This is a genomic window from Pseudomonas citronellolis, from assembly GCF_900112375.1.
Lineage (GTDB): Bacteria > Pseudomonadota > Gammaproteobacteria > Pseudomonadales > Pseudomonadaceae > Pseudomonas > Pseudomonas citronellolis.
The window spans coordinates 168,061-225,503 of the sequence record NZ_FOLS01000006.1 but is presented as its reverse complement, the minus strand read 5'-3'; the positions used below and the strand labels follow the sequence as shown (position 1 = coordinate 225,503).

Annotated in this window: 46 protein-coding genes and 2 pseudogenes (1 of these 48 running past the window's edge); 26 read left to right on the top strand and 22 right to left on the bottom strand. The window is 67.9% G+C overall.

What is annotated here, in order from left to right:
* From BM060_RS08320 to moaA, 6 genes are all read left to right on the top strand, one after another.
* Positions 1-244 carry the 3' end of a nitrate reductase subunit alpha gene (locus tag BM060_RS08320; RefSeq protein WP_074979101.1) on the top strand. It extends 3,536 nt beyond the left edge of the window, so only the last 244 of its 3,780 coding nucleotides appear in the window; the start codon falls outside the window, past its left edge; the stop codon is at positions 242-244.
* A gap of 11 nt (positions 245-255) precedes the next feature.
* The gene (gene narH, locus BM060_RS08315; protein ID WP_074979100.1) at positions 256-1,791 is read left to right on the top strand and encodes a nitrate reductase subunit beta; all 1,536 of its coding nucleotides are present in this window, start codon (positions 256-258) and stop codon (positions 1,789-1,791) included.
* Between the two features lie 17 nt (positions 1,792-1,808).
* Positions 1,809-2,540, top strand: a complete 732-nt coding sequence (gene narJ, locus BM060_RS08310) for a nitrate reductase molybdenum cofactor assembly chaperone (RefSeq protein WP_116423176.1) — start codon at positions 1,809-1,811, stop codon at positions 2,538-2,540.
* A 2-nt stretch (positions 2,541-2,542) separates the two neighbouring features.
* On the top strand, positions 2,543-3,229 hold the full coding sequence (narI, locus tag BM060_RS08305) for a respiratory nitrate reductase subunit gamma (protein WP_009616108.1): 687 nt from the start codon (positions 2,543-2,545) through the stop codon (positions 3,227-3,229).
* Positions 3,230-3,293: 64 nt separating this feature from the next.
* A complete protein-coding gene (locus BM060_RS08300; RefSeq protein ID WP_074979096.1) occupies positions 3,294-4,112 on the top strand; it encodes a peptidylprolyl isomerase in 819 nt (272 codons plus the stop codon).
* Positions 4,113-4,212: 100 nt separating this feature from the next.
* Positions 4,213-5,202, top strand: coding sequence for a GTP 3',8-cyclase MoaA (gene moaA / locus BM060_RS08295; protein WP_058072767.1), 990 nt, complete (start codon positions 4,213-4,215; stop codon positions 5,200-5,202).
* A 334-nt stretch (positions 5,203-5,536) separates the two neighbouring features.
* Here moaA and BM060_RS08290 read toward each other — a convergent pair whose 3' ends face one another.
* The 7 genes and pseudogenes from BM060_RS08290 to BM060_RS08265 form a co-directional block, all read right to left on the bottom strand.
* Complete coding sequence (locus BM060_RS08290; protein ID WP_009616111.1) at positions 5,537-5,767, bottom strand: hypothetical protein; 231 nt, start codon at positions 5,765-5,767, stop codon at positions 5,537-5,539.
* Positions 5,768-6,416: 649 nt separating this feature from the next.
* Positions 6,417-7,559: an NAD(P)/FAD-dependent oxidoreductase gene (locus BM060_RS08285; protein WP_074979094.1), complete on the bottom strand. Its 1,143-nt coding sequence runs from the start codon at positions 7,557-7,559 to the stop codon at positions 6,417-6,419.
* A gap of 346 nt (positions 7,560-7,905) precedes the next feature.
* Positions 7,906-8,421 (bottom strand): annotated as a pseudogene (locus tag BM060_RS33670) (methyl-accepting chemotaxis protein); the annotation flags it as partial.
* Between the two features lie 570 nt (positions 8,422-8,991).
* Positions 8,992-9,795, bottom strand: a pseudogene (locus BM060_RS33820) (cache domain-containing protein); the annotation flags it as partial.
* 396 nt (positions 9,796-10,191) lie between these two features.
* On the bottom strand, positions 10,192-11,745 hold the full coding sequence (gene rhlB, locus BM060_RS08275; RefSeq protein ID WP_074979090.1) for an ATP-dependent RNA helicase RhlB: 1,554 nt from the start codon (positions 11,743-11,745) through the stop codon (positions 10,192-10,194).
* Positions 11,746-11,849: 104 nt separating this feature from the next.
* Complete coding sequence (locus tag BM060_RS08270) at positions 11,850-12,788, bottom strand: GGDEF domain-containing protein (RefSeq protein ID WP_074979088.1); 939 nt, start codon at positions 12,786-12,788, stop codon at positions 11,850-11,852.
* A gap of 179 nt (positions 12,789-12,967) precedes the next feature.
* Positions 12,968-13,621, bottom strand: a complete 654-nt coding sequence (locus BM060_RS08265) for an alpha/beta hydrolase (protein WP_074979085.1) — start codon at positions 13,619-13,621, stop codon at positions 12,968-12,970.
* 467 nt (positions 13,622-14,088) lie between these two features.
* Between BM060_RS08265 and BM060_RS08260 the strand changes: the two genes are divergently transcribed.
* The 8 genes from BM060_RS08260 to BM060_RS08225 all read left to right on the top strand — a co-directional run bounded on the left by BM060_RS08260 (position 14,089) and on the right by BM060_RS08225 (position 21,748).
* Positions 14,089-15,117 carry an amino acid ABC transporter substrate-binding protein gene (locus BM060_RS08260; RefSeq protein WP_074979083.1) on the top strand — a complete coding sequence of 343 codons (1,029 nt, stop codon included), beginning with the start codon at positions 14,089-14,091 and terminating at the stop codon, positions 15,115-15,117.
* 118 nt (positions 15,118-15,235) lie between these two features.
* On the top strand, positions 15,236-16,420 hold the full coding sequence (locus BM060_RS08255; protein ID WP_074979081.1) for an amino acid ABC transporter permease: 1,185 nt from the start codon (positions 15,236-15,238) through the stop codon (positions 16,418-16,420).
* A gap of 9 nt (positions 16,421-16,429) precedes the next feature.
* Positions 16,430-17,527 carry an amino acid ABC transporter permease gene (locus tag BM060_RS08250; RefSeq protein ID WP_074979079.1) on the top strand — a complete coding sequence of 366 codons (1,098 nt, stop codon included), beginning with the start codon at positions 16,430-16,432 and terminating at the stop codon, positions 17,525-17,527.
* A 12-nt stretch (positions 17,528-17,539) separates the two neighbouring features.
* Positions 17,540-18,313 (top strand): amino acid ABC transporter ATP-binding protein, encoded by a 774-nt coding sequence (locus BM060_RS08245; protein WP_043273076.1) that lies wholly within the window; start codon positions 17,540-17,542, stop codon positions 18,311-18,313.
* Between the two features lie 262 nt (positions 18,314-18,575).
* Positions 18,576-19,292: a phosphatidylcholine synthase gene (gene pcsA / locus BM060_RS08240; protein WP_135499956.1), complete on the top strand. Its 717-nt coding sequence runs from the start codon at positions 18,576-18,578 to the stop codon at positions 19,290-19,292.
* Between the two features lie 442 nt (positions 19,293-19,734).
* A complete protein-coding gene (locus BM060_RS08235) occupies positions 19,735-20,433 on the top strand; it encodes a glutathione S-transferase C-terminal domain-containing protein (RefSeq protein ID WP_058072564.1) in 699 nt (232 codons plus the stop codon).
* Positions 20,430-20,729, top strand: a complete 300-nt coding sequence (locus BM060_RS08230; RefSeq protein ID WP_061562634.1) for a GIY-YIG nuclease family protein — start codon at positions 20,430-20,432, stop codon at positions 20,727-20,729. The genes BM060_RS08235 and BM060_RS08230 overlap by 4 nt, the downstream gene beginning before the upstream one ends.
* Before the next feature lie 74 nt (positions 20,730-20,803).
* Positions 20,804-21,748 (top strand): glutathione S-transferase family protein, encoded by a 945-nt coding sequence (locus tag BM060_RS08225; RefSeq protein WP_074979077.1) that lies wholly within the window; start codon positions 20,804-20,806, stop codon positions 21,746-21,748.
* A 189-nt stretch (positions 21,749-21,937) separates the two neighbouring features.
* On the opposite strand, the gene yejK is transcribed toward BM060_RS08225, so the two are convergent.
* Both yejK and BM060_RS08215 read right to left on the bottom strand, forming a co-directional pair.
* A complete protein-coding gene (gene yejK / locus BM060_RS08220; RefSeq protein ID WP_074979075.1) occupies positions 21,938-22,942 on the bottom strand; it encodes a nucleoid-associated protein YejK in 1,005 nt (334 codons plus the stop codon).
* Between the two features lie 64 nt (positions 22,943-23,006).
* Positions 23,007-24,374: a TAXI family TRAP transporter solute-binding subunit gene (locus tag BM060_RS08215; RefSeq protein ID WP_074979073.1), complete on the bottom strand. Its 1,368-nt coding sequence runs from the start codon at positions 24,372-24,374 to the stop codon at positions 23,007-23,009.
* Between the two features lie 106 nt (positions 24,375-24,480).
* Between BM060_RS08215 and sbcD the strand changes: the two genes are divergently transcribed.
* From sbcD to BM060_RS08195, 4 genes are all read left to right on the top strand, one after another.
* Positions 24,481-25,701: an exonuclease subunit SbcD gene (sbcD, locus tag BM060_RS08210; RefSeq protein ID WP_074979071.1), complete on the top strand. Its 1,221-nt coding sequence runs from the start codon at positions 24,481-24,483 to the stop codon at positions 25,699-25,701.
* Positions 25,701-29,141 (top strand): AAA family ATPase, encoded by a 3,441-nt coding sequence (locus BM060_RS08205; RefSeq protein ID WP_074979070.1) that lies wholly within the window; start codon positions 25,701-25,703, stop codon positions 29,139-29,141. Before sbcD ends, BM060_RS08205 begins: the two co-directional genes overlap by 1 nt.
* 190 nt (positions 29,142-29,331) lie before the next feature.
* Complete coding sequence (locus BM060_RS08200) at positions 29,332-30,018, top strand: Dps family protein (protein ID WP_174672433.1); 687 nt, start codon at positions 29,332-29,334, stop codon at positions 30,016-30,018.
* Between the two features lie 382 nt (positions 30,019-30,400).
* Positions 30,401-30,943: a hydrolase gene (locus BM060_RS08195; RefSeq protein ID WP_074979068.1), complete on the top strand. Its 543-nt coding sequence runs from the start codon at positions 30,401-30,403 to the stop codon at positions 30,941-30,943.
* Positions 30,944-30,950: 7 nt separating this feature from the next.
* Here BM060_RS08195 and BM060_RS08190 read toward each other — a convergent pair whose 3' ends face one another.
* Positions 30,951-31,841: a LysR family transcriptional regulator gene (locus BM060_RS08190; RefSeq protein WP_074979066.1), complete on the bottom strand. Its 891-nt coding sequence runs from the start codon at positions 31,839-31,841 to the stop codon at positions 30,951-30,953.
* 162 nt (positions 31,842-32,003) lie between these two features.
* Between BM060_RS08190 and BM060_RS08185 the strand changes: the two genes are divergently transcribed.
* Positions 32,004-33,539: an MFS transporter gene (locus tag BM060_RS08185; RefSeq protein WP_074979064.1), complete on the top strand. Its 1,536-nt coding sequence runs from the start codon at positions 32,004-32,006 to the stop codon at positions 33,537-33,539.
* Here the strand turns inward: BM060_RS08185 and rlmF are convergent, their stop codons facing one another.
* The 4 genes from rlmF to BM060_RS08165 form a co-directional block, all read right to left on the bottom strand.
* Complete coding sequence (gene rlmF / locus BM060_RS08180) at positions 33,540-34,523, bottom strand: 23S rRNA (adenine(1618)-N(6))-methyltransferase RlmF (RefSeq protein WP_074979062.1); 984 nt, start codon at positions 34,521-34,523, stop codon at positions 33,540-33,542.
* Between the two features lie 644 nt (positions 34,524-35,167).
* A complete protein-coding gene (locus BM060_RS08175; RefSeq protein ID WP_043315920.1) occupies positions 35,168-35,464 on the bottom strand; it encodes a winged helix-turn-helix domain-containing protein in 297 nt (98 codons plus the stop codon).
* 17 nt (positions 35,465-35,481) lie between these two features.
* On the bottom strand, positions 35,482-37,314 hold the full coding sequence (locus BM060_RS08170; protein ID WP_074979060.1) for an SLC13 family permease: 1,833 nt from the start codon (positions 37,312-37,314) through the stop codon (positions 35,482-35,484).
* Between the two features lie 94 nt (positions 37,315-37,408).
* Positions 37,409-39,064: a thiamine pyrophosphate-binding protein gene (locus tag BM060_RS08165; protein ID WP_074979058.1), complete on the bottom strand. Its 1,656-nt coding sequence runs from the start codon at positions 39,062-39,064 to the stop codon at positions 37,409-37,411.
* Between the two features lie 209 nt (positions 39,065-39,273).
* Here BM060_RS08165 and BM060_RS08160 point away from each other — a divergent pair, with 209 nt between their 5' ends.
* Complete coding sequence (locus tag BM060_RS08160; protein ID WP_074979056.1) at positions 39,274-41,178, top strand: M14 family metallopeptidase; 1,905 nt, start codon at positions 39,274-39,276, stop codon at positions 41,176-41,178.
* A gap of 459 nt (positions 41,179-41,637) precedes the next feature.
* Here the strand turns inward: BM060_RS08160 and BM060_RS08155 are convergent, their stop codons facing one another.
* The 4 genes from BM060_RS08155 to BM060_RS08140 form a co-directional block, all read right to left on the bottom strand.
* Complete coding sequence (locus BM060_RS08155) at positions 41,638-44,487, bottom strand: valine--tRNA ligase (RefSeq protein WP_074979054.1); 2,850 nt, start codon at positions 44,485-44,487, stop codon at positions 41,638-41,640.
* 788 nt (positions 44,488-45,275) lie between these two features.
* Positions 45,276-45,647 carry a hypothetical protein gene (locus BM060_RS08150; RefSeq protein ID WP_009616139.1) on the bottom strand — a complete coding sequence of 124 codons (372 nt, stop codon included), beginning with the start codon at positions 45,645-45,647 and terminating at the stop codon, positions 45,276-45,278.
* 15 nt (positions 45,648-45,662) lie between these two features.
* On the bottom strand, positions 45,663-46,091 hold the full coding sequence (locus tag BM060_RS08145) for a DNA polymerase III subunit chi (protein WP_074979052.1): 429 nt from the start codon (positions 46,089-46,091) through the stop codon (positions 45,663-45,665).
* A gap of 34 nt (positions 46,092-46,125) precedes the next feature.
* Positions 46,126-47,613 (bottom strand): leucyl aminopeptidase, encoded by a 1,488-nt coding sequence (locus BM060_RS08140; protein WP_074979050.1) that lies wholly within the window; start codon positions 47,611-47,613, stop codon positions 46,126-46,128.
* A gap of 200 nt (positions 47,614-47,813) precedes the next feature.
* Here BM060_RS08140 and lptF point away from each other — a divergent pair, with 200 nt between their 5' ends.
* Positions 47,814-48,938, top strand: a complete 1,125-nt coding sequence (lptF, locus tag BM060_RS08135; protein WP_074979048.1) for an LPS export ABC transporter permease LptF — start codon at positions 47,814-47,816, stop codon at positions 48,936-48,938.
* Positions 48,931-49,998 carry an LPS export ABC transporter permease LptG gene (gene lptG, locus BM060_RS08130; protein ID WP_074979046.1) on the top strand — a complete coding sequence of 356 codons (1,068 nt, stop codon included), beginning with the start codon at positions 48,931-48,933 and terminating at the stop codon, positions 49,996-49,998. Before lptF ends, lptG begins: the two co-directional genes overlap by 8 nt.
* Before the next feature lie 286 nt (positions 49,999-50,284).
* Here lptG and BM060_RS08125 read toward each other — a convergent pair whose 3' ends face one another.
* The gene (locus BM060_RS08125; RefSeq protein WP_074979044.1) at positions 50,285-50,797 is read right to left on the bottom strand and encodes an RDD family protein; all 513 of its coding nucleotides are present in this window, start codon (positions 50,795-50,797) and stop codon (positions 50,285-50,287) included.
* A 168-nt stretch (positions 50,798-50,965) separates the two neighbouring features.
* Between BM060_RS08125 and BM060_RS08120 the strand changes: the two genes are divergently transcribed.
* On the top strand, positions 50,966-52,507 hold the full coding sequence (locus BM060_RS08120) for an EAL domain-containing protein (RefSeq protein WP_074979041.1): 1,542 nt from the start codon (positions 50,966-50,968) through the stop codon (positions 52,505-52,507).
* A gap of 93 nt (positions 52,508-52,600) precedes the next feature.
* Here the strand turns inward: BM060_RS08120 and BM060_RS08115 are convergent, their stop codons facing one another.
* From BM060_RS08115 to BM060_RS33585, 3 genes are all read right to left on the bottom strand, one after another.
* Positions 52,601-52,906, bottom strand: a complete 306-nt coding sequence (locus BM060_RS08115) for a hypothetical protein (protein WP_074979039.1) — start codon at positions 52,904-52,906, stop codon at positions 52,601-52,603.
* Positions 52,907-52,996: 90 nt separating this feature from the next.
* Positions 52,997-54,442 (bottom strand): SulP family inorganic anion transporter, encoded by a 1,446-nt coding sequence (locus BM060_RS08110; RefSeq protein ID WP_074979037.1) that lies wholly within the window; start codon positions 54,440-54,442, stop codon positions 52,997-52,999.
* Between the two features lie 262 nt (positions 54,443-54,704).
* A complete protein-coding gene (locus BM060_RS33585; protein WP_074979035.1) occupies positions 54,705-55,295 on the bottom strand; it encodes an HNH endonuclease in 591 nt (196 codons plus the stop codon).
* A 161-nt stretch (positions 55,296-55,456) separates the two neighbouring features.
* Here BM060_RS33585 and yecR point away from each other — a divergent pair, with 161 nt between their 5' ends.
* From yecR to BM060_RS08095, 3 genes are all read left to right on the top strand, one after another.
* Positions 55,457-55,960: a YecR family lipoprotein gene (yecR, locus tag BM060_RS08100; protein WP_135499957.1), complete on the top strand. Its 504-nt coding sequence runs from the start codon at positions 55,457-55,459 to the stop codon at positions 55,958-55,960.
* 95 nt (positions 55,961-56,055) lie between these two features.
* Positions 56,056-56,517, top strand: coding sequence for a DUF6932 family protein (locus BM060_RS32315; RefSeq protein WP_135499958.1), 462 nt, complete (start codon positions 56,056-56,058; stop codon positions 56,515-56,517).
* On the top strand, positions 56,514-57,428 hold the full coding sequence (locus tag BM060_RS08095) for a hypothetical protein (protein WP_074979032.1): 915 nt from the start codon (positions 56,514-56,516) through the stop codon (positions 57,426-57,428). The genes BM060_RS32315 and BM060_RS08095 overlap by 4 nt, the downstream gene beginning before the upstream one ends.
* The last annotated feature ends 15 nt before the right edge of the window (positions 57,429-57,443 follow it).

The following is a 57,443-nucleotide window of genomic DNA, read 5'->3' as shown; positions in this document are numbered from 1 at the left end:
CGAGACCACCAAGACCCGCGGCGGCCACCACAACTCGGTGACCCGCGTGGTGCTCAAGCCCACCCACATGATCGGCGGTTACGCCCAGCAGGCCTGGGGCTTCAACTACTACGGCACCGTGGGCTGCAACCGCGACGAGTTCGTGGTGGTGCGCAAGATGAACAAGGTCGACTGGCTCGACGAGCCGGAACACGGTGGCCTGGGCGGCGACGCCCTGCCGCAGCCGCTGCCCCGGGACATTTGAGGAGAGACGCCATGAAAATTCGTTCGCAAGTCGGCATGGTGTTGAACCTCGACAAATGCATCGGCTGCCACACCTGCTCCATCACCTGCAAGAACGTCTGGACCAGCCGCGAAGGCATGGAATACGCCTGGTTCAACAACGTCGAGACCAAGCCCGGCATCGGCTACCCGAAGGAGTGGGAGAACCAGCAGAAGTGGAAGGGCGGCTGGGTGCGCAACGCCGACGGCTCCATCGTCCCGCGCATCGGCGGCAAGTTCCGGGTGCTGGCGAACATCTTCGCCAACCCCGACCTGCCGGAAATCGACGACTACTACGAACCCTTCGACTTCGACTACCAGCACCTGCACACCGCGCCCAAGGCGCAGCACCAGCCGGTGGCGCGGCCGCGTTCGCTGATCAGCGGGCAGCGCATGCAGAAGATCGAATGGGGCCCGAACTGGGAGGAAATCCTCGGCACCGAGTTCGCCAAGCGGCGCAAGGACAAGAACTTCGACCAGGTCCAGGCGGACATCTACGGCGAGTACGAGAACACCTTCATGATGTACCTGCCGCGCCTGTGCGAGCACTGCCTGAACCCGGCGTGCGTGGCGTCCTGCCCGAGCGGGGCGATCTACAAGCGCGAGGAGGACGGCATCGTCCTCATCGACCAGGACAAGTGCCGCGGCTGGCGCATGTGCATCAGTGGCTGCCCGTACAAGAAGATCTACTTCAACTGGAAGAGCGGCAAGTCCGAGAAGTGCATCTTCTGCTACCCGCGCATCGAGGCCGGCCAGCCCACCGTGTGCTCGGAGACCTGCGTGGGGCGCATCCGCTACCTCGGCGTGCTGCTCTACGACGCCGACCGCATCCATGAAGTGGCCAGCTGCGCCGACGAACGCGAGCTGTACCAGAAGCAGCTGGAAATCTTCCTCGACCCGTTCGACCCGAAAGTGATCGAGCAGGCGCGCAAGGACGGCGTGCCGGACAGCGTCATCGAGTCGGCGCAGAAGTCGCCGGTGTACAAGCTGGCCATGGACTGGCAACTGGCCCTGCCGTTGCATCCGGAATACCGCACGCTGCCGATGGTCTGGTACGTGCCGCCGCTGTCGCCGATCCAGAACGCCGCCGCCGAGGGCCACATCGGCAGCGACGGGGTGATCCCGGACGTCGAATCGCTGCGCATCCCCGTGCAGTACCTGGCCAACCTGCTTACCGCCGGCGACACCGCGCCGGTGCTGCGCGCCCTCAAGCGCCTGCTGGCGATGCGCGCCTACAAGCGCGCCGAGCAGGTGGAAGGCAAGCAGGACCTGGACGTGCTGGCCAAGGTCGGGCTGAGCGTCAGCCAGGTCGAGGAGATGTACCGCTACCTGGCCATCGCCAACTACGAGGACCGCTTCGTCATCCCCACCGCGCACCGCGAGGAGGCGCTTTCCGACGCCTTCGCCGAGCGCTCGGGCTGCGGCTTCAGCTTCGGCAGCGGCTGCTCGGGCAACTCCGGCGTGAACCTGTTCGGCGGCAAGCCGGTGGACCGCCGCAACGTTATCCAGACCGTGCAGATCCAGGAGTGAAGGCCATGACTATCTCCCTGGAAAGCCACAGCCAACTGCTCAAGCTCTGCGCGCTGCTGCTGGACTACCCGCGCCTGGAAGTGCGCGAGGAAAGCCTGGCGCTGCACGCGCTGATCCGCACCAGCGACCTGCCCGAGGCGCAGCGCGACGGCCTCGCCGCGCTGCTCAACGAACTCTGCCAGGGCGACCTGCTGGACGTGCAGGCGCGCTACGACGGCCTGTTCGAACGCGGCCGCTCGGTCTCGCTGCTGCTCTTCGAGCACGTCCACGGCGAGAGCCGCGACCGCGGCCAGGCCATGGTCGACCTGCTGCACCGCTACAACGCCGCGGGCCTGGCCATCCACGTCAACGAGCTGCCGGACTACCTGCCGCTGTACCTGGAGTTCCTCGCCCTGCAGGACGCCGAGGGCGCGCGCGTCGGCCTGGCCGAGGTGGCGCACATCCTTGCCCTGCTGGCGACGCGCCTGGACGAGCGCGGCAGCGCCTACGCGGCGGTGTTCCACGGCCTGCTGGAACTCTCCGGCGAGCGCCCGGACCTGGCCGGGCTGCACCGCGACTGCGAGCAGGAGGCTCGCGACGACAGCCTGGAGGCGCTGGACAAGGCCTGGGAGGAAACCCAGGTGAGCTTCGGCGAACCCGCCGCCGGCTGCCCGTCGAACCCGCGGCAGCCCTCCAGCGCCCTCGAACAACCCCTGCAATGGGTCGCCCAGCCGGTGCCGCCGCGCCGGGTGGCCAGCCAAGGAGCCTGATCATGTCGTTCAATACCCTGCTGTTCGGGGTCTACCCCTACGTCGCCCTATTCATCTGCCTGGTGGGCAGCTGGGCGCGCTTCGACCTGTCGCAATACACCTGGAAGGCCGGCTCCAGCCAGATGCTGAGCAAGAAAGGCATGCGCGTGTACAGCAACCTGTTCCACGTGGGCGTGCTGTTCATCCTCGCCGGCCACTTCGTCGGCCTGCTGACGCCGCATGCGGTCTACGAGCACCTGATCAGCACCGAGCACAAGCAGCTGCTGGCCATGGTTTCCGGCGGCTTCTTCGGCGTGCTCTGCTTCATCGGCCTGACCGGGCTGATCCTGCGCCGCCTGACCGACGCCCGGGTGCGCGCCACCGGCAACGCCTCGGACCTGATGATCCTGCTGGTGCTCTACGCCCAGCTGATCCTCGGCCTGTCCACCATCGTCGCCTCCACCCACCACCTGGACGGCTCGGTGATGGTCATGCTGGCCGACTGGGCGCAGTCGGTGGTCACCCTGCAGCCGCTGGCCGCGGCCGAGGCCATCGCCCCGGTGTCGCTGGTCTACAAGCTGCACGTGATGCTCGGCCTGACGCTGTTCGTGCTCTTCCCCTTCACCCGCCTGGTGCACATCGTCAGCGCCCCGGTGTGGTACCTGGGCCGCCGCTACCAGGTGGTCCGCCAGAAGAGCCGCGCGGCCTGAACAGTCGCGCCAACCCACTGGGCGGATAACCGTTCGCGGTTATCCGCCACCGAAGGTGAATCCCATGAGCTGCTCCCACTACGAAAACCGCGTCGAACACGTCGAGCTGCCGAAGCTGGCGGTCAACGGCATTGCCATCGACGCCGATGAACTGGCCCGCGAACTCCAGTACCACCCGGCCACCAGCCACGCCGAGGCGTTGCACGCCGCCTGCCGCGCGCTGGTGGTGCGCCAGCTGCTGCTGCAGCGCGCCGATGCGCTGGGCATCAGCGCCGAGGCGGAGGAGGATGAGGCGCCCGAGGAAGCCCGCATCCGTGCCCTGGTTGACCGTGACGTCGGGACACCCGAGGCTGACGAAACCAGCTGCCGGCAATGGTACGAGGCCAACCCCGGGCGCCTGACCAGCCCCTGGCGCATGAGCCTGCGGCACATCCTGCTGGCCTGCGCCCCGGACGACCTGGAAGGCCGCGCCAAGGCCCGCGAACAGGCCCTGGCCCTGCTGGAAGCGCTGCGCGAACACCCCGAGCGCTTCACCGAAAAGGCCATGCGCTTCTCCGCCTGCCCGTCGAAGGACGAGGGCGGCGACCTGGGCTGGATCGAGCCGGGCCAGACCGTGCCCGAGTTCGAGAAACGCCTGCTGCGGGAAACCCCCGGCCTGCTGGCCCAGCCCCTGGAAAGCCGCTACGGCCTGCACGTGGTCGAACTGCTGGCGCGCGAAGGCGGCGAACCGCTGCCCTTCGCCGAGGCCCGCCCGCGCATCGCCGCCTACCTGCGCGCCCAGGTGCTGCAGCGCGCGGTCAGCCAGTACATCGCCGTGCTGGCCGGCGAGGCGCACATCGAGGGCTTCGCCTTCGACGCCGCGGACTCGCCGCTGGTGCAGTGAGGCAGCCGCCGCACTGGACAGCCCCCTCTTCCTTCAGGGAGAGGGTTGGGGAGAGGGCCGGATCATCCGCCTTCGCCAAAGCATCAACCGGAGCACCCACATGTCCGACTGGATCGACGGCCAGGGCCGCAAGATCGACTACCTGCGCCTGTCGGTGACCGACCGCTGCGACTTCCGCTGCGTCTACTGCATGGCCGAGAACATGCGCTTCCTGCCACGCCAGCAGGTGCTGACCCTGGAAGAGATCGAGCGCGTCGCCCGGCTGTTCGTCGAACGCGGCGTGCGCAAGCTGCGCCTCACCGGCGGCGAGCCGCTGGTGCGCCCCGGCATCGTCGGCCTGTGCGAACGCCTGGCCGCGCTGCCAGGCCTGCGCGAGCTGTGCATGACCAGCAACGGCTCGCAACTCGTCCGCCTGGCCGGCGACCTGCGCGCCGCGGGCCTGACGCGCCTGAACATCAGCCTCGACACCCTGGACCCGCAGCGCTTCCAGGCCATCACCCGCACCGGCCGCCTCGACCAGGTGCTGCGCGGCATAGACGCGGCGCGGGAGGTGGGCTTCAGCGGGATCAAGCTCAACTGCGTGGTGATGAAGGGCCGCAACGCCGACGAAGTGCCGGCGCTGGTGGACTACGCCATCGCCAACGAACTGGACATCAGCTTCATCGAGGAAATGCCCCTGGGCCAGGTCGGCCGCGACCGCGAGGAGAGCTTCTGCTCCAGTGACGAAGTGCGCGCGCTGATCGCCGAGCGCTTCGAACTGCTGGACAGCGCCGAGCACAGCGGCGGCCCGGCGCGCTACGTGCGCCTGGCGCAACACCCGCGCACGCGCATCGGCTTCATCTCGCCGCACTCGCACAACTTCTGCGCCACCTGCAACCGCCTGCGCCTGACCGCCGAAGGCCGCCTGCTGCTGTGCCTGGGCCACGAGCACTCCGTGGACCTGCGCGGCCTGCTGCGCCGCTACCCGCTGGACGACGCGCCGATCCTCGACGCCCTCCACGCCGCCCTGCAACGCAAGCCCGCCCGCCACGAATTCAGCACCGGTGGCGATGTGCAGGTGCTGCGCTTCATGAACCTCAGCGGCGGCTGAGCCAAAGTAAAGAACACCCCTCGTAGGATGGGTTGAGCGAAGCGATACCCATCACCCCGGCCCGATGGGTATCGCAAGCTCAACCCATCCTACGGTCGCGCTTTCCCGTCCCCAAAGAAAAGGCCCCGGCGAAATGAGCGGTTCGCTGGGGCCTGGGCGCATGTCTGCGCTGGATAACCGTGGTTGGAAAGGCAGATCATCTCGTCTGGCGGTCCCTCCATATGGCTGTCGTTGCAAGTCAGACTAGGCCAGCGCCGGGGCACTGACATCCCTCGTAGGGGGTAGTCCGCCCGGGGCGAAAGAGAGTGCGGCGACGTTATCCGCCGCCTGGCGTTCAGCGCGGGTTGCTGGAGGAGCCGCCGCCGAACAGGCCGCCGAAGATGCTGTTGACCAGGCCGAACAGGCCACCGACGATCGGCAGGTTCTGCAGCACGTTGAACACGCCGCCCAGCAGGCCGCCGGACTGCGAGCCGGAAGTGCCGAACAGGTCGCCCAGCATGCCGAAGAGGAAGCCGCCGGCTACCTGGTCGATTTCGTTTTCGTTGAGTACTTTCAGATCGTTCATGGCTGTTTCTCGCAAGCAGGAAAGGGATCGGCCCGGGATGGGCCGACCCGCATTCTCCCGGCCACCGCGCAGGCGGGCCATTCGGGATGGGCGCGCCGGACGGTGGGAAACGTCCGGTGTGCGCGGACATGGTCACGCGGAAGGGGCTGTCTTCGCGTGCTCGCGAACGGTGCTGACCGGCGGCTGTGTGTGCCAGGCTGGCTCCGCTCCCTCACCCCAGCCCTCTCCCAAAGGGAGAGGGGGCCGCTCGGCGTCGGCGAGAAGTTCGGCGTCACCCTGTAGGAGCGGGCCCTGCCCGCGAAATCGCGCGCAGGGCGCGCTCCTACAATGGGGAGGGGGTACGGAGGGGGCGGGCTGGCTCCGTTGCCCTCACCCCAGCCCTCTCCCAAAGGGAGAGGGGCCGCTCGGCGTCGGCGGGAAGTCCGACATCAACCTGTAGGAGCGAGCTTGCTCGCGAACGGTGCTGACCGGCGGCTGTGTGTGCCAGGTTGGCTCCGTCCCCTCACCCCAACCCTCTCCCAGAGGGAGAGGGGGCTGCCCGGCGTCGGCGGGAAGTCCGACGTCAACCTGTAGGAGCGGGCCCTGCCCGCGAATCGCGTGCAGGGGAATGTCATGGCTGGCGCAGCGTAGGGCGGATAACCGTCCGCGGTTATCCGCCGCTTGACCTCGGCTTGAGCCGCGCCGGAGCCAACCCTTCCGCACTCAGCCCATGGCGCACTAAGGCTTCAGGCAGCTCATCAGCACGGATCAGCGCAGCGCTGGCCTGGCCCATGGCCGCCGAGGTCTGGATGCCGTAGCCGCCCTGGCCGGCCACCCAGTAGAAACCGGGCGCCTGCGGATCGTAGCCGGACACCAGCTCGCCGTCGGCGAAGAACGAGCGCAACCCGGCCCAGGTGTGGCTGGGGCGGCGGATGCTCAGGGTGGTGTGCTCCTCGATGCGATGGATGCCCAGGGCGATATCCAGCTCCTCGGGCTGCACGTCGTGGGGCTCCACCGCGTCGGCGTTGGCCGGTGAGCCGAGCAGCAGGCCGGCGTCGGGCTTGAAGTAGAAGGACTCGTCCAGGCTCACCAGCACCGGCCAGGCATGGCTGTCCACGCCTTCGCCCGGAGCGAAGAGAAAGGCCGCGCGGCGCTTGGGCTGCAGGCCCAGCGGGGCGACGCCGGCGAGTTCGGCCAGCTTGTCGCACCAGGCGCCGGCGGCATTGACCAGCACGGGGGCGCGGTAGCTCTGCTGGGCCGTGCGCACTTCCCATTGGCCGTCGATATAGGCCGCGGCGAGCACCTCGCTGTCGAACTGCACGCTGCCGCCGTTGCGGCGGATGCCGCGCAGGTAGCCCTGCAGCAGGGCGTCGGTGTCGATGTCGGCGGCGCTGGGGTCGTACAGCGCGCCGTGGACCTTCTCGCGGCGCAGCACCGGGACCATGGCGCAGGCCTCGTCGGCGTCCAGCAGGCGCATCTCCGGCACGTTGGCGCGGGCGCTGTCGAACTGGCGGCGCAGTTCCTCGGCGTTGCCGGCGAAGTCCACGATCAACTCGCCGCGCGGGCTGAGGATCGGGTGCTCGGCGAAGCCCTCCGGCGGGGCGTCGAAGAAGGCCCGGCTGGCGGCGGTCAGGGCGCGTACCTGGGGCGTGCCGTAGGCCACGGTATACAGCGCCGCCGAGCGGCCGGTGGAGTGGTAGCCGGCATGGGATTCGCGCTCGAGCACGGCGACCTTGCCGTGGGGCGCGAGGAAGTAGCCGGTGGAAGCGCCGGCGATACCGGCGCCGATGATCAGGAAGTCGACCTCGGTCATGGGCGTCTCTGCGTCAGGCGGGTGGCAGCGGGGGGAAGGGGGATGGGCATGCCGGGGCTCCGGGATGGATGATTTTTTCCATTCTGGAATTTTGGGGGTGGGGGCGGCAAGGATGGAGGGCTCTGGCGTGGGGGTTGGCGTCAACCTTTGCCCGCGAATCGCGCCGGAACGTCCGGCTATCGCGGACAAAGTCCGCTCCTACGCCCGTGCTTCCCTGGAACCGTAGGAGCAACTGTCTTGCGCCGAGGTACTCTTCGTAGGATGGGTATCGCTTCGCTCAACGCCATCCTACGAAAAGCCGTGTTTCCTGGAACCGTAGGAGCGGACTCCGTCCGCGATTCGCGCCCTACAGCTGAAACTGCGCCACCAACGCCTCCTGGCTCCCAGCCACCTTGCGCAAGTGCTCGCCGCAGTCGCGGGTGTGCGCGGCGGTCTTGCGGTTCTCCGCGGTCATGTCGCTCAGGCGGTGCATGTGCTGGTTCACTTCCTGGGTGGTGGCCGCCTGCTGTTCGGCCGCCGCGGCGATCTGGAAGGCCATGGCGTGCACGCCCTGCAGGGATTCGTCGAGGGCACCGAGGGAGTCCAGCACCGCCTGGGTGTCGTGCTCCAGGGTGCGCGCCTGTTCGCTGGCGCCGCCCATGCTGGCCTGGGCCTGGGTGGAGGAGTCGCCGAGGGTGCCGACTATGGTGACGATCTCGTCGGTGGCGCTGCGGGTGCGCTGGGCCAGGCTGCGCACTTCGTCGGCCACCACGGCGAAGCCGCGGCCGGCGTCGCCGGCGCGGGCGGCCTCGATGGCGGCGTTGAGGGCCAGCAGGTTGGTCTGCTCGGCGATCGAGCGGATCACCTCCAGCACCGAGTTGATCTGCTGGCTGTCGCCGGCCAGGGCCTGCACCACCCGGTCGGCGTCGCGCAGGCCGGCGAGCAGTTGGTCCTGGCGACCGATCATGCGCTGCAGGGTGCCCTGCATGGTGACGAAAGCCTCGCGCGCGGCGGCGCTGCCGTCGGCGCTGCGGCTGGCGCTGCCGGCGATTTCCTGCACGGTGGCGGCCATCTGGTCGACGGCGCTGACCACCATCTCCAGGGCCTCCTGCTGCTGGTCGAGGTGGCTGCTGGTGCGCCCGGCGGCGTCGAGGATGTCGCCGCTGGCGTCGCCCACCGCCTCGCTGGCCTGGCGCAGGCGCTCGACCACCTGGCGCCAGGCCGCGGCCATCTCGTGCAGGGCTTGCATCAGGCCGCTGCCGGCATCGGCGCCGCCGGCCAGCTTCAGCTCGCCGTTGGCCAGGCGCTGAGCCAGGGCCGCCATGCTCGCCGGCTCGCCGCCCAGCGGGCGCATCACGCTGCGGCTGACCAGCCAGGTGCCGGCGGCCACGCCGGCGAGGGTCAGCAGGCCCAGCACCAGCATCTGCCACATCAGCTTGCGCACCGGGGCGAAGGCCTGGTCCTGGTCCATTTCCGCCACCAGCGCCCAGTGCAGGCCGTCGAGGTTCAGCGGCACGAAGGACTTCAGCGCCGTCGCGCCGCTCAGGCCGGGCTCGGTCAGGCGCCCCTGCTCGCCGGCCAGGGCCTTTTCGCTGGCCTGGCCGGGGAGGGCGGCGGGCTCGTCGCCGGCGCGGCGCACGCGGTGGTCGGCGAAGCGCACCGAATCCGAACGCAGGCGCCCGTCGCCGCCCACCAGGTAGGTCTCGCCGGCCTCGCCCAGGCCCTGGCGGCTTTGCATCACATCGTTGATCGCCTTCAGCGGCAGTTCCAGCACCAGCAGCAGTTGCAGCTTGTCGTGGTCCTTGATCGGCGCGGCCAGCCATTGCACCGGCTGCTTGTCGTCCAGGGCCGGCTCCAGGTCGCTGATGCTCGCCTTGCCGCTGCCCAGGGCGCCGCGGACGAAGCGCCCGAAGGGCGTATCGCGCCATTGCTCGGCGTTCATGTTCTGCTGGTAGTCGGCGCCGCGGCCCAGGCTGAAGACCACGCTGCCGTCGCTGGCCACCAGGCGCAGCTCGCGGTAGCCGAAGGTCTTGGTGAAGTTCTCGAACACCGGGCGGTCGTAGTTGGCGGTGGTGACCAGCGCCTCGCTCTCCAGCCCCGCGTAGTTGGCGCCGAGGTTGCCGGCCAGGCTGCTGAGCTGGTCGTGGCGCGCCTGCCAGGCGTCCATCAACTGCCGCTGCTTGATGCTGGCCACCGCCTCCAGGGCGTTCAGGCTCTGTTCTTCGAGGGCGCGGCTGGCCTGGTGATAGACCACCATGGCCATGACCAGCACCGGGATGAGGCCGATGAGCAGGAAACTGAGGGCGAGCTTGGCGCGCAAGGGCATGGGCGGGATTCCGATGGCTTGTTCTGAAGGACGTCGTAAAAAATTCTGCAAGAAGCGTGCAAATTTATTTACGAACGTAAACAAAATCGATCAGGCCGTTCGTTTATCTGCTCAGCTATCAGCCCCGGGCCCAGGCAGGACGATGGCCGGGTGCCATTGTTGGCGGGGAGAGGGGAGGCGTCGTCCCGGCGGACCCGGCGGGACGAATGGGGCGCTGCGCACCGCGCTGGTGCGTCACCGTGGGCGCCCGGCGTCACCGGGCGTAACGCCGGCGGAAACGAAAAAGGCGAAGCCCGTGGCTTCGCCTTTTTCTGTTTCGCGCCTGGATCAGTGCTTGCGCGGCACCGGCTTGAGCAGCTCGGTGGGCGGCATCTCGCAGGTGATCTTGCGGCCCAGCAGCTCTTCGATCGGCGGCAGGGCGAAAGCGTCGTCCTCGCCGGCGAAGCTGATCGAGGTGCCGGTGCTGCCGGCGCGGCCGGTACGGCCGATGCGGTGCACGTAGTCGTCCGGGTCTTCCGGCAGGGTGAAGTTGATCACGTGGCTGATGGCTTCGACGTGGATGCCGCGGCCGGCCACGTCGGTGGCCACCAGCACGCGGATCTTGCCTTCGCGGAAGCCTTCCAGGACCTTGATGCGCTTGTGCTGCGGCACGTCGCCGGACATCTGCGCGGCGCTGATGCCGTCCTTGGTCAGGCGTTCCTCGATGCGGCGGACTTCGTCCTTGCGGTTGGCGAAGACCATCACGCGGGTCCAGTCGTTCTGCGCGATCAGGTTGTACAGCAGCTTGTACTTGTCGCTGCCGGCCACGGCGTAGACGTGCTGCTCGACGGTGTCGCTGGCGACGTTCTCCGGCTCGATCTCGACGATGGCCGGGTCCACGGTCCACTGCTTGGCCAGGTTCATCACGTCGTCGGTGAAGGTGGCGGAGAACAGCAGGGTCTGGCGCTCGCCCTTGTACGGGGTCTGGCGGATGATCTGGCGGACCTGGGGGATGAAGCCCATGTCGAGCATGCGGTCGGCCTCGTCCAGCACCATCACCTCGACCATGTCCAGGTGCACCTCGCCGCGCTGGTTGAAGTCCAGCAGGCGGCCGGGGGTGGCCACCAGGATGTCGCAGTAGCGCGATTCGAGGGTCTTGAGCTGCTTGTCGAAGTCCATGCCGCCGACGAAGCTCATGACGTTCAGCCCGGTGTACTTGGCCAGGCCCACGGCGTCCTTGGCGATCTGCACCACCAGCTCGCGGGTCGGCGCGATGATCAGCGCGCGCGGCTCGCCCATGTAGCGTTCCTTGGGCGGCGGCGTCTGCAGCAGCTGGGTGATGATCGAGATGAGGAAGGCGGCGGTCTTGCCGGTGCCGGTCTGGGCGCGGCCGATGGCGTCCTGGCCCTTGAGGGTGAAGCCCAGCACCTGCGCCTGGATCGGCGTGCAATAGGGGAAGCCGAGGTCGTGGATGGCGTGCATCAGCCGCGGGTCGAGGTTGAAGTCGTGGAAGCGCGTCTTGCCTTCGGCCGGCTCGACCACGAAGTCTTCCAGCTTCCAGTTGTCCACCACCGGGGCCTTGGGCTTGCGCTCGCGGCGCGGGCGCTCGGCCTTCTCGGTTTTTTCGCGCGGCGGCTTGTCGGTGCGTTCGGCCTTGTCCTGGCGTTCGGCCTTCTCGGCGCGCTCAGGCTTGTCCTGGCGCTCGCCGCGCGGCTTGTCGCTCTTGGGCGGGCGCGGCGGCTTGTCGTTGCGTTCGCCTTCGGGGCGGGGAGCGCGCGGCTTGCGCGGGCGCTGTTCGCCGTCCTGGCTGGCGGCTGCGGGGGAGGAGGGGGCTGGGGTGGGCGTTGCGGCGGGCTGCTCGCCCTCGCCCTTGCCGAAGATTTTTTTGAGTGCCTTGAGCACGGTGATCTCGTAGTGGTTAAGGATTGAACGGCCGCCAGTGTAAAGCAAGTTGCCAGCCAGGCGAAATCCGTGCGCTGGGGGCGCCGGCCAAAGCCTGCCGTGGATCAGCCGCAGAGGCGGTTGCGGCCGTGCTGCTTGGCCCGGTACAGGGCCTCGTCGGCGCGCCGCAGCAGGCCCTGCAGGCTCTCCTGCAGGTACATCTCGGCCACGCCAAGGGACACGGTGACGCCGGGCAGGGCGCCCAGCGGGGAATAGAAGGAGTCGATCTGCTCCAGGCTCATGCGCAGGCGCTCGCCGATGGCGCGGGCCTCGTCCAGGCTCACTTCCGGCAGCAGGATGACGAATTCCTCGCCGCCGAAGCGCGCCATGCTGTCCTTGGGCCGCAGCTGGCTGCGCAGGGTATGGGCCACCAGGCAGAGGGCGTAGTCGCCGGCCAGGTGGCCGTGGCGGTCGTTGTAGTCCTTGAAGTGGTCGACATCCAGCATGAGCATCGCCAGCGGCTGTTCGTTGAACGCGCAGCGGGTGCTCTCGCGCTCGTAGACGTGCTCCAGCCAGCGCCGGTTGAACAGCCCGGTGAGGGTGTCGATGTTGGCGTTCTGCTCGGTATTGAGGATGATCCGGTTGCCCTGGCGCACCCGCGCGCAGAGCATCTCCAGCAGGTTCTGCATCAGTTGCGGGGAGTGCTCGAACAGGCTCAATAGCGCCTCGCGGTGCAGGCGCAGCACGCGGGTGGCCTCGGTGGCCACCACGTAGGCCGACGGGTGGTCATGGTCGATGAAGCTGATTTCCCCGGCGCAGTCGCCGCTGCCCAGGGTGGACACCGGGGAGTTGTCCAGGGAGCCGAGGTAGACCTTGAGCTGCCCTTCGAGCACCAGGTAGAGGAAGTGGTTGCGGTTGAAGGGCGAAAGCAGGACCTCGCCGGCCTCCAGCTCCAGCGCGCGGAATTCGTTGAGCAGCCGCTGCAAGGCGGTCCCGGCGACGTTCTGGAACAGCCGCAGGTGGCGCAACTGCTGGATATCCTGCTGCCACTGTGTCGGCTTCATGGCTGATGGGGCTTTCGACAGGTTCCGCTGAGGGGCACGACGACTCTCCGTAGTCTGGTTCGTCCTTCGGGAACTTCAGTATTAATGACTTTTGCGTACTGGCAATTCGCTGGCGTGGTGGACCGACCAGCGGTCGGCCCACCCAGACGACTACCCCGCGAGCCGCCCGAAATGTGGCGTCACAGGCGCTCGCGCAGCCAGGCGCCGATGTCGGCGATCTCCTGGTTGCTCACTTCGTGGGCCATGGGGTAGTCGTGCCACTGCACGGCCACGCCCTGCCCGTGGAGGAAGTCGTAGGCGGCGCGGCCCATGGCGGGCGCCACCACGTCGTCGTAGGTGCCGTGCAGGCACAGCGCGGGCTGGTGCTTCTTCGCCTCGGGCAGCTGCAGGTCATCGTCGAAGGTCGGGCCATAGGTGGACAGCGCCATGACCCCGCCCAGCTCGCCGGGCCAGCGCAGGTAGCCGGTGTGCAGCACCACCGCACCGCCCTGGGAGAAGCCGGCCAGGATGATGCGCGCCTGCGCGATGCCCTGGGCCAGCTGGCCCTCGATCAGCGCGATCACCGCGTCGGCCGAGGCGTCCAGCTGCGCCTCGTCGATGGCCCGGGCCGGCGCCATGGCCTTGATGTCGTACCAGCTGGGCGCCGGCATGCCGTTGAACACCGTCACCGGGCGGGTGGGCGCCTGGGGCAGGATGAAGCGGGTGCGCGGCAGGATCGTCTGCAGCATGCGCGCCACCGGTTCGAAGTCGTAACGGTCGGCGCCCAGGCCGTGCAACCAAATGACGCACGAGTCGGCCGGCTGGGTGGGTTCGAGTAGCAGGGGTTGGCTCATCGGGGGCTCCAGGATGGGGCATGTGCGCCGCAAAGGCGCGCACACCGGAAAAAGGATCGGCGAATCTGCGAAAAGGATGTCGCTTTGCCATAACTTATCGACTTGACCTTCGCCGAAACGGGGGCCGGGAGGCATTCTGGTACGGCCCTTGCTAACTCAGGCACCAGGCTGCGATCCGTCCCGCCGGCGTAACACTCTATCCGACCCCCATCCGGAAACCAGTGCCGTCGGCGGGGCGGGCAGCCCATTGAACAGGCCGCCGCGGTGAGGGCGGCCCCCGCAATACGTCCGGCTCGCGCCATCCGCGAGCGGGGCAGCCTGGACGGCGAAGCGGACGTATCCGCAGAGCCGGCTAGACTGACCTAAGGTTTCCACTTCGATGCAAGGTCCGGAGCAGACCGTGCGGCGCCTCACGAGGGCGGGTGGGCCGGGACTCCAACACGAATAAAAGCAACTGGAGGTGATCGATGAAGATGGTGAAATCCACGCTGGCGGTGCTGACCGCTCTGAGCGTTCTCGGGCTCAGCGGCATGGCCCAGGCCGGCGCCACCCTGGACGCGGTGAAGAAGAAGGGCTTCGTGCAGTGCGGCATCAGCGACGGCCTGCCGGGCTTCTCCTATGCCGATTCCAAGGGCGTCTACAAGGGCATCGACGTCGATGTCTGCCATGGCATCGCCGCTGCGGTCTTCGGTGACGCCAGCAAGGTCAAGTTCACTCCGCTGACCGCCAAGGAGCGCTTCACCGCGCTGCAGTCCGGCGAGATCGACGTGCTCTCGCGCAACACCACCTGGACCAGTTCCCGCGACAGCGCCATGGGCCTGAACTTCGCCGGCGTGACCTACTACGACGGCCAGGGCTTCCTGGTGAACAAGAAGCTCGGCGTGAGCAGCGCCAAGGAGCTGGACGGCGCCACCGTGTGCATCCAGGCCGGCACCACCACCGAGCTGAACCTGTCCGACTACTTCCGCTCGAACAACCTCAAGTACACCCCGATCACCTACGACACCTCCGACGAAAGCGCCAAGTCGCTGGAATCCGGGCGTTGCGACGTGCTCACCTCCGACCAGTCGCAGCTCTATGCGCAGCGCATCAAGCTGGGCAAGCCGGACGACTACGTGGTGCTGCCGGAAGTGATCTCCAAGGAGCCCCTCGGCCCGGCCGTGCGCCAGGGTGACGAGGAATGGTTCGACATCGTCCGCTGGACGCTGTTCGCCATGCTCAACGCCGAGGAGCTGGGGATCGACTCGAAGAACGTCGAGCAGATGGCCAAGTCCTCGAAGAACCCCGACATCAACCGCCTGCTGGGCGCCGAGGGCGACTACGGCAAGGACCTGAAGCTGCCGAAGGACTGGGCGGTGCAGATCGTCAAGCAGGTCGGCAACTACGGCGAGATCTTCGAGCGCAACGTCGGCGAAGGCAGCGAGCTGAAGATCAAGCGCGGCCTCAATGCCCTGTGGAACAAGGGTGGTCTGCAGTACGCGCCGCCGGTGCGCTGACCTCCCACAGCCCGCGCCCGGATCCTGGGCGCGGGCCCTGTTTCGAACGACGTGAGGTCCCCCGCGCAGTCACGGGCGTAGCCCCGTGCCCGCCGGGGCGGCCTGCGAGAGGGCTTACATGCAGAATTCCGTCAAAGCCCGGCGCCCGCGCGGCCTGTCGCTCAGCGACCCGGCCGTGCGCGCCTGGGCCTTCCAGATCATCGCCGTCGTCGCCGTGGTGGCGTTCGGCTGGTTCCTCTTCGACAACACCCAGACCAACCTCGCCCACCGCGGCATCCAGTCCGGCTTCGGCTTCCTGAACAACAGCGCCGGCTTCGGCATCTCCCAGCACCTGATCGACTACAGCGAGTCCGACACCTACGGGCGGGTGTTCTTCGTCGGCCTGCTCAACACCCTGCTGGTGACCGTGATCGGCATCGTCCTGGCGACCATCATCGGCTTCATCCTCGGCGTGGCCAGGCTGTCGCCGAACTGGCTGGTGCGCAAGATCGCCACGGTGTACATCGAGACCTTCCGCAACATCCCGCCGCTGCTGCAGATCTTCTTCTGGTACTTCGCCGTGCTCGCGCAGCTGCCCGGGCCGCGGCAGAGCCTGAGCGTCGGCGGCCTGCTGTTCTTCAACAACCGCGGCATGCAGATGCCGGCGCCGGTGGCCACCGAGGCGATGCCGGCGTTCCTCATCGCCATCCTCCTGGCCATCGTCGCCTGGGCCGTGCTCTGGCGCTGGGCCAAGGTGCGCCGCCACGCCACCGGCAAGACCTTCCCGGTGTTCCTCACGGGCCTGGTCACGCTGATCGTGCTGCCGGCGCTGACCATCCTGGTGGCCGGCGTGCCGGTGCACTGGGACGTGCCGGTGCTGCAGGGCTTCAACTTCCGCGGCGGCTGGGTGGTGATCCCGGAGCTGGTGTCCATCGTCCTGGCGCTGTCGATCTACACCGCCGCCTTCATCGGCGAGACGGTGCGCGCCGGCATCCAGGCGGTCAGCCACGGCCAGACCGAGGCCGCCGGCTCCCTGGGCCTGCGCCCGGGGCAGACGCTGCGGCTGATCATCATCCCGCAGGCGCTGCGGGTGATAGTGCCGCCGCTGACCAGCCAGTACCTGAACCTGGCGAAGAACTCCTCGCTGGCGGCCGGCATCGGCTACCCGGACATGGTCTCGCTGTTCGCCGGCACGGTGCTCAACCAGACCGGCCAGGCCATCGAGACCATGGCCATCACCATGAGCGTGTACCTGGCCATCAGCCTGAGCATTTCGCTGCTGATGAACTGGTACAACAAGCGCATCGCGCTGATCGAACGCTAGGGGGACGCCATGGCAAACCATACCTTCAAGCCCGATCTGCCGCCGCCGGCGCTCAGCGTCGGGGTCATTGGCTGGCTGCGCGCCAACCTGTTCTCCAACTGGATCAACACCCTGCTGACCCTGGTCGGGCTCTACGTCATCTGGCTGATCGTCCCGCCGCTGCTGGAGTGGGCGGTGTTCAAGGCCGACTGGGTCGGCGAGAGCCGCGCCGACTGCAGCCGCGAGGGGGCCTGCTGGGTGTTCATCAGCACCCGCCTCGGCCAGTACATGTACGGCTTCTACCCCGAGGCGCTGCGCTGGCGGGTGGACCTCAACGTGCTGCTGGTGGTGGTCGGCGCCGCGCCGCTGTTCCTGCGCCAGTTCCAGCACAAGCTCAAGTACGGCCTGGCCTACCTGCTGGCGCTGCCGCTGGTGTCCTACTGGCTGCTGCATGGCGGCTTCCTCGGCCTGGACAACGTGCCCACCAGCCAGTGGGGCGGCCTGATGCTGACCGTGGTGATCGCCGCCGTGGGCATCGCCGGGGCGCTGCCGCTGGGCATCCTGCTGGCCCTGGGGCGGCGCTCGAAGATGCCGGCGATCAAGGTCCTGTGCGTCACCACCATCGAGTTCTGGCGCGGCGTGCCGCTGATCACCGTGCTGTTCATGTCCTCGGTGATGCTGCCGCTGTTCCTGCCCGAGGGCATGAACCTCGACAAGCTGCTGCGCGCCATGGTGATGGTGGTGCTGTTCGAGGCCGCCTACATCGCCGAGGTGGTCCGCGGCGGCATGCAGGCCATCCCCAAGGGCCAGTACGAGGCGGCCGCGGCCATGGGCCTGGGCTACTGGCGGATGATGGGCCTGGTGATCCTGCCCCAGGCCCTGAAGCTGGTGATCCCCGGCATCGTCAACACCTTCATCGCGCTGTTCAAGGACACCAGCCTGGTGATCATCATCGGCCTGTTCGACTTCCTGAATAGCATCAAGCGCGCCACCGCGGACCCGGCCTGGCTGGGCATGTCCACCGAGGGCTACGTGTTCGCCGCGCTGGTCTACTGGATCTTCTGTTTCGGCATGTCCCGCTACTCCATGCACCTGGAGCGCAAGCTGGACACCGGCCACAAGCGTTAGGAGTTCGTCATCATGTCTGAAGCCAGCAACAAGACCGTCCCGGCCATCGGCGATCACGTGATGATCGAGATGAAGGGCGTGAACAAGTGGTACGGCCAGTTCCACGTGCTCAAGGACATCAACCTCACCGTGCGCCAGGGCGAACGTATCGTCCTCTGCGGGCCGTCGGGTTCGGGCAAGTCCACCACCATCCGCTGCATCAACCGCCTGGAGGAGCACCAGCAGGGCAGCATCATCGTCGACGGCACCGAGCTGACCAACGACCTCAAGCAGATCGAGGCGATCCGCAGCGAGGTCGGCATGGTGTTCCAGCACTTCAACCTGTTCCCGCACCTGACCGTGCTGCAGAACTGCATCCTGGCGCCGATGTGGGTGCGCAAGATGCCCAAGCGCGAGGCCGAGGAAGTGGCCATGCACTACCTGGAGCGGGTGCGCATCCCCGAGCAGGCCGGCAAGTTCCCCGGGCAGCTTTCCGGCGGTCAGCAGCAGCGCGTGGCCATCGCCCGGGCGCTGTGCATGAAGCCGAAGATCATGCTGTTCGACGAACCCACCTCGGCGCTCGACCCGGAAATGGTCAAGGAAGTGCTGGACACCATGATCGGCCTGGCCCAGAGCGGCATGACCATGCTCTGCGTGACCCACGAGATGGGCTTCGCCCGCACCGTGGCGAACCGGGTGATCTTCATGGACAAGGGCGAGATCGTCGAACAGGCGCCGCCGGACCAGTTCTTCGACAACCCGCAATCCGACCGCACCAAGCTGTTCCTCAGCCAGATCATCCACTGAGCCTGCGCGGCGCGGCCCCCCGCGGGCCGCGCCGCATCCCTGGCGTCCGAAAGCCGTCGCAAAGCCGTCCTACGCTCGTCAGCGCCCTTGGCACTGCGGGTGCGCTTCGGCGTATCCTGGCCTTTTCCACGCCCACCAAGGCCGGCCGGCTGAACTCGGCCGTCGGATCGGTGTTCCGATACCCAGGAGCATCCTGTGGAAACCCACGGATGGGCTATACGTTGAAATAGCTCGCACTGCCGCCTGACTGAAGAGAAGCGCCGTGAACCTGACCCTCACTCCGTTGAACCTGAGCAAAGCCAAGGCCTGGAGCGCCCACGCGGTGACGGCCAGCGGCGTCATCCTGGCCCTGCTGGCGCTGCTCGCGCTGGTCGACAACCGCCCGCAGGCCTGCCTGCTGTGGCTGGGCGCGGCCCTGCTGGTGGACGGCCTGGACGGCACCCTGGCGCGCAAGTTCGACGTCAAGGCGGTGCTGCCGCACTTCGACGGCTCGACCCTGGACCTGGTGATCGACTACCTCACCTACGTGTTCATCCCGGCGATCTTCATCTACCGCTACGTGCCGCTGCCGGTGCACAGCGAGCTGGCGATCGTCGGCGTCATCCTGGTGTCCTCGCTGTTCTGCTTCTGCAACGTGAACATGAAGAGCAAGGACAACTACTTCGTCGGCTTCCCGGCGGCCTGGAACGTGGTGGCGGTGTATTTCTTCGTCCTCGGGCCCGGCCCGTGGGTGAGCCTGGTCACGGTGCTGGTGCTGGCGGGGCTGACGCTGACGCGGATGAAGTTCCTGCACCCCTTCCGGGTGCGCCAGTTCATGCCGCTGAATATTGCGGTGACCTTTGTCTGGATGTTCAGCAGTGCGTTGTTGATTCTGCAGCAGCCGGTGGACCAGACCTGGCTGTTGTGGCTGTGGTTTGCGGCTTCGGCGTATTTCATCGGGGTTTGTGTCTGGCGGACGGCGATGGAGTGGTTCAACTGAGGTAGGGCGGGGCGTTCGTGTAGGAGCGAGCTTGCTCGCGAACCCCGCAGCCACTGGGTTCCCGCGTTCGCGGGAATGACGGGGTGGGGTTAGGTGTTTCAGGATGACTCAGGATTCTCTCCCCACTCAGGACAGCCCCCTCTCCCTTCAGGGAGAGGGCTGGGGAGAGGGCGCTCTCAACCCCAACACCTACGTCACCGGTAACCCTGTTCGCGAGCAAGCTCGCTCCTACGAAAAGCCATGCCCGCTCGCACCGTAGGAGCGTCCCGGCGCACGCCATGCCCACCTGTAGGAGCGCGCCCTGCGCGCGATTCGCGGGCAGGGCCCGCTCCTACGGAGCCATCCTGCAAACCCTGTCATGTCTGATAGCACTCCGACAGGGCTCGCCGCGGCGCCTGGCATGCGCTTAAATGTCAGGCGAGCCCGCGCAGGAAGCCTCGCCATGATCACCCTGTTCCAGTTCCCCCCGGCCTTCAATGTGCCCAACGTCAGCCCCTTCTGCCTGAAGCTGGAGACTTTCCTGCGCCTGTCCGGGCTGGAATACCAGGTGCAGCACGTGACGGACCCGCGCAAGGGGCCCAAGGGCAAGCTGCCCTTCATCAAGGTCGAGGGGCAGACCGTCGCCGACACCGAGATCATCATTCACGACCTGCAACAGCGCTTCGCCCTGGACCTGGACGCCGGCCTCGACGCCCGCGGGCGTGGCTGGGCGGTGTCGATCACGCGGCTGTGCGACGAGCACCTGGCGCCGCTGCTGGTGTACTTCCGCTGGCTGGAGGACGATGGCTGGCGCCAGGTCGCCCCGGTGCTGCTGCGCGGCATCCCGGCGCCGCTGCGGCCGGTGGTCGGCGCGCTGGTGCGCCGCAAGATCCGCGGCGAGATGCGCGGCCGCGGCCTGGCCGCCCACAGCCGCGAGGAACTGCTGAGCTTCGCCCGCCAGGACCTGGACGCCCTCGATGGCATGCTCGGCGACCTGCCGTACTTCGGCGGCGCCCAGCCCTGCAGCGCCGATGCCGCGGCCTACGGGATACTCGCCAACCTGGTCCTGTGCACCCTGGAAACCCCCCTCAACCACATGGCGCGCGAATACGAGCGGCTGGTCGGCTACTGCGAGCGCATGCAGCAGCGGGTCTGGACATGACCCAGGCCGAGCCCAAGCCCTGGTTCGTCTACCTGGTGCGCGCCGCCAACGGCGCGCTCTACTGCGGCATCAGCGACGACCCGCAGCGGCGCTTCGAGGCGCACTGCAGCGGGCGTGGCGCGCGCTTCTTCCATTCCAGCCCGGCGCAGGCGCTGGTGTACGTCGAGGCCTGCGCCGGCAAGGGCGAGGCGCTGCGCCGCGAGCGGGCGATCAAGGCCCTGGGCAAGCCGGCCAAGGAACGCCTGGCGCTGGCCGGCGCGGCCCTGGCCATCAGCGCGGCGGATAGCCGTCCATAGCTTCGACCGGGTAGGACCGCGCGCCGCGGCGGAGTAAGCTGGAAGGCCCTCAACGCCGGCCAACGGAGCCCCGCATGTCCGAGCTGATCCTGCACCACTACCCGACTTCCCCCTTCGCCGAGAAGGCCCGCCTGTTGCTGGGCTTCAAGCAGCTGTCGTGGCGCTCGGTGCTGATCCCGCCGATCATGCCCAAGCCCGACCTGCTGGCGCTCACCGGCGGCTACCGCAAGACGCCGGTGCTGCAGGTGGGGGCCGACGTCTACTGCGACACTGCGCTGATCGCCCGCCGCCTGGAGCAGGAGAAGGCCACCCCGGCGCTGTTCCCCGAGGGCCAGGAATTCAGCGTCGCCGCCTTCGCCGCCTGGGCCGATTCGGTACTGTTCCAGCATGGCGTGAGCCTGGTGTTCCAGCCCGAGTCCATCGCCGTGCGCTTCGGCAAGCTGCCGCCGGAGTTCCTCAAGGCCTTCGTCGCCGACCGCAGCCAGTTGTTCAGCGGCGGCAGCGCCGCGCGCCTGCCGGCCGAGCAGGCGCGGCAGCAGTGGCCGGTGTTCATGGCGCGGCTGGAGCAGCAACTGGCGCGGGAGGAGGGCGACTTCCTGTTCGGCGAGCCGTCCGTGGCGGATTTCGCCGTCGCCCACGTGCTCTGGTTCGTCAAGGCCACCCCGGTGACCTCGCCGCTGGTGGACGCCTACCCGTCGGTGGTGGCCTGGCTGGGCCGGGTGCTCGGCTTCGGCCATGGCGCGCACAGCGAGATGAGCGGCGAGGAAGCCATCGCCGTGGCCCGCGACAGCCAGCCGGCGGCGCTGCCGGACGAGCCGTTCAGCGACGCCAACGGCCTGCGGGCCGGCCAGCGGGTGGCCATCGCAGCGACCGACTACGGCGTCGATCCGGTGGAGGGGGAGCTGCTGCACGTGGGCAGCGAGGAACTGATCCTGCGCCGCGAGGACCCGCGCGCCGGGGTGGTGCATGTGCATTTCCCGCGCGTTGGCTTCCGCATCGAGGCATGCGTCACACCGTGACGTAGGGCGTACAACCGTTCGCGGTTGTACGCCGATACACGGGACTGCTCGCTCGCTTCGGGGCCGAACTCGAAGCCGCCCCGAACAGGCGCTTCGGGCTCGATCCCGGAGTGCCCGGGCACCACGGTCAAACGGCGGATAACGTCGAACGTTATCCGCCCTACGCCCGGGTTGAGCGTGGTGTCAGGCCTATTTGCGGCGCTTGAGCTGGTCGTGCAACTGCGTCGGCAACCCGCGGATGATCAGCATGTCGCGCTCCTCGTCGTACTCCACCTTGCTGCCCAGCAGGTGCGCCTCGAAGCTGATCGACAGGCCCTCGGCGCGGCCGGTGAAGCGGCGGAACTGGTTGAGGGTGCGCTTGTCCGCGGGGATTTCCGGGGCCAGGCCGTAGTCCTTGTTGCGGATGTAGTCGTAGAAGGCGCGCGGCGCCTGGTCGTCCATCAGCTCGGAGAGCGCGTCCAGGGCCATCGGCTCGCCGATGCGCGCCTGGCTGGTAGCGTAGTCGACCAGGGTGTCGGTCTTCTCGCGGGCCTGCTCTTCGGGCAGGTCCTCGCTTTCCACGTAGTCGCTGAAGGCCTTGAGCAGGGTGCGCGTCTCGCTGGGGGCGTCGACGCCTTCCTGGCAGCCGATGAAGTCGCGGAAGTAGTCCGAGACCTTCTTGCCGCCCTTGCCCTTGATGAACGAGATGTACTGCTTGGAGGTCTTGTTGTTGCGCCATTCCGAGCAGTTGATCCGCGCCGCCATGTGCAGCTGGCCCAGGTCCAGGTGGCGCGAGGGCGCCACTTCCAGCGCCTCGGTCACCGCCACGCCTTCGCTGTGGTGCAGCAGGGCGATGCTCAGGTAGTCGGTCATGCCCTGCTGGTAGTGGCAGAGCAGCACGTGGCCGCCGGTGGAGAGGTTGGACTCCTCCATCAGGCTCTTCAGGTGCTCCACGGCCTGGCGGCTGAAGGCGACGAAGTCCTTGCCGCCATCCAGGTACTCGGCCAGCCAGCCGCTGAACGGGTAGGCGCCGGATTCTTCCTGGAACAGGCCCCAGGCCTTGTTCGGCTTGGCGTTGTAGCTTTCGTTGAGGTCGGCCATGAGGTTCTCGATGGCCTGGGAGTCGCCCAGTTCGGCGTCGCGCGCGTGCAGCGTGGCGGGGTTGCCGTCGGGCTTCTTGTCGATCAGGTGGACGATGGCGTGACGAATCGGCATCTCGGGCTCGGCTCTGGACGATGGTGGCAAAGCCGCCAGTCTACCCGAGCGCGACGCGCCACGCTCACCCGGCCTTGTCCAGCGGCGCCTCGCCGTCGCGCTCGCGGCGGTTGCGGCGCAGCTGGCGCAGGCGGCGGATCACGTAGTTCAGGTGCAGGTGCAACTCGTACAGCTCGTTGTAGTACGACAGCGGCACCTCCACCCGCGACAACTCGGCCTCCAGGCTCTCCAGGCGCTCGATCTCGCGGCTGAGTTCCGCGCTGCCGGTGTTTTCGTCCAGGCGCCGGTCGATTTCCCGCAGGTAGCGGTACCAGCGGTAGATGCGCGCGCGGATGCGCCAGCGGTACAGCGGGCCGATGGACTTGAACAGCGGGATGAGGATGGCGAGGAAGGGGATCAGCAGGATGATGTAGCGGTCGGCCAGGGAGGCGATGCGGAACGGCAGGAAGCGCTGCAGCAGCGGCAGGCCGCTCTTGTAGTAGCGCTCGGCGTCCTCGTTCAGGCGCAGGGTGCGCGGCTCGGCGGCGGGGAAGGCGCCGGGGGCGTCGAGCAGGCTGCCCTGGCGCATCACCTGGCGCGCGGCCTGGAGGATCAGCGGCGTCAGCGCCGGGTGGAAGCGGTCGTTGATCACCAGGGTGGCCACCGGCGACAGGGTGGTCAGGTTACGGTGCGGCACGTTGTGTTCCAGGTTCAGCAGGCCTTCGCCCACCTCCAGGCGCTTGAGGAAGCGCAGGCGCGCCTCGTAGGCGTCGGCGCGGCGGAAGCCGGCCAGCAGCAGCTGCTCGCTGGCGGCCAGGCGCTGGATCAGCGGGTTGTCCGCCGGGCCGACGAAGAAGGCGGCGTCCAGGCTGCCGGCCAGCAGGGCGTCGGCGGCGCTGTCGCCGCCGCTGGCCTGCCAGCCGGCGGGGTGCTGTTCGTCGCCGATGCCGTTGGCCTGGAGGATGGCCGCGGTGATCGCCTCGGTGCCGCTGCCGCGGCTGCCCAGGGCCACGCGCAGGGGCAGCAGGTCGGCGATGCGGTCGATGTGCACGTCGCGGCGCTGGAACAGCCACAGCGGCTCCTGGAACATGGCGCCGAGGGTCTGCAGGCGTTGCCGCTGCCCGGCGGCGAGCTGGCGCTCCTGGCCGCTCTGCACCAGGGCGATGTCCACGCCGCTGTGCTCGTCCAGCAGCAGGTCCATGTTCTGCCGCGAGCCAGCGCTGGGCACCAGCTTCAGCTCGAAGCCCTGTTCGGCCAGCTCGGCCCGCAGCTTTTCGCCGAAGGCCGCGTAGCCGCCGTCGGGGGCGCCGGTGGCGAGGGTCGCGCTCATCGGCGGCGGCGGCGCGACGAAGTAGAAGACCGCGGCCACCAGGGCGGCCAGCACGGGCACTATCCACAGGTTGGCGCGCACCAGGATGGCGAGGTCGCGGAGCATGTTGAGCAGGCGTTGCATGGTCTGATTCCCGGCCGGCATCCTTTCAGGATAGCCAGCCTGGCGCGGGCGCACCCCGGAAGCGGGTATCATCGCCGGCTGGATCAGACAGCGGGACAGCAGGCGCATGCGCATCCTCCACACCTCCGACTGGCACCTCGGCCAGCACTTCATGGGCAAGAGCCGCGAGGCCGAACACCGCGCCTTCTGCCGCTGGCTGGTGGAGCGGGTGCGCGAGCACGCGGTGGACGCGGTGATCATCGCCGGCGACGTGTTCGACACCGGCGCGCCGCCCAGCTACGCCCGCGAGCAGTACAACCGCTTCATCGTCGAGCTGCGCGAGACCGGCGCCAGCCTGGTGGTGCTGGGCGGCAACCACGACTCGGTGGCCATGCTGGAGGAATCCCGCGAGCTGCTGGCGGTGCTCGGCACACGGGTGATCGCCGCCGCCGGCGCCGACCTCGACCGGCAGTTGCTGGTGCTGCCGCAACGCGACGGCACGCCGGGCGCGGTGCTCTGCGCCATTCCCTTCCTGCGCCCGCGCGACCTGCTGGCCAGCCAGGCCGGGCAGAGCGCGCAGGACAAGCAGCTGGCCCTGCAACAGGGCATCCAGGCGCACTATCAGGCACTGTTCGCCCTGGCCGAGGCCCGACGCGCCGAACTCGGTGGCAAGCTGCCGATAGTCGCCACCGGGCACCTGACCACGGTCGGCGCCAGCGCCAGCGAGTCGGTGCGGGAAATCTACGTCGGCAGCCTGGAGGCCTTCCCCACCAGCGCCTTCCCGGCGGCGGACTACATCGCCCTGGGGCACATCCACCGGCCGCAGAAGGTCGGCGGCCTGGAGCACATCCGCTACTGCGGCTCGCCCATCGCCCTGAGCTTCGACGAGGCGCGACAGGCCAAGGAGGTACTGCTGGTGGACCTCGACGAAAGCGGCCTGCGCGCGGTGACGCCGCTGCCCGTGCCCTGCTTCCAGCCCTTGCAGTCGCTGGCCGGCGACCTCGACAGCCTGCCCGCGGCGCTGGCCGAAGCCGCCAACCTGGGCACGCCGGAACGCCCGGTATGGGTGGAAGTGCTGGTGCGCAGCGACGACTACCTGAACGACCTGCAGGCGCGCCTGGAGAAGCTCTGCGAGGAACTGCCGGTGGAAGTGCTGCGCACCCGCCGTGAACGCGGCAACCAGCAGGCCGGGCTGTTCGGCGAGGCGCGCGAGACCCTCGACGAACTCTCCGCCGAGGACGTCTTCGAACAACGCCTGGACGCCGAGGACCTGGCGCCGCCGCTGCGCCAGGAACTGGCCGGGCTGTACCGCCAGGTGGTCGCCGAACTGCAGGAGGAGCAAGCCTGATGCGCATCCTCAGCCTGCGCCTGAAGAACCTTAACTCGCTCAAGGGCGAGTGGAAGATCGACTTCGCCGCCGAGCCCTTCGCCGGCAACGGCCTGTTCGCCATCACCGGGCCTACCGGCGCCGGCAAGACCACCCTGCTGGACGCCATCTGCCTGGCCCTGTACCACCGCACGCCGCGCATGAACACGCTGTCGCAGAGCGGCAACGAGCTGATGACGCGGCACACCGCCGACTGCCTCGCCGAGGTCGAGTTCGAGGTCAAGGGCCGCCGCTACCGCGCCTTCTGGAGCCAGCGCCGGGCCCGCGACAAGGTCGACGGCGCGCTGCAGGCGCCCAAGGTGGAGCTGGCGCGCATCGAGGCCGCCGGCGGCGAGGGGGAAATCCTCACCGACAAGATCAACGACAAGCTGCGCCAGACCGAGCAGCTCACCGGCCTCGACTTCGGCCGCTTCACCAAGTCCATGCTGCTGGCCCAGGGCGGTTTCGCCGCCTTTCTCGAAGCCAGCGCCAACGACCGCGCGGCACTGCTGGAAGAACTCACCGGCACCGAGATCTACGGGCTGATCTCCCAGCGCGTGTACGAGCGCAGCAAGGCGGCGCAGAACGATCTGGAACTGCTGAAGAGCCGTGCCGAAGGCATGGAACTGCTCAGCGAGGAACAGCGCGGCGAACTGCAGGCCGAGGCCGAACGCCTGCTGGCCGAGGAAGCGCCGTTGCTCCAGCGCCAGGCCGAACTGCAGGCCCAGCGCCGCTGGCGCGAGGACCTTTCCCGCGCCGAACACCAGCACCAGCAGGCCGCCGCGCGGGAGCAGCAGGCCCGCGATGCCCTGCTCCAGGCAACCCCCGACCTGCAGCGCCTGGCCGCCAGCGAGCCAGCGGCACGCCTGCAGCCGCTGCATGGGGCCTGGCAACAGGCGCGCCAGGCGCTGGAGCGAGACGAAACCGGCCTGGCGGACCTGCAACGCCAGCAGCGGGACTGCGCGGAGCAGGCCGTGCGCAGCCTGTGGCAGGCCAGCCAGTACAGCGCGCAGTGGGCGGGGCAGCGCCAGCGCGCCATCGATGAACTCGCAACGCAGCGCCGCGAAGTACAGGCGCAGCTTGCCGCGCACCCGCAACGCGCCCGCCTGGGTGAACTGCTGGGGGGCTGGCGCGCGCAATTCGCCCAGCGCGAACAGCTCGGTGGTGAACTTCAGGGCGCCCGCGCGCGCCTGGAGCAGGAAGCCTCCGCCATCCAATCGTTGCACGGCCAACTCGCCGCCCATGGCCAGGCCCTGGCTGGCGCCGGGCAAGCGCTGGACGCGGCGCGCCAGGCCGAGGCGCAGCAGCAGGCGCGCTTGCAGGCCCTGCTGCAAGGCGCCGGTGAAAGCGCCCTGCGCGAACGCTGGCAGCAATTGCAGCAGCAGGGCAGGGCGCTGGACCGCCTGCAACAGCTGGCGCAGAGCCGCGGACAGGCCAGCGCGCAGTCTGCCCGCCTGCAACCCCAGCTCGATTCGCTGCAGCAACGCCAGGCGCAGAAGGAAACCGCGATCGCCGAACTGCGCGAGCGCTACAAGGGGCTGAAACAGCAGGTCGCCGACAAGGAGAAGCTGCTGGAGCAGGAGCAGCGCATCCAGGCCCTGGAGGCATATCGAGCACAACTGCAGCCCGGCGAAGCCTGCCCCTTGTGCGGCTCCCACGAACACCCGGCCATCGCCAGCTACCAGGCGCTGGACGTGTCGCAGACGCGCCGCGCCCTCGATGAATGCCGCGCAGCCTTGACCGCACTGGAAAGCGACGGCGTGGCGCTGCGCGACGAACTCTCCGACGTGACGGCCCAGGCCGCACAGGTCCGGCAGCAACTGGAGCAACTGCGCGAACAACTGCATCAGCTCGATGCCGAATGGCAGCGCCAGTCGATCGAGCAGAACCTAGCCATCGAGGATGCCGCCGGCTTGGCCGCGATTCGCCAGGCCCAGGAACAGGCCCTGGCCGACCTGCAGGAACGCCTGGCGGCGCTCGATGCGCTCAAGGGCGAGTTGCAGCAGGCCGCGAGCGCCCGCGAGCACGCCGAGCGCAGCCATGCGGCCGCGTTGCAGCAGGAGGCTTTGCTGCGTCGCGATCTGGACAATGCACAGCAGCGCCAGGCGGAACAGCAGCAACGCCTGGAACAATTGCAGGTGCAGGCCGAACGCCAGGCCGCCGAACTGCTGGCCAGCCTCGACGGTTTCGCCGCTGCCTTGCCCGAGCAAGGCGCAGCCTGGCTAGCCGAGCGCGAAGGCGAATGGCGCGCCTGGCAGCAGGCCCAGCAACGGGACCAGCAACTGCAGGAGGCCGAGCGCGAAGCCCGGCGCCTGTTGCAGGAAGCCGAAGCGCAAGCCGGGCAATGGCGCGAACGCTGGAGCGCCAGTGGCGAGCAGGCATTGCCGGAGCCGGCGCCCGAGGCGCAGCCGCAGCAGGCCCTGCAAGCGGCGGAGTCGGCCCTGCAGGCGGCGCAGCGCCAGGCCGATGCGCTGCTCGGCCGCGAGCAGAGCCTCGCCGCGCACCTGGAGCAGGCGCGCACTACCCTGGCCGAATGCGAGCGCACCTGGCAGCAGGCTTTGGCTGAAAGCCCATTCGCCGACCTGGCGGCCTTCCTCGCCGCGCAGCTGGAAGACGGCGAACGCCAGCGCCTGGGCGAACTCAAGGCACGCCTGGACACCGCGCTGACCGAGGCCGTGGCGCTGCGCGTCGCCGCCGAGGAAGCCGAGCGCCAACTGCGTGCGCAGCCGCTGGGCGAACTGGAGCTGCCGGCCCTCGACGAGCAGTTGCAGGCCCTCGCCACCCAGTTGCGCGAACTGGGCCAGCGCCAGGGCGAAGTGCGCGCGCAACTGCAGGGTGACGACGCGCGCCGCGCCAGCCAGCAGGCGCTGTTCGCCGAGATCGCCGCACAGGAGGCGCACCACGACCTCTGGCAACGCCTGAATGGCCTGATCGGTTCCTCCGATGGCGCCAAGTATCGGCGCTTCGCCCAGGGCCTGACCCTCGACCACCTGGTGCACCTGGCCAACCGGCAACTGCAGCGCCTGCACGGCCGCTACCAACTGGCGCGGCGCAGCGACGGCGAGCTGGAACTGGAGGTGGTGGACACCTGGCAGGGCGACGTCGCCCGTGACTGCCGCACCCTCTCCGGCGGCGAGAGCTTCCTGGTCAGCCTGGCGCTGGCCCTGGCGCTGTCCGACCTGGTCAGCCACAAGACCAGCATCGACTCGCTGTTCCTCGACGAAGGCTTCGGTACCCTCGACGGCGAGACCCTGGAAGTGGCGCTGGACGCCCTCGACAGCCTCAACGCCAGCGGCAAGAGCATCGGCGTGATCAGCCACGTCGAGGCGCTCAAGGAACGCATCCCCGTGCAACTCAAGGTGCACAAGGGTGTCGGTATGGGGTACAGCCGCCTCGACGCGTGCTTCGCCGTGCAACCCTGAATCTTGCCCGGCGTCATTGCGCCGCACGTTGGGCGGCGCGACGACTTGCAATCGAAGCGCGGCGAGGTAGGCTCAAGAGCGCACTCTTGGCCATGAGAGGAACACGCAGGGAGTGCGTCAGGCTCGTCCCGGACCGCCAGTTTCGGCACGCACAGGGGCGGCATCCACAAGACCCCTTGAGGTGATCGAGATGAAGAAACCCGCAGCCACTGCGAAGAAACCCGCTGCACCCAAGACCGCTGCCAGCAAGCCGGCCGCCGCCAAACCCGCGGCAGCCAAACCTGCCGCGGCGAAGAAGCCGGCAGCGAAGAAACCCGCCGCCAAGCCGGCAGTTGCCGCCAAACCCGCCGCCGCGGCCAAGCCGGCACCGCGCCGCGCACCGGCCCTGGCGACCCCGTCGGACCTGTCCAAGGACGCCACCCGCGACCTCAGCGCGGCCCTGAGCCGCCTGCTGGCCGACGTCTTCGCCCTGTACCTGAAGACCAAGAACTTCCACTGGCACGTGAGCGGCCCGCACTTCCGCGACTACCACCTGCTGCTGGACGACCAGGCCACCGAAATCTTCGCCATGACCGACCCGATCGCCGAGCGCGTGCGCAAGATCGGCGGCAACACTATCCGCTCCATCGGCCACATCGGCCGCATCAAGCGCATCGCCGACAACGACGCCGAGTTCGTCCAGCCGCTGGACATGCTGGCCGAGCTGCAGGAAGACAACAAGTCGCTGACCGCCTACATGCGCGAGGTCCATGACCTGTGCGACGAGTACCACGACATCGCCACCGCCAGCCTCATCGAGAACTGGATCGACGAGACCGAGCAGCGCACCTGGTTCCTCTTCGAGACCAGCCGCCGCGGGGATGTGACGGGGCATTGAGGGTGCATGGCTGAAGAGAGGAGGGCCCCTTTTGCAGGGGCCTTTTTCTTTGGTGCGGGGGGAGGTTTCGGCGCGGCTTGTGGGTGTGGCTCCCTCTCCCCAGCCCTCTCCCTGAAGGGAGAGGGGGCTTGTCCGTGCCGAGAAAAGGCTTGGTTTCAGCCGGCAGTCTCTGTGCTAGCCGGCTGACTCCAAAACATCAGCGTCTGCCCAACGGCCCCCTCTCCCTTCAGGGAGAGGGCTGGGGAGAGGGAGCGAACTTCGACGCCGCTCCAGCGCTTCACCTTCGCTCATTCTCTTCCCTGCGTTTGTGTCGACCAGCTTTCCCGGTTGACACCCCCTCACCGCAAGCCGAAAAAGAAGAACCACCCCAGGAGACTCCCCCATGCTGCTCCACGCCCCCACCTCGACCCTCCTCCTCATCGACATCCAGGAACGCCTGTTCCCCGCCATCCACGACGCCGAGGCGCTGCTGCAGCACAGCGCCTGGCTGCTGGCCGTGGCGCAGCGCCTAGGCGTGCCGGTGCTGGCCACGGAGCAGTACAGCAAGGGCCTGGGCCCGACCCTGGCGCAGTTGCGTGAACATCTGCCGGCCGAGTCCATCCTGGAGAAGATCGCCTTCTCCGCGGTGGCCGACCCGGGCCTGCTGCAACTGCCCGGCGGCGAGCGCCGGCAGTTCGTGGTGTGCGGCACCGAGGCCCATGTCTGCGTGCTGCAGACCGTGCTCGGCCTGCTGGCCGAGGACCGCGAGGTCTATGTGGTGGCCGAGGCGGTCGGCTCGCGGCGCCCGGAGGACAAGGCCCTGGCCCTGGAGCGCATGCGCCAGGCCGGCGCGGTGATCGTCAACCGCGAGATGGTCGCCTTCGAATGGCTGGAGCGCGCCGGCAGCGAGACCTTCCGCGCCGTCAGCCGCGAGTTCATCCGCTGACGGCGGTTCAGCGCGCGGCGAACAGGCGGTCGCCGAGGAAGTCGAGGAACACCCGCAGCTTCAGCGGCATGCGCCGCCCGGCCGGCCACAGCGCGTGGAAGCTGCCCTGGTGTTCGCTGTGCTCGGCCAGCACCTGCACCAGGCTGCCGTCGGCCAGCGCGCCGCGCACGGCGAAGTCCGGCAGGCAGGCGATGCCCATGCCCTGGCCGGCGACGCTGATCAGGGTGTCGGCGGTGTTGCAGGTGAGGCCGCCGTCCAGGCGCGGTTCCGCCTCGCCCGGCGCCAGGCGCAGCGGCCACTTCTGCAGCTTGCCGGTGCTCGGGAAGCGGTAGTGCAGGCACAGGTGCCCGGCCAGGTCGGCGGGGCGCCGGGGCGTGCCGTACTGGCGCAGGTAGGCCGGCGCGGCCACCAGCAGCAGGTGGAAGTCGCCCAGCTGGCGCGCCTTGAGCCGCGAGTCGCGCAGCTCGCCGCTGCGCACCACCAGGTCGAAGCCTTCCTCGATGACGTCCACCAGGCGGTCGGTGAAGTCGATGTCCAGCTGGATGCGCGGGTAGCAGCGCATGAACTCCGGGAGCACCTGGGGGAACAGCCCGCTGACCAGCGGCATGCTGATCTTCAGGCGGCCGCGGGCCTGCTGGGTGGCCTGGGCCAGTTCCTGTTCCGCCGCCGCCAGTTCGTCGAGCACGCGGCGGCAGCGTTCGAGGAACAGCAGGCCTTCGTTGCTCAGGCTGAGGCTGCGCGTGCTGCGGTGGAACAGGCGTACGCCCAGGCGTTCCTCCAGGCGCGCGACGCTCTTGCCCACTGCAGAAGCGGAGAGGCCGAGCAGGCGCGCGGCCTGGGCGAAGCTGAGGGTTTCGGCGACCTGCAGGAAGACCCGCAGGCCGTTGAGGCTATCCATGGCGTAGCACCTTGGGTTGGGCGTGCGTCCATTGTGCGGCGGCGCTCGCGAAGGATTGCGGACAGATAAGTCCGTTATGTTCGGAATCCTAGCCGGTTTTTCCGCAATGCCGGGATGGTTAGCGTGCGTCGGGTGTTCCCCTGGCTCAACGACGGACCTGCCATGACCCTTTCCCGATCTTCCCGAACCGATGACGTCGGCGCACCTCCGGCCGCCTCGCGCTGGCTCCTGCTGCTGGCGGCCAGCTTCACTGCCGTGCTCATCCCGCTGTGCTTCACCGGCCCGGCCGTGGTGCTGCCGGCGATCAGCCAAGAGCTGGGCGGCTCGGCGGTGGCGCTCAACTGGATCGTCAACGGCTACGTGCTGGCCTATGGCGCGGCCATGATGGCCGCCGGCAGCCTGGCCGACGTCTATGGGCGCCGGCGCGTCTGGCTGCTCGGCCTGTGGCTGTTCGCCCTGACCACCCTGGCGATCCCGCTCGCCGGTTCGGTACCGGTGCTGGACGTGCTGCGTGTGGCTCAAGGCGTCGGTGGCTCGGCGGCGTTCGCCGCGGCCATGGCGGCGCTGGCCCAGGTGTTCCAGGGCCCGCTGCGCACGCGGGTGTTCAGCCTGCTCGGCACCACCTTCGGCGTGGGCCTGGCGTTCGGCCCGCTGCTGGCCGGCTGGCTCACCGACGGCCCGGGCTGGCGCTGGGTGTTCCTGCTGCCGGCGGCCTGCGGGCTCGCGTCCATCCCCCTGGTCATGCGCTATTGCCGGGAGAGCCGCGACCCGCGGGCGCTCGGCCTGGATTGGCCGGGCGCGCTGAGTTTCACCGCCGCTCTTTGTGCCTTCACCTATGGCCTGCTGTTGGCGCCGGAGCGTGGCTGGAGCAGCCCTGCGGTGTCTGCCTGGTTGCTGGCCAGCGTGGCGCTGCTGGCGCTGTTCGTCCGCGTGGAGCGGCGCGCGGCGCAACCGATGCTGGACCTCTCGCTGTTCCGCCAGTGGCGCTTCGTCGGCGTGCAGCTGCTGGCCGCCTCGCCGGCCTTCGCCTATGTGGTGCTGATTGTGCTGTTGCCGGGGCGCTTCATCGGCATCGAGGGGCAGAGCGCGGTGCAGGCCGGCTGGACGCTGCTGGCGCTGTCCGCGCCGCTGCTCCTGGTGCCTTTCCTGGCGGCGCTGCTGGCGCGCCATTTCAGCGCCGGCGGGCTGTCGGCGCTGGGCCTGCTGGTGGTGGCCGGCGGGCTGCTGTGGCTGGCCCGCAACCTGGCCGGCGACCTGCCGCTGGGGCTGCCGCTGCTGTGCATCGGCGTGGGCATCGGCCTGCCCTGGGGGCTGATGGACGGCCTGGCGGTGAGCGTGGTGGAGCCGGAGCGCGCCGGCATGGCGACCGGCATCTTCAATACCGTGCGGGTGTCCGCCGACGGCGTGGCCATCGCGGTGGTCGGCGCGCTGCTGGCGACCTTGCTGGCCGCCCAGTTGCAGGCGCCGGGCTTGTCGGCCGAGCTGCGCCTGGCCACCGCCAACCAGTTGGCCATCGGCAACCTGGCGGCGGCCGCGGCCGGGGCTCCGCAACTGGCCGTGGAGCAATTGCGCGCGGACTATGTGGCGGCCTTCGGCCGCGTGTTGCAGGTGCTCGCCGGGATCACCGCGCTGGTGGCGGTGCTGGTGTTCCTGCTGCTGGATCGCGCCCGCAGCCCGGCGCTGGCCGCCGAGGCCTGATCAGGCGCTGCGGCGTTGTTCGTCGCTCTGGAAGGTCCAGGCGACGAAGCGGCTCTGCTTCTGCCCCTGGGCCATGTCCAGGGTGCGCACCTGCAGCGCGCCGGCCTTCTTCAGGGCGCGGCGGAAGTCGTCGAGGTTGCCGGCCTTGGACACCAGCGAGCTGAACCACTGCACCTGCTGCGCCACTTCGCGGCTCTCGCTGGCCATGCGCTTGAGGAAGGCGATCTCGCCGCCTTCGCACCACAGCTCGTTGCTCTGCCCGCCGAAGTTCAGCAGCGGCAGCTTGCGCGAGGGGTCGAGCTTGCCGAGGTTCTTCCACTTGCGCCGGCTGCCGGCGCGGGCCTCCTCGGGGGAGGCGTGGAACGGCGGGTTGCACAGGCTGGCGTGGAAGCGTTCGTCGGCGTGCAGCAGGCCGTGGAAGATGTGCTGCGGCTCGCTCTGCTGGCGCAGCTCGATGGCCTCGGCCAGGCCCGGGTTGCCCTGCACTATGTTGCGCGCCGAGGCCAGGGCTGCGGGCTCGATGTCGGCGCCGAGGAAGCGCCAGCCATAGTCGCGGTGGCCGATCAGCGGGTAGATGCAGTTGGCGCCGACGCCGATGTCCAGCACCCGCACGCCGGGCCCGCGCGGCACGCGGCCTTCGTTGTCCTCGGCCAGCAGGTCGGCCAGGTAGTGCACATAGTCGGCGCGGCCGGGGATCGGCGGGCAGAGGAAGTCGGCGGGGATTTCCCAGTGGCCGATGCCGTACTGCGCCTTGAGCAGCGCGCGGTTGAACACCCGTACCGCCTGCGGGTCGGCGAAGTCGATGCTGGGCTTGCCGTAGGGGTTGGTGATGACGTATTCGCCCAGCTCGGGGCTGGCGGCGATCAGGCTGGGAAAGTCGTAGCGCCCCTGGTGGCGGTTGCGCGGGTGCAGCAGGTCGGGCTTCTTCGCGGCGGGATCGCGCAGCGGTTGCGGCTTGGCGGGGCGTTTCGGCGGCTTGGGCATGGCGGGCGGCAGGGCAGGGGAGCGGAGGGCGATTTTCCCACAGAAGCGCGCCTTCTGCTTCTCGTAGGAGCGGATCTCATCCGCGAACCGCTCCGGGACGTCCGGCTATCGCGGACAAGGTCCGCTCCTACGGTTAGGAATGCCATGTCTCCAGGCAACCTGCAGGAGCGGGCCCTGCCCGCGATTCGCGCGCAGGGCGCGCTCCTACAGGGGAATGGCGTGGGTGGGGCGGCGTAGGAGCGGATCTTATCCGCGAACCGCACCGGGACGTCCGGCTATCGCGGACAAGGTCCGCTCCGGTTAGGAATGCCATGTCTCCAGGCAACCTGTAGGAGCGGGCCCTGCCCGCGATTCGCGCGCAGGGTGCGCTCCTACAGGGGAATGGCGCAGGTGGGGCGGCGTAGGAGCGGATCTCATCCGCGAATCGCGCCGATATGTCCGGCTATCGCGGACAAGGTCCGCTCCGGTTAGGAATGCCATGTCTCCAGGCAACCTGTAGGAGCGGGCCCTGCCCGCGATTCGCGCGCAGGGTGCGCTCCTACAGGGGAATGGCGCAGGTGGGGCGGCGTAGGAGCGGATCTCATCCGCGAATCGCGCCGATATGTCCGGCTATCGCGGACAAGGTCCGCTCCTACAAGGCGGATTCAGGGGTATTCCAGAGTCGCCTTGATCTTCGCCAGGTTCGCCTCGATCCAGCGCGGGTCGATGGCGCCCCAGTCGCGGATGCGGTAGTGCCCGGCGTTGTTGCGCTCGCCGGCGTGCTGTTCGAACACGCAGTCGATGTCCAGGTCGGCCAGCGCCGCCAGGGTGTCCTGGGCGGTGCGCCGGGGCATGCCGGTGGCTTCCATCAGCGCCGGCACGCTGCTGGCCTGGCCGCTGTGCACCAGCCAGGCGACGTACAGGCGGCGGTAGAAACTGCTCTTGGTCTTGCTCACTTCCATGGGCTTTCCTTGTTCGGTCAATGCAGCGGCAGCAGCCAGGGTACCAGCAACACGCTGACGATCATCACCAGCAGAGTGAAGGGCACCCCGACCCTGACGAAATCGCCGAAGCGGTAGTGCCCGGGGCCCAGCACCAGGGTGTTCACCGGCGAGGAGATGGGCGTCATGAAGGCCGCCGAGGCGGCCAGCGCGACTATCATGGCGAAGGGTTCCGGCTGGGCGCCCAGGGCCCTGGCGGTGGCGATGGCCACCGGCGCCATGAGCACGGCGGTGGCGGTGTTGGAGATGAACAGGCCGATCAGCGCGGTGAGCAGGAACAGGCTGGCGAGGATCAGGTAGGGCCCGGCGCCGCCCAGGGCCGCCACCAGGGCCCGCACCGCCAGGTCGATGCCGCCGGTCTTCTGCAGGGCCAGGGCGAAGGGCAGCATGCCGACGATCAGCACCAGGCTCTGCCAGTGGATGGCGCGGTAGGCGCTGTCCATGTCGATGCAGCGGAAGGCGCCCATCAGCAGGCAGGCGATCAGCGCGGCCAGCACGTTGGGCACCAGGCCGCTGACCATCAGCAGCACCATCACCCCCAGGCTCAGCAACGCGTGGGGCGCCTGGCTGGCTGCCGGCGCGGCCTCGTCCACCTCCGCCGGCAGGCTCAGCACCAGGAAGTCGCGGCCCTGGCCCTGGAGCTGGCGGATGTCCTTCCAGGCGCCCACCACCAGCAGGGTGTCGCCGACCTTCAGCTTGGCGTCCAGCAGGCCGTCGACCACGGCTTCGCGGTTGCGCCGCAGGCCCACCACGTTGAGCCCGTACTGGCTGCGGAAGCCCAGCTGCAGGATGCTCTTGCCCAGCAGCGCGGATTCCGGCGGCAGCGTCACCTCGGCCATGCCCACCTCGTGGGCGCGCTCGGTGAAGTAGTCGCCGTGCAGGCTCAGCGGCTCCAGGCCGTATTCGTGGTAGAGGGCGAGCAGGTCGATGCCCGGCTGGTAGATGTCCACCAGCAGCACGTCGCCGACCTGCAGCACCACGTCGGCGCCGGGGCTGAGGATCTTCAGGCGGAAGCGCGCCAGGCGCTCGATGGCGATCACGTTGGTGCCGCGCTCGGTGCGCAGCTGGACGTCGCCGAGGGTCATGCCGGCCAGCGTGGAGTCGGGGCGGATGCGCAGCCGGCGTTCGCGCCCGGCCAGCTGGTAGTCGCGGATCAGGTCGCGCAGCGAGCGGCGTTGCGCGGCGTTGCCGGGGCCGTCGTGGTTGTCGCCGAGCCAGCGCCGGGCCACCAGCATGTAGGCCACGCCCAGGACCAGGATCACCAGGCCGATGGGGGTGAAGCTGAAGAAGCCGAAGCCCGGCTCGCCCTCGCGCACCAGTTCGCTGTGCACCACCATGTTCGGCGGCGTGGCCACCAGGGTGAGCATGCCGCTGATCAGCCCGGCGAAGCTCAGCGGCATCATCAGCCGCGCCGGCGAGACGTTCAGGCGCCCGGCGACGCTGAGCACCACCGGGATGAAGATCGCCACCACCCCGGTGGAGCTCATCACCGAGCCCAGCCCGGCCACCGCCAGCATCAGCAGCACCAGCAGGCGCGTCTCGTCGCTGCCGGCCTTGTGCGTCAGCCACTCGCCGATGCGGTAGGCCACGCCGGTGCGCACCAGGCCCTCGCCGATGATGAAGAGCGCGGCGATCAGCACCACGCTGGGGTCGGCGAAGCCGGCCAGGGCTTCCTGCACGCTGAGCACGCCGCTCAGCGGCAGGGCCACCATGGCCAGCAGGGCGACCACGTCCATGCGCGGCCGGTTGACGACGAACAGTGCCACCGCGGTGGCGAGCAGGAACAGGACCCAGAGCAGTTGCGGATTCATGCGCTTCCTTAGCCGGCGAATCGGCGGGCATTGTGCCCAGGCGACGGGCGCAATGCCTTGATCCGATGCAGCTTAGCGAAGCCTCCCGCAGTTTTCAGGAAAGCCGCGCCACCGGGGTGATCTGCCGTGGGTCGGTGCGCAGCTCGATCAGCGCCGGCTTGCCGCAGGCCTGGGCGCGCTGGAAGGCGGCGGCGAAGTCCTCGGTGCGCTCGACCAACTCGCCGTGGGCGCCGAAGGCCCGGGCCAGGGCGGCGAAGTCCGGGTTGTGCAGTTCGGTGGCCGAGACGCGCCCCGGGTACTCGCGTTCCTGGTGCATGCGGATGGTGCCGAGCATGCCGTTGTTGACCACGATGACGATCAGCGCGGCGCCGAACTGCACGGCGGTGGCCAGTTCCTGCGGGTACATCATGAAGCAGCCGTCGCCGGCGAAGCACACCACCTCGCGCTGCGGCTCGCGCAGCTTGGCGGCGATGGCGGCGGGGAAGCCGTAGCCCATGGCGCCGTTGGTGGGTGCCAGCTGGCTGCGGGCGGCGCGGTAGCGGTAGAAGCGGTGCACCCAGACGGCGTAGTTGCCGGCGCCGTTGCTGATGACCGCGTCTTCGGGAAGGGTTTCGGCGAGGTGGCCGACCACCGCGGCCAGGTCCACGCCCTGCAGTTCGGCGGGGCTGGCCGGCGGGGTGGAGTAGGCCAGGTAGTCGGCGCGGGCCTCGGCGGTCCACTCGGCCCAGGGACGGTTTTCCAGGGGCGCCAGGGCGTCGAGGGCGGCGGCCATAGCCGGCAGGCTGGCCTGGATCGGCAGGTCGGCCTGGTAGACGCGGCCCAGCTCGCTGGCGTCGGGGTGGACGTGGATCAACGTCTGCCCGGGTTTCGGGCTGCGCACCAGGGTGTAGCCGGCGCTGGGCGTCTCGCTCAGGCGCGAGCCGAGCACCAGCAGCAGGTCGGCCCCCTGCACCCGCGCGGCGAGCTTGGGCGAGGCGCCGAAGCCGAGCTGGCCGACGTACTGCTCGTCGCGGTTGTCGTACAGGTCCTGGCGGCGGAACGAGGCCACCACCGGCAGTTCATTGGCCCGGGCGAAGCGTTGCAGGGCGCGGCGCCCGGCATCGTCCCAGCCGGTGCCGCCGATCACCAGCAGCGGCTTGCGGGCGCGGGCGAGCAGGCTGCGCAGCTCCTCCAGCGCGGCCAGCGGCGGGGCGACCTGCGGGATGCGCGGGGCGGGCGCGTCCGCCACCTGCGCGGTGCCGAACAGCACTTCCTCCGGCAGGGCGACCACCACCGGGCCGGGGCGGCCGGACTGGGCCACGGCGAAGGCCTGGGCGACCACCTCGGGGATGCGCTGGATGTCGTCGATCTCCGTGGCCCATTTGGCCAGGCCGCCGAACATCTGCCGGTAGTCCACCTCCTGGAACGCCTCGCGGCCCTTGAAGGCGCTTTCCACCTGGCCGACGAAGAGGATCATCGGCGTGGAGTCCTGTTTCGCCGTGTGCACGCCGTTGGCCGCGTGGGTGGCGCCCGGCCCGCGGGTGACGAAGCAGATGCCCGGGCGCCCGGTGAGCTTGCCGTAGGCGTCGGCCATGTTCGAGGCGGCGCCTTCGTGGCGGGTGACGATGGTGCGGATCGAACGCGCGTCGTGCAGGGCGTCGAGCACCGGCAGGTAGCTTTCGCCGGGGATGCAGTAGACGGTGTCCACCGCGTTGCGCAGCAGGGCTTCGACGAGGATCTGGCCGCCATTGCGGGCGGGGAGGTCGGACATGGTGCGGGCTCCTGTGGAAGTCGGGACGGCGGCTTTCCGGGCCGCGCTGGCGCGTCGATCTTCGGCCCAAAGCCTGCGCCGCGCCAAGCGAGCTTTCTTCGGGTAGTCATTCCACCCCGGAATGACACCTGCGACAACCGGCCCCTTCGGCCGCGCGGATCATGGTCTAAGGTTTCCGGGCCATGGCTCACCGCGAAAGGAGGCCCACCATGCGCCATCGAGGATTCCGCCCGCTGTACGCCGCGCTGCTGCTGAGCAGCAGCCTGCCGGCCCTGGCCGCGTTGCCCCAGGCGCCCGGCTACGTCGACGACAGCGGCTACCCGGCGGCCGCCAAGCAGCGCATCCTGCCGCCGATGTTCGAGCAGAAGCTGAGCAGCACCCGCTACCTGGCCAAGCCCGACGACCCGTTGATCACCCTGGCCGAGTCCAGCGGCTTCCGGCAGACCAGCGATTACCAGCAGACCCGCGAGTACCTGAAGAAGCTCGCCGATGCTTCCGGCGGCAAGCTGCAGCTGAGCGAGCTGCCGGAAAAGAGCGCCAGCGGCGAGCCGATGCTGCTGGTGACCGCGTCCAGCGAGGCCGACAAGTCGCCGGCCGGGCTGAACGGCTCGGGCAAGCCGACGCTCTTCGTCGAGGCCGAGATCCACCCCGGCGAGGCCAACGGCAAGGACGCGATGTTCATGCTGCTGCGCGACATGACCGCCGGGGCCAAGCCGCTGGCGGGGCTGCTGGAGAAGGTCAACATCCTTTTCATCCCCACCGTGAACGTCGACGGCGACCTGCGCCGCAGCCCCTACGGGCGCATCAACCAGAACGGCCCGGAGGTCACCGGCTGGCGCGTCAACGGCCTGAACCTGAACCTCAACCGCGACTTCACCAAGCTCGACAGCGCGGAAATCCGCAACGTCGCCTGGGTGTTCAACCAGTACGACCTGAGCTTCTTCGCCGACACCCACTCCACCGACGGCGCCATGTACCCCTACGACAGCTCCTACTGCCACAACGGCAACGGCTGGTCGCCGGCGTCCAGCCAGTGGATGGACAAGGTCATGCGCGGCCCGGTGTACAAGGAACTGGAGGGCGACGGCCACGTGGTGCACGAGTGCATCAGCCTCAACGACAACCAGGACCCGGCCAAGGGCTACTACCCCTACCGCACGGACCTGGCGCGTTTCTCCAACCAGTACGGCGACATCCGCAACGTGCCCTCGATCCTCATCGAGCAGCATGCGCTGCACCCGTATGAAACCCAGGTGCTGGGCAACTACGTGATGCTCAAGGCGATGTTCCAGGTGATCGGCGACAACGCCGAGTCGCTCAAGGCCGCCATCGCCAAGGACCGCGAGCGCCTGGAGGCGCAGAAGGAGGTGATCCTGACCTGGAAGCCGGGCAAGGAGCAGCACACGCCCTTCGTCGTCGGCGACTACCGCTACGAGCAATCGCCCATCACCGGCGCGAAGACCATCGTCTGGAGCAACAAGCCGAAGACCTTGCAGGTGCCGATCAGCGACAACTCGGTGCCTGACCTTGTGGTCAAGCGGCCGAAGCAGTACGTGGTGCCGGTGCAGTGGCGCGAGGTCATCGCCCGGCTCAAGGCCCACGGCATCCGCATGAAGACCCTGGAGCAGCCGGCTGCCATCGAAGTCACCCTGTACCGCATGGACGACATCAAGCTGGCCGGCGGCTTCGAACCGGACCGCGCGGCGGCCAACGAAATCCCCGGCTACGAGGGGCACCTGCTGGTCAGCGGAACCGGCAAGCCGTTCCAGCGCCTGCAGACCTTCCCGGCAGGCTCGGTGGTGATCGACACCGACCAGCCGCTGGGTGTGCTGGCGATCAACCTGCTGACCGCCGAGAGCCCGGACTCCTTCTGGTCCTGGGGCTTCTTCAACTCGACGCTGGTGTCCGCCGAAGAACCGGAGGAATACGTGATGGAGCCGATGGCGCGCAAGATGCTCGCCGAGGACCCGCAGCTGAAGGCGGAATTCGAGAAGAAGCTGAAGGAGGACAAGGCCTTCGCCAAGGACCCGCATGCGCGGCTGGAATGGTTCTACCAGCGCACGCCCTTCTATGACGTGAATGCCTACGTCTACCCGGTTGGCACGGTGTTCTGAGGGACAGGGCTCTTCTCTTCGTAGGAGCGAGCTTGCTCGCGAATGAGCCCCGCAGCGGAGTCTGTTCGCGAGCAAGCTCGCTCCTACGAGAAGCCGTGCTCGCCGGTATGGTAGGACTCCGCACGCGATGGACCGAACGCCGGCCCTGCCGGCGCAATCGCGGATGAGATCCGCTCCTACGACGGTGTTTCTCCTGTGCCTGTAGGAGCGGGCCCTGCCCGCGATTCGCGCGCAGGGCGCGCTCCTACAGGGGAATGGCGCAGGTGGGGCAGCGTAGGAGCGGATCTCATCCGCGAATCGCGCCGGGATGTCCGGCTATCGCGGACAAGGTCCGCTCCTACGACCGTGCTTCTCTGGAATCGTAGGGCGGATAACCGTTCGCGGTTATCCGCCGCCGGCCGTAACGTCAGTGCCAGAAAGCACAAGGCCCGCATTCGCGGGCCTTGTGGATGATGCCTGTTACAGGCTGGCGATCTTCTCGCGCTGCTGGATCAGGTTGGTCACCGCCTGCTCGGCTTCGGCGAGCTTGGCGCGTTCCTTTTCGATCACTTCGGCCGGGGCCTTGGCGACGAAGCCTTCGTTGGACAGCTTGCCGCCCACGCGCTTGACCTCGCCTTCCAGGCGCTGGATTTCCTTGTCCAGGCGCGCCAGTTCGGCAGCTTTGTCGATCAGCCCGGCCATGGGCACCAGCACCTGCAGTTCGCCCACCAGCGCGGTGGCCGACATCGGCGGTTCCTCGCCTTCGTCGAGCACGCGCACCGACTCCAGCTTGGCCAGCTTCATCAGCAGCGGCTCGTTGTCGGCCAAGCGGCGGTGGTCTTCGGGGGAGGCGTTGTTCAGCACCAGGTCGATGCGCTTGGCCATGGAGATGTTCATCTCGCCGCGGATCTGGCGGATGCCCAGCATCAGCTGCTTGACCCACTCGATGTCGCCTTCGGCGGCGGCGTCGATCTTCGCCTCGTCGGCCACCGGCCAGGGTTGCAGCATCAGGGTCTCGCCGCTCTTGCCCGCGGAGGCCTTGATGCGCTGCCAGATTTCCTCGGTGATGAAGGGCATGAACGGGTGCGCCAGGCGCAGCGCGGTCTCCAGCACGCGCACCAGGGTGCGGCGGGTGCCGCGCTGGCGCTCGACGGGCGCGTTCTCGTCCCACAGCACCGGCTTGACCAGTTCCAGGTACCAGGCGCAGTACTCGTCCCAGATGAACTCGTAGAGGGCCTGGGTGGCCAGGTCGAAGCGGAAGGCGTCGAGCTGGCGGGCGACTTCCTGCTCGGTGCGCTGCAGGGCGGAGATGATCCAGCGGTCCACCGCGGACAGCTCGACCGGCTCGCCGTTCACGCCGGTATCCTGGCCATCGGTGTTCTCGATGACGAAGTTGGCGGCGTTCCACAGCTTGTTGCAGAAGTTGCGGTAGCCCTCGACGCGGCCCATGTCGAACTTGATGTCGCGGCCGGTGGAGGCCAGTGAGCAGAAGGTGAAGCGCAGGGCGTCGGTGCCGTAGCTGGCGATGCCTTCGGGGAATTCCGCCTTGGTCTGCTTGGCGATCTTCTCGGCGAGCTTGGGCTGCATCATGCCGCTGGTGCGTTTTTCCAGCAGCGCGTCGAGGCTGATGCCGTCGACGATGTCCAGCGGGTCGAGCACGTTGCCCTTGGACTTGGACATCTTCTGGCCCTGGCCGTCGCGCACCAGGCCGTGGACGTACACGGTCTTGAACGGGATCTGCGGGGTGCCGTCCTCGTTCTTGATGAGGTGCATGGTCAGCATGATCATGCGCGCCACCCAGAAGAAGATGATGTCGAAGCCGGTCACCAGCACGTCGGTGGGGTGGAAGGTCTTCAGGTATTCGGTCTGTTCCGGCCAGCCGAGGGTGGAGAAGGTCCACAGGCCCGAGCTGAACCAGGTGTCCAGCACGTCTTCGTCCTGGCGCAGCTTGGCGTCGCCGAGGTTGTGCTTGGCGCGCACTTCGGCCTCGTCGCGGCCGACGTAGACGTTGCCGGCCTCGTCGTACCAGGCCGGGATGCGGTGGCCCCACCACAGCTGGCGGCTGATGCACCAGTCCTGGATGTCGCGCATCCAGCTGAAGTACATGTTCTCGTACTGCTTGGGCACGAACTGGATGCGGCCGTCTTCCACGGCGGCGATGGCGGGTTCGGCCAGCGGCTTGGTGGAGACGTACCACTGGTCGGTCAACCAGGGCTCGATGACGGTGCCGGAGCGGTCGCCCTTGGGCACTTTCAGCGCGTGGTCGTCGATCTTCTCCAGCAGGCCCTTGGCCTCGAAGTCGGCGACGATCTGCTTGCGTGCGACGAAGCGGTCCAGGCCTGCGTAGGCGGCCGGCAGGCTGGCGTCGACATCCGGGTTGACGCTGCCGTCGAGCTTGAACACCTGGGCGGTGGCGAGGACGGCGGCGTCCTTGTCGAAGATGTTGATCAGCGGCAGGTCGTGGCGCTTGCCGACTTCGTAGTCGTTGAAGTCGTGGGCCGGGGTGATCTTCACGCAGCCGGTGCCGAACTCGCGGTCGACGTAGTCGTCGGCGATGATCGGGATGCGCCGGCCCACCAGCGGCAGCTCGACGAAGGTGCCGATCAGGGCCTGGTAGCGCTCGTCCTCCGGGTGCACGGCGACCGCGCTGTCGCCGAGCAGGGTTTCCGGGCGGGTGGTGGCGACCACCAGGTGGTCCTTGCCGTCGGCGGTCTTGTGGCCGTCGGCCAGGGGGTAGCGCAGGTGCCAGAGGTGGCCCTTCTCGTCGTGGTTCTCCACTTCCAGGTCGGAAATGGCGGTGTGGAATTTGGTGTCCCAGTTGACCAGGCGCTTGCCGCGGTAGATCAGGCCGTCGTCGAACAGGCGGACGAAGGCTTCCTTCACCGCGTTGGACAGGCCGTCGTCCATGGTGAAGCGCTCGCGCGACCAGTCCACCGAGGAGCCCAGGCGGCGGATCTGCCGGGTGATGGTGCCGCCGGACTGTTCCTTCCACTCCCAGACCTTCTCCAGGAACTTCTCGCGGCCGAGGTCGTGGCGCGCGACGCCCTGGGCGGCCAGCTGGCGCTCCACCACCATCTGGGTGGCGATGCCGGCGTGGTCGGTGCCCGGCTGCCACAGGGTGTTGCGGCCCTGCATGCGGCGGTAGCGGATCAGCGCGTCCATGATGGCGTTGTTGAAGCCGTGGCCCATGTGCAGGCTGCCGGTGACGTTCGGCGGCGGGATCATGATGGTGTACGGCTCGCCGGAACCCTGCGGGGCGAAGTAGTTGTTCTGCTCCCAGGTGGGGTACCAGTGGGATTCGATGGCGTGGGGCTGGTAGGTCTTGTCCATGAGCGCGGCGGGACCCTGTTAGCGGCTAGACGGAAAACCGGAGAGTATAACGGCTGCCGAGGGGCGGCGGCCACCGGCGATCAGGGGGCTGGAGGGGGCTTGCGTAGGAGGGAGCCTGCTTGCGAAATGGGGTTTGCCGGTTACGGCGGGTGTTCAGGCTGGTCCCGTTGCCCTCACCCCAGCCCTCTCCCAGAGGGAGAGGGGGCCGTTCGGCGTGGGCGGGAGGTCCGGCGTCAACCTGTAGGAGCGGGCCCTGCCCGCGATTCGCGCGCAGGGCGCGCTCCTACAATGGGCAGGGGGCGTTACGGCGGGGTTTTCAGGTTGGTCCCGTTGCCCTCACCTCAGCCCTCTCCCGGAGGGAGAGGGGGCCGTTCGGCGTGGTCGGGAAGTCCGGCGTCAACTTGTAGGAGCGGGCCCTGCCCGCGATTCGCGCGCAGGGCGCGCTCCTACAATGGGCAGGGGGCGTTACGGCGGGGTTTTCAGGTTGGTCCCGTTGCCCTCACCTCAGCCCTCTCCCGGAGGGAGAGGGGGCCGTTCGGCGTGGTCGGGAAGTCCGGCGTCAACTTGTAGGAGCGGGCCCTGCCCGCGATTCGCGCGCAGGGCGCGCTCCTACAATGGGCAGGGGGCGTTACGGCGGGGTTTCGGGTTGGCCCCGTTGCCCTCACCCCAGCCCTCTCCCGGAGGGAGAGGGGGCCGTTTGGCGTGGGCAGGAGGTCCGGCGTCAACCTGTAGGAGCGGGCCCTGCCCGCGATTTCGCGCGCAGGGCGCGCTCCTGCAATGGGCCGGCGTCAAGGCTTGCGCTGCGCCAGCAGCCTTTGCAGGCGCGCTTCCAGGCGGCGCTGCAGTTCGGCTTCGATCTGCGGCACGAAGTCGTCGATCACGTCCTGCAGGATCAGTTGCGCGGCGGCGCGCAGTTCGCTGTCCAGGCGGGCCTGTTCGCGGTTGTGGCCCGCTGGTGGCAGGTCGTCCTCGGGCTCTTCCTCGGCCGGGGCCGGCCGCGGCGAGGCCTGCACCACGTCGGAGAGCAGGGGGATGTTGTCCGGCTCGAAGGATTCGGTGAGCAGGGGCGGTTCGCCATCCGGCTCGCCGAGCAGGTCGTGGATCGACTCCAGGTCGTCGAGCAGGTGGTCGGGGTCTTGCGGAGGCTTGCGGCTGTCCATTTTTCCGGTAGAGCGTCAGAGGCGCGGCAGGCGATGGTCCTGCAAAGGATAGCCCTGCTCGCGGTAGTAGCGGAAATTCTCCCGCGCCGCCTGGCGGATGGCAGGCTCCTCCACCACCAGTTCGGCGATGCGCGAGAACTCGCCGGCGAAAGCCGGCACCGCCAGCGTCAGGTTGATCAGCAGGTCGCGGCGGCCCGCCGGCGGCTCGCCCAGGCCCAGGGTGACCGGGGCCTGGGCGTCTTCCTCGGCGGCGTTGTGCGGCACGAAGGCTTCCTTGCGGAAGCTCCACAGACGCGCGTCCAGGGCCTCGCGCTGAGTTTCGTCGGCGCACAGCAGGTACACCCGCATGCCCTGCCGCCAGGCCTTGTCGGCCAGGCGGCAGGCGATGGTCAGGCGCGCGTCGGGATCGGCGCTGGGGATGACGTAGAAGTCGACCCGCGTCATGCCGGCGATCCCATCGAACGATTGCGCTTTGCCATTACTTCACGCGGTCCAGCAGGTACTGGGTGAGCAGCGGCACCGGGCGGCCGGTGGCGCCCTTGTCCTTGCCGCCGCTGATCCAGGCGGTGCCGGCGATGTCCAGGTGCGCCCAGTGGTACTTCTTGGCGAAGCGCGAGAGGAAGCAGCCGGCGGTGATGGTGCCGGCCTTCGGCCCGCCGATGTTGGCGATGTCGGCGAAGGGGCTGTCCAGCTGCTCCTGGTACTCGTCGAACAGCGGCAGTTGCCAGGCGCGGTCGTCGGCGTGCTCACCGGCCTTGAGCAGTTGGCGCACTAGGGCGTCGTTGTTGCCCATCAGGCCCGAGGTGTTGGCGCCCAGGGCGACGATGCAGGCGCCGGTGAGGGTGGCGATGTCCACCACCGCCTGGGGCTTGAAGCGCTCGGCGTAGGTCAGGGTGTCGCACAGCACCAGGCGGCCTTCGGCGTCGGTGTTGAGGATTTCCACGGTCTGCCCGCTCATGGTGGTGACGATGTCGCCGGGGCGGGTGGCGCGGCCGCTGGGCATGTTCTCGGCGCAGGCCAGCAGGCCCACCAGGTTGATCGGCAGCTGCAGTTCCAGCACCGCGCGGAAGGTGCCGAAGACGCTGGCGGCGCCGCACATGTCGAACTTCATCTCGTCCATGCCCAGGCCGGGCTTGAGGCTGATGCCGCCGGTGTCGAAGGTGATGCCCTTGCCCACCAGCGCGTAGGGCGCCTCGTCCTTCTTGCCGCCGTTGTACTGCAGCACGATCAGCCGCGGCGGCTGCTCGCTGCCCTGGGCCACGGCGAGGAAGGCGCCCATGCCCAGCTCGCGGAGTTTCTTCTCGTCCAGCACCTCGACCTTGAGGTTCTTGTGCGCCTTGGCCAGGGCCTTGGCCTCGTCGGCCAGGAAGCTGGGGTGGCAGAGGTTCGGCGGCAGGTTGCCGAGGTCGCGGGTCAGGGCCATGCCGTTGGCGATGGCCTGGGCCTCCTTGGCGCCCTGCTCGACGGCGGGGGCGTCGGCCTTGTCGGCCAGCAGGGTGATCTTCTTCAGCTTGGGCGCGTCGGCCTTCTGGCTCTTGAAGCGGTCGAACACGTACAGGCCATCGGCCAGCGTCTCCACCAGCAGGCGCGCCTTGCCGTGGGCGTTGCGGCCCTTGACCGCCAGGTCGCCCAGGGCCAGCACGGCGTCGCCGCCGCCCAGGCTCTTCAGGCTGCCGAGCACCGAGGAAACCAGTTTGCGGTATTGGCGGTCGGAGAGTTCGCGCTCCTTGCCCGCGCCCACCAGCAGCACGCGTTCGGCCTTAAGGTTGGGCAAAGCTTGCAGGAGTAGGGTCTGGCCGACCTTGCCGGCCAGGTCGCCGCGCTTGAGCAGGGCGGCGATGGCGCCGCCGCTGGCGGCGTCCACGGCCTGGGCCACGGCGCCGAGTTTGCGGCCTTCGCCGACGGCGAGCACCAGGGTGGCGGTCTTCAGGGTTTGCGGACTGACGCTTTTTACAAGGAATTCCATGACAAGGTGTCCCCGGAGCGAAGGGTCGAAGTGGCGGGTGGTCGGCGACCCGTCCCGGTGTCTGCGCAGTGACAGGCCCGGCGAATCGCAGGATAATGCCGCGTATTTTTCACCGGCCCGTCGTAGGGCGTGCCGGCAGTGCCTCACGGCGGCTAGTTTGAGCGTAGCCGCCCGAGCGTGACAACCCTGGAGTGCCCGGTTTGATTGTCTTCCGTTACCTGTCCCGTGAAGTGTTGGTCACCATGAGCGCGGTGAGCGCCGTGCTGCTGGTGATCATCATGAGCGGCCGCTTCATCAAGTACCTGGCGCAGGCCGCCCAGGGCATGCTGGACCCCGGCTCGCTGTTCATGATCATGGGCGTGCGCCTGCCCGGCTTCCTCCAGTTGATCCTGCCCCTGGGGCTGTTCCTCGGCATCCTGCTGGCCTATGGCCGGCTGTACCTGGAAAGCGAGATGACGGTGCTCACCGCCACCGGCATGAGCCAGCAGCGCCTGCTGGCCTACAGCATGGCGCCGGCGGCGCTGATCGCCCTGTTGGTGGCCTGGCTGAGCCTGTCGCTGGCACCCCAGGGCATCGCGCAGATGCAGCTGATCCTGAACAAGCAGGACGCCATGACCGAGTTCGACACCCTGGCGCCGGGCCGCTTCCAGTCGATGCGCGACGGCTCGCGGGTGACCTACACCGAGCAACTGAGCAACGACCGCACCCAGCTCGGCGGGGTGTTCATCTCCGACAAGAACCCGCCGCGCAACGGCCAGGACCGCGGCCTCGCGGTGCTGGTGGCGACCAGCGGACAGCAGCAGATCCACCCCGACGGCAGCCGCTACCTGATCCTCAAGGACGGCTTCCGCTACGACGGCGTGCCCGGCCAGGCCGACTACCGCGCCATCAGGTACGACACCTACGGCGTGCTGCTGCCCAAGCCGGAGGTGAGCAGCGAGATCGACGACCGCGACGCCATCCCCACCAGCGACCTGTTCGCCAGCAAGGAGCCGCGCATGCGCTCGGAGCTGCAGTGGCGCTTCTCCATCCCGCTGCTGGTGTTCATCGTCACCCTGCTGGCGGTGCCGCTGTCCAGGGTCAACCCGCGCCAGGGCCGCTTCCTCAAGCTGCTGCCGGCGGTGCTGCTGTACATGGCCTACCTGGCGCTGCTGATCGCCGCCCGCGGCATGCTCGACAAGGGCAAGATCCCCATGGCCCTGGGGCTGTGGTGGGTACATGCGATCTTCCTGGCCATCGGCCTGCTGCTGGCCTTCTGGGAACCGCTGAGTCTGAAATGGGCGGCCTCGCGCGCACGCTCCGTGAAGGAGCGCAAGCATGCGTAAGCTCGACCGCTACATCGGCATTACCATTTTCGTCGCCATCCTCGCCGTGCTGGGGGTGATCCTCGGCCTGGCCCTGCTGTTCGCCTTCATCGACCAGTTGGGCGCCCTGGACGAGAACTACACCCTGGGCGTGGCCCTGAAGTACGTGCTGCTCACCGCGCCCAGCCGCGCCTACGACATGCTGCCGATGGCCGCGCTGATCGGCTGCCTGGTGGGTCTGGGCACCCTGGCCAGCAACAGCGAGCTGACCATCATGCGCGCCGCCGGGGTGTCGCTGCAGCGCATCGTCTGGGCGGTGATGAAGCCGATGCTGGTGCTGATGTTCGCCGGCATCCTGATAGGCGAATACGTGGTGCCCTACACCGAGACCCAGGCCCAGAGCGACCGTGCCCTGGCGCAGAGCAGCGGCGGCGCGGTCAGCTCGCGCAACGGCCTGTGGCACCGCCAGGGGCAGGAATTCATCCACATCAACGTGGTGCAGGCCGACGGCACCCTGCTGGGCGTGACGCGCTACGACTTCGCCGAAGGCCACGTGCTCAAGAGCGCCAGCTTCGCCAAGCGCGCGGTGTTCCGCGACGGCCAGTGGACCCTGGAAGAGGTGAACACCACGCTGCTGCACCCGCAGGAGAAGCGCAGCGAACTGGTCAGCGCACCGTCCGAGGCGTGGAACATCCAGCTCAGCCCGCAACTGCTCAGCACCGTGGTGATGGAGCCCGAGGCGCTGTCCATCAGCGGCCTGTGGGAATACATCCACTACCTCAAGGACCAGGGCCTGAGCACCAACCGCTACTGGCTGGCGTTCTGGACCAAGGTGCTGCAGCCGGCGGTGACCGCGGCCCTGGTGCTGATGGCCATTTCCTTCATCTTCGGCCCGCTGCGCAGCGTGACCCTCGGCCAGCGGGTGTTCACCGGGGTGCTGGTGGGCTTTACCTTCCGCATCGCCCAGGATCTGCTGGGGCCGTCGAGCCAGGTGTTCAACTTCCCGCCGTTGCTGGCGGTGTTGTTGCCGGCGGCGATCTGTGCGTTGTTGGGGGCGTGGTTGCTCAAGCGGGCGGGGTGATATCCCGGACGGTTCGGTGCGGGTGGCGGGTCCAATCGCGGACGGAGTCCGCTCCTACGGTTCCAGGAAACACGGCTTTTCGTAGGATGGTGTTGAGCGAAGCGATACCCATCACCACGGCAGCATGGGTATCGCAAGCTCAACCCATCCTACGAAGAGCACCTCGGCGCAAGACAGGTTCAGGGAAGCACGGGCGTAGGAGCGGACTCTGTCCGCGATTGGATTCCCAGGCCACACCGGACGCCCCGGCGGCACGAACGGCACCCTCTCCCTTCACGCCCCAGCCTCACCCCCGCCCCTGCGTCGCCTTGCGCACCGCCTTGGGAATCTGGATCACCACGCTCTCCGAATAGCGGTCGTGCCAGGTCCGCTTGTCCTTGTCCCAGAGCATCCACAGGAAGCCCAGCCCGCCGCAGGCCCAGGAGCCGATGGCGATCATGAAGCGCAGCAGCGCCTGCATCAGGCTGATCGGCGTGCCGTCGGCGTTCTGCACGCGCACGCCCCAGACCTGCATGCCGAGGGTCTGGCCCTTGTGCGTCCAGAACTTGGCGAAGAAGGCGAACAGGCTGATGAACAGCAGGCTGGACAGCAGCGGGTCGCCGACCAGCCCGCCCTGGTCGGCGAGCTGCCGGAGCTTTTCGCCGCCCAGGAGCAGGCGCAGCAGCACCTGCTGGTAGAGCAGGGTGACCACCATCAGCAGGGCCACGCAGAGCAGGAAGTCGTAGAACATGGCCGCGAAGCGGCGCAGCAGGGGCGCGGGGGGGAAGTTCCCCTCCGGCTGGAGTCGGGCTTTGGGCATGGCGTCGTTCGGCGCTCGGAGCAGGGACGAGGGCGGGGATTATACGACCTTTGGCCGATCGCCACCGAGGCCAGGGTGCCGCAGGCGGAATGATCTACGCTGGTTTCAGGCGCCCGCTCAGGCTGCTCGCCGAGCCCGATGACAGCGGCGGCGCCCGGGATGACACGGATGCCTGGATCGAGCAAAGTCCGGCGCCTGCTCTGGCGCCTGTGCGTTTCCCTGCTGGTCGCCCTGCTGCCGCTGCTGCTGGGCGGGGGCATCATCTATTGGCAGACACTGGTCAGCCTCCAGCGTGAAGCGGGGCTCGCCTCGAGCGAGGCGCTGCACCTGATCGACATCATGCTCGGCAACGCCGCCGGCTCGGCGCGGGCCACCATCGCCTATGCCGAAGGGCCATGCGCCGCGGCCGAGCTGGTGCTGCGCGAACAGGTCGCCACCGTGCCCTTCGTGCGCACCGTCAACCTGGTGCGTGATGGCCGGGTGTTCTGCAGCTCGCTGTTCGGCAACGTCGACGAAGCGGTGAACACGGCCGATTTCGTCGACGGGCGCCTCAACCTGTTGCCCGGCAATGCGGTGACGCCGGACTTCGCGCTGATCGTGTACCGCCTGGCCGAAGGTCCCGCCGCCGTGCTGGCGGCGGTGGACGGGCGCTACCTGAGCAACGTCCTGCAACTGGTGGACCAGCGCAGCGAACTGCTGGTCCAGATCGGCCCGCGCTGGATGGACGAGGCGGGCGAGGTGCACGAGGGCGCGCCCGACGCCTTCCCCCTGGCCGAGACGCAGCAGACCTCGACGCGCTTTCCCTACCAGGTGGTCGGTGGCTTCCCGGCCGGCGCCCAGTGGGGTGTGATGCGCGACGACTACTGGCCGCTGTTCGCCATGCTGGCGGTGCTCGGCGGGTTGTTCGGCCTCGGTTGCCACTGGATGCTGGGGCGCGCGGCGACGCCTGCCCGCGAGATCGAGCGGGCCATGTACGCCGGCGAATTCGTGCCCTTCCTCCAGCCGCTGGTGGACGCCGCCAGCGGCCGCTGGATCGGCGCCGAGGTGCTGATGCGCTGGCGCCACCCGCGCGCGGGGCTGGTCAGCCCGGATATCTTCATCCCCCTGGCCGAGCAGAGCGGCCTGATCGTGCCCATGACCCGCGCGCTCTTGCAGCAATTGGCGGCCCAGTTGCCTAAGCACGCGCACCTGCTGGGCGACGGCTTCCACCTGGGCGTCAACGTCAGCGCCGTGAATTGCCGCAGCAGCAGCCTGTTGACCGATTGCCTGGACTTCCTCGGCGCTTTCCCGGTGGGCTCGGTGCAACTGATGCTGGAGCTGACCGAGCGCGAACTGATCGACACCCCCACCGACGACCTGCTCGGCTGCCTGCGCGACCTGGGTGTGACCCTGGCGATAGACGACTTCGGCACCGGCCATTCCAGCCTGGCCTACCTGCGCCGCTTCCGCGTGGACGCCCTGAAGATCGACAAGAGCTTCGTCGCCACCGTCGACGACGACAGCCGTTCCCGGCACATCCTCGACAGCATCCTCGACCTTTGCGACCGCCTGGACCTGCAGGTCATCGCCGAAGGCATCGAGACGCCGGCGCAGCGCGACTACCTGGCGGCCCGCGGCGTGCCCTGCCTGCAGGGCTACCTGTTCGGCAAGCCGATGCCGCTGGCGGAGTTCGTCGCCGAACTGGAGCGCCGCGTCCGTACAGGCGTCTAGGGCGGCGGCGCGCCGAACTGCGTGGCCCGTAAAGATGCCGAGCCTATGCATACCGACGGCGCCCAGCGGGCACCGCCGGCAGCGCAGCGGCGATCAGACGTACGCTTGGGCGCGGCGGCTGCCGCGGGGCAGGCGGGTCTTGCCGGACAGGGCGCTCAGGCGCGCCTGCCAGGCTTGCCGGGCGGCGTCGCGGCCGGGTTGTGCCGGGGCGCGGGCGGGCTGCTTGCTCTTCGGCGCCGCAGCCGGCGCGGTGCCCGTGGTTTCCTGCGCCTGGGTAAAGGCGTTGGTGCGGCGGCAGGTCTTGCAGCTGACCTGCGCGACATCCTGCGAGCCCGCCACGTTCGGGTCGCTGCGGCCGCAAGCGGCCTGGCTGGTGCCAATCAGGAAGTGAGTGACCATGTGGACCTCCTAGTCAAAAAAGGGGCGGCATTATTCCATAGGGTTCCCGGCGCGCCAGCGCTGCCGGTCATTTTCGGAAGAACGTCCGAATCAGCCGTGCTGCACCCCGGCGCGCTTGAGCAACTGCTTGCAGCGCTCGGACAGGTGCACCACGCGCAGGTGCTTGCCGGCCCTGGCGTAGCGCTCGCGCAGGGTCTTCAGCGCGGCGATGGCCGAGTAGTCGACGAAGCTCAGGTGGCGGCAGTCCAGGGTGACCTGCGGCGGGTCGCCGGCCGTGTCGAACTGTTCCAGGAAGGTCGTGGTGGAGGCGAAGAACAGCGTGCCGTGGAGGCGATAGAGCTTGCTGCCGTCGGCCTCCAGGTGGCTGTCGGCGTAGAGTTCGCGGGCGTGCTTCCAGGCGAAGTCCAGGGCGGCCACGACTATGCCGCAGAGCACGGCGATGGCCAGGTCGGTGAACACGGTGACGACGGTCACCGCGATGATCACCAGCACGTCATTCGCCGGCACCTTGTTCAGCACCCGCAGCGAGGCCCAGGCGAAGGTCTGCTGGGCCACCACGAACATCACCCCGACCAGCGCCGCCAGCGGGATGCGCTCGATCAGCGGGGAGAGGAACAGCACGAAGAGCAGGATCATCACCCCGGCGACCACCCCGGAAGCCCGCCCGCGGCCGCCGGAGCCGAGGTTGATCATGGTCTGGCCGATCATGGCGCAGCCGCCCATGCCGCCGAACGCCCCGGAGACCATGTTGGCCGCGCCCAGGGCCACGCACTCGCGGTCCGGGTAGCCGCGGCTCCGGGTGATTTCGTCGGTGAGGTTGAAGGTCAGCAGGGTTTCCAGCAGGCCGACCAGCGCCATGAGGATGGCGTAGGGCGTGATGATCCGCAGCGTCTCCAGGTTCCACGGCACCTGCGGCAGGGCGAAGGCGGGCAGGCCGCCGGCGATGTGCGCCATGTCGCCGAGGGTGCGCGTGGGCAGGCCGAGCAGGTATACCAGCAGGCCGACGCCGAGGATCGCCACCAGCGCCGGCGGCACCGCGCGGGTCAGCTTCGGCAGCAGGTAGACGATGGCCATGGTCAGCGCCACCAGGCCCAGCATCAGGTACAGCGGCGCGCCGCCGAGCCAGGCCCCGCCGGTCTTGAAGTGCTCCAGCTGGGCCAGGGCGATGACGATCGCCAGGCCGTTGACGAAGCCCAGCATCACCGGGTGCGGCACCATGCGCACCAGCTTGCCCAGGCGCAGCAGGCCGAAGGCGATCATCACCAGGCCGCCCAGCAGCACGGTGGCCAGCAGGTACTGCACGCCGTGCTGCACCACCAGCGCCACTATCACCACGGCCATGGAGCCGGCGGCCCCGGAAACCATGCCCGGCCGGCCGCCGAACAGGGCGGTGAGGGTGCAGATGAAAAAGGCGCCGTACAGGCCCATCAGCGGGTTGAGGTGGGCCACCAGGGCGAAGGCGATGCACTCGGGCACCAGGGCGAAGGACGTGGTGAGGCCGGCCAGGATGTCGGCGCGCAGACGGGCGGGTTTCATGGCGTTCCTGAAGTTGGACCGCAATGGGCGGTCGCGGGCGGTGCGCAAGGCGTCGCGCGGGTGCGCGCAGGCAACAAAAAACCGGCTCAAGGGCCGGTTCTTCTGGTGTTCCGAGATTCACTGGCCGGGAGAGACTCGAAGAGTTTGCTGTGTGCCTTTGTTCGTGGGGGTTTCGATATCTTAGGTTTGTGTTCTACTCACAAATCTACTCACTTTTGTGAAGGTGCTTAATAGCCATTTACTCAACTTAATGATCAATTACCTAGTCGTTCGACTTTAACGGGAGAGCACGCTGAATCTCTGCAATGGTGAGCGGTTCCAATCGCGTGTGTGCTATTCGATGGCAGGTTGGGCAAAGCGTAATTAAGTCGCTCAGACTGACCTCGCGCACTCCGTCGAAGGAAAGCGGGCGAAGATGGTGGCACTCAACTATGTGCCTGCCGTTTACTTCTGTCTTAAACCCGCATGCCGCGCACGTATGGCGATCGGTCTCCTTCCGTTGTTGTGCTAAGACTCGATTTCTTCCTCTTGAAAGCAGTCGGCTGTCTCTCAGATACCCCTCGATTGCGCGGATATCATCGGCCTCAAAATTTACTTGGGCGTTGCTTGATTGAGTAGCGCGTCTCCCAAGGTGCCTACGGCTGCAGTCAGTGTGGGAGTGCCCACGGTGCTCAAAATGAGCAGGTATTTTCCCGCCCTGTCGATGCGGCCAGACATCATCGAGACATTCAACGCATTTGAAGGCTGGCCTTGGGAGGTGGCCTCCTAAAGCCTCCCATTGCTGCCTAATAAAAAGGGCTAAATCGACGCTAATTGTCTGATCATCAAAGAAACAATCCGTTGCTCTAATCATTTTTTACCGTAAGCCATGCCGATGCAGGGTGGATTCATCTTTTCAATAGACCTATCGCCACTCGCCAGAGGTCCATGCGCAGGTTTTAGGCTCGACCTAACCCGGATGACGTAGTCGATTCTGTAATGGCACAATGCGACCAAACTGACAAGGAGGTCGCTATGCGCCTTATACCCATTGCTGCCCTTATGTTCGCGCTCGCTGCAACTGGCGGGTGCGCCGTGAAGAAAAGCTTCTACGCCAATGGCGGTAGCCGCGCGGACGGGACTGTCGACATGGCCTACGACTTCGCCCAGTTCGAGCAACCGGTCGTCAACATGGACCAAGCGCACGAGATAGCCGCCCAAAAATGCCGGGTTTGGGGTTATCAGGACGCCGAAATGTTCGGTGGAAAGCGTCAGCACTGCAATCAGTTCAATGGCTACGGCACATGCATCGCAGGGCTGGTAGTGATCCAGTATCAGTGCATTGGGACCGGCAGCGGGATTGCCAGCAGTTCGCCGGCTCCATCCGCCCCGCAGGCCTTCACGCAAACTACCACCAGTGGTTCTGGCTCCCTTACTCGTGAACAGTGGAGACAGAGGCAGATTGATGAACTGAATTCTGAGACTGGCCTGAGCTACGACGAGTACCAGCGTCGCTATAGGCAGATCATGGGGCAGTGATGCTGACGCAGCGGTTCCGGAGGATCATGGGGCAGTGAAAAACCTAGTCGATCTGCCCGATCCGATAAGTTACTGAAGCACCGCAAGGATGCATGATGCCAAAACCAGATTTTCCTGCCCTGCTACAACCCGGAATGCACCGGCTTTCTATCGACCAGCTCCGTGGGTTAGCTGTTGATCCATTTCCAGCTGATCTGCGACGTGCAGAGCTGTTTCGGAAATTTGGGATTTGGACCGATGCGCTTACAGCTCTAGGCGTGTGTGGGACATTGTGGATCGACGGATCTTTCCTCACGCAGAAGGAGAACCCAGGGGATATCGATTGTGTGCTCTGGCATCCCTTTTGGAAAAATCCAGCAGCGGTAACCCCGGATGGCTCAAACCAGGTCGCTCAACTCCTCGACCAAGGAGTGGCAGAAGCACTTTATGACTTGGATTTCTACCTGGAGCGCCCAGCACCTGATCAGGTTTTCCATCGGGAGGCGTACTGGCGAGGTATCCTAGGATACTGCCACGACCGTGTAACGGCGAAAGGATTCGCGGAGATCATTTTATGAGCAGTTCATTCCTGCGCGATCATGCGGATGCACTGAAAGCCTTCTCTGAAGAGACCAAAGCACGCGCCCAGCAAAACCCAGAAGATTTCTTCCTGCAGCTTGCAGCCAAGAATCAGGAGGCGGCTGCACGATCGGTCGCTAGACAGGCCGCTTTAGCGGACGCAGAAGAGCTTGGCGAACTGGTTGATCTAAGGCTTATCGGTGCGCGGGCAAATGGCAGCATCCCGCTCGACTGGTTCATTGATGCGATGGGGCCACTGACCAAGGCATGGAAACTGGCGGCACATAGGCTTCGGCACGGAACTGATGCTGCCAGGGGCGTTGCTAGTGACGTCGCCAATGCGTTGAATTTCAAACTAGCAGGCCTAGCTTCCGGCTCGACTCATGTTTACATCACTGGCAATGCCCTTCCGGACCTAACCGGGGATAGCTTACTCCAAGAGACTCTCACCCAAACTTTCAGGCTTCTGAATTCTGACCAGGCTGATTTCTACGATGCCGTAGATGCTATCGGGGGAAAGTCAGCGCACCAACTCAGTGAGTTCATGAAGGAGTTGGATAAGGGAGGATTTGCGGTTCAGTTCGCCTGGAAGTCCACGAAAGGTGCCCGCAGATGGGAAGGCAGACCGGATGAAATAACCCGGGTGAGAGCCCTTCTGGACACCATTACAGAGCCTGAAAGGTATCAAGAAACTGTATCCGGCTCAGTCGCAGGGATTACCGATACTGGCCGGCTATCGATTCGGGTTGATGGTGGAAAGGTCTCTATTCGATTCCCCCTTAAGCTTACCGAGCAAGTTCAGCGCCTGAAGATCAGCTCCAACGCGACCTTACATGTTGAAACGTCGAAGTATTGGGACTCAGTGGCGAAGAAAGACATTTTCAAGCGAACATTGATTTCAGTTGTGTGAAACAAAGAAGCCCCG

Coding starts and splice junctions, on each gene's coding strand:
- sbcD (WP_074979071.1), top strand. CDS start 24,481: ATGCGCATCCTCCACACCTCCGACTGGCACCTCGGCCAGCACTTCATG.
- yecR (WP_135499957.1), top strand. CDS start 55,457: ATGCGCCTTATACCCATTGCTGCCCTTATGTTCGCGCTCGCTGCAACT.
- BM060_RS08175 (WP_043315920.1), bottom strand. CDS start 35,464: ATGGAAGTGAGCAAGACCAAGAGCAGTTTCTACCGCCGCCTGTACGTC.
- BM060_RS08115 (WP_074979039.1), bottom strand. CDS start 52,906: ATGGTCACTCACTTCCTGATTGGCACCAGCCAGGCCGCTTGCGGCCGC.
- BM060_RS08140 (WP_074979050.1), bottom strand. CDS start 47,613: ATGGAATTCCTTGTAAAAAGCGTCAGTCCGCAAACCCTGAAGACCGCC.
- BM060_RS08195 (WP_074979068.1), top strand. CDS start 30,401: ATGCTGCTCCACGCCCCCACCTCGACCCTCCTCCTCATCGACATCCAG.
- BM060_RS08255 (WP_074979081.1), top strand. CDS start 15,236: ATGCAGAATTCCGTCAAAGCCCGGCGCCCGCGCGGCCTGTCGCTCAGC.
- BM060_RS08290 (WP_009616111.1), bottom strand. CDS start 5,767: ATGAACGATCTGAAAGTACTCAACGAAAACGAAATCGACCAGGTAGCC.
- BM060_RS08215 (WP_074979073.1), bottom strand. CDS start 24,374: ATGCAACGCCTGCTCAACATGCTCCGCGACCTCGCCATCCTGGTGCGC.
- BM060_RS08185 (WP_074979064.1), top strand. CDS start 32,004: ATGACCCTTTCCCGATCTTCCCGAACCGATGACGTCGGCGCACCTCCG.
- BM060_RS08205 (WP_074979070.1), top strand. CDS start 25,701: ATGCGCATCCTCAGCCTGCGCCTGAAGAACCTTAACTCGCTCAAGGGC.
- BM060_RS08235 (WP_058072564.1), top strand. CDS start 19,735: ATGATCACCCTGTTCCAGTTCCCCCCGGCCTTCAATGTGCCCAACGTC.
- narI (WP_009616108.1), top strand. CDS start 2,543: ATGTCGTTCAATACCCTGCTGTTCGGGGTCTACCCCTACGTCGCCCTA.
- BM060_RS08250 (WP_074979079.1), top strand. CDS start 16,430: ATGGCAAACCATACCTTCAAGCCCGATCTGCCGCCGCCGGCGCTCAGC.
- yejK (WP_074979075.1), bottom strand. CDS start 22,942: ATGCCGATTCGTCACGCCATCGTCCACCTGATCGACAAGAAGCCCGAC.
- BM060_RS08225 (WP_074979077.1), top strand. CDS start 20,804: ATGTCCGAGCTGATCCTGCACCACTACCCGACTTCCCCCTTCGCCGAG.
- BM060_RS08300 (WP_074979096.1), top strand. CDS start 3,294: ATGAGCTGCTCCCACTACGAAAACCGCGTCGAACACGTCGAGCTGCCG.
- BM060_RS08125 (WP_074979044.1), bottom strand. CDS start 50,797: ATGCCCAAAGCCCGACTCCAGCCGGAGGGGAACTTCCCCCCCGCGCCC.
- BM060_RS08120 (WP_074979041.1), top strand. CDS start 50,966: ATGCCTGGATCGAGCAAAGTCCGGCGCCTGCTCTGGCGCCTGTGCGTT.
- BM060_RS08095 (WP_074979032.1), top strand. CDS start 56,514: ATGAGCAGTTCATTCCTGCGCGATCATGCGGATGCACTGAAAGCCTTC.
- BM060_RS08160 (WP_074979056.1), top strand. CDS start 39,274: ATGCGCCATCGAGGATTCCGCCCGCTGTACGCCGCGCTGCTGCTGAGC.
- BM060_RS08200 (WP_174672433.1), top strand. CDS start 29,332: ATGAAGAAACCCGCAGCCACTGCGAAGAAACCCGCTGCACCCAAGACC.
- BM060_RS08270 (WP_074979088.1), bottom strand. CDS start 12,788: ATGAAGCCGACACAGTGGCAGCAGGATATCCAGCAGTTGCGCCACCTG.
- BM060_RS08145 (WP_074979052.1), bottom strand. CDS start 46,091: ATGACGCGGGTCGACTTCTACGTCATCCCCAGCGCCGATCCCGACGCG.
- BM060_RS08245 (WP_043273076.1), top strand. CDS start 17,540: ATGTCTGAAGCCAGCAACAAGACCGTCCCGGCCATCGGCGATCACGTG.
- BM060_RS08265 (WP_074979085.1), bottom strand. CDS start 13,621: ATGAGCCAACCCCTGCTACTCGAACCCACCCAGCCGGCCGACTCGTGC.
- BM060_RS08230 (WP_061562634.1), top strand. CDS start 20,430: ATGACCCAGGCCGAGCCCAAGCCCTGGTTCGTCTACCTGGTGCGCGCC.
- BM060_RS08260 (WP_074979083.1), top strand. CDS start 14,089: ATGAAGATGGTGAAATCCACGCTGGCGGTGCTGACCGCTCTGAGCGTT.
- BM060_RS08155 (WP_074979054.1), bottom strand. CDS start 44,487: ATGGACAAGACCTACCAGCCCCACGCCATCGAATCCCACTGGTACCCC.
- BM060_RS08110 (WP_074979037.1), bottom strand. CDS start 54,442: ATGAAACCCGCCCGTCTGCGCGCCGACATCCTGGCCGGCCTCACCACG.
- BM060_RS08170 (WP_074979060.1), bottom strand. CDS start 37,314: ATGAATCCGCAACTGCTCTGGGTCCTGTTCCTGCTCGCCACCGCGGTG.
- moaA (WP_058072767.1), top strand. CDS start 4,213: ATGTCCGACTGGATCGACGGCCAGGGCCGCAAGATCGACTACCTGCGC.
- rlmF (WP_074979062.1), bottom strand. CDS start 34,523: ATGCCCAAGCCGCCGAAACGCCCCGCCAAGCCGCAACCGCTGCGCGAT.
- BM060_RS08150 (WP_009616139.1), bottom strand. CDS start 45,647: ATGGACAGCCGCAAGCCTCCGCAAGACCCCGACCACCTGCTCGACGAC.
- narH (WP_074979100.1), top strand. CDS start 256: ATGAAAATTCGTTCGCAAGTCGGCATGGTGTTGAACCTCGACAAATGC.
- lptG (WP_074979046.1), top strand. CDS start 48,931: ATGCGTAAGCTCGACCGCTACATCGGCATTACCATTTTCGTCGCCATC.
- BM060_RS08190 (WP_074979066.1), bottom strand. CDS start 31,841: ATGGATAGCCTCAACGGCCTGCGGGTCTTCCTGCAGGTCGCCGAAACC.
- BM060_RS08285 (WP_074979094.1), bottom strand. CDS start 7,559: ATGACCGAGGTCGACTTCCTGATCATCGGCGCCGGTATCGCCGGCGCT.
- BM060_RS33585 (WP_074979035.1), bottom strand. CDS start 55,295: ATGATTAGAGCAACGGATTGTTTCTTTGATGATCAGACAATTAGCGTC.
- BM060_RS32315 (WP_135499958.1), top strand. CDS start 56,056: ATGCCAAAACCAGATTTTCCTGCCCTGCTACAACCCGGAATGCACCGG.
- BM060_RS08165 (WP_074979058.1), bottom strand. CDS start 39,064: ATGTCCGACCTCCCCGCCCGCAATGGCGGCCAGATCCTCGTCGAAGCC.